We start from the raw sequence: 57,671 nt of genomic DNA on the forward strand, positions 1-57,671 counted from the left end.
CATAAAAGTTATTGATGACCAAAAGTTTCTCATCTTTATAACTGCGAACATATGCGAACAATTGGTCATGGTCGCCAAGAATTTCCTGGTAGTCCCCATATGCAATGATATCATGTTTCTTGCGTAAGAATATAAGTTTTTGGTAATGATGAAAAATGGAATCCCGATCCTTCAATGCGTGTTCAGCGTTGATTACCTTAGCATTATCAGGCACTGAAATCCATGGCGTCACTTTTGTAAAGCCTGCGTGCTCCGTATCTTCCCACTGCATGGGAGTTCGAGAATTATCACGGGATTTAGCCTGAAGAATTTCGATTATATCCTTTTCATTCTTGCCTGCCTCTTTTAAAATATTATAATAATTAATCGATTCCACATCCCGATATTGACCAATATCATTGAATTTCGGGTTGGTCATTCCTATTTCCTCCCCTTGATAAATATATGGGGTTCCCCTAAGCATATGAATGGCTGTTGCCAGCATCTTGGCAGATTCCTTATGATACTCTTGATCATTCCCAAACCTGGATACGATCCTTGGCTGGTCATGGTTGCACCAGAACAGGGCATTCCATCCATTCCCTTCTTGCATCCCATACTGCCAGCTGCTTAGGATCTCCTTTAACTGCCTGAAGTCAAAATCTGCTAGTGACCATTTTTCCCCATCTTTATAATCCACCTTTAGATGATGGAAACTGAATACCATGGACAGCTCCTTTTCAACTGGAGATGAATATTTGATGCAATGGTCAATGGTCGTCGATGACATTTCCCCTACAGTCATCACCTCTACATCGTTCCCAAATGTTTCTTCATGCATCTCTTTAAGGAATTGATGAATTTTGGGACCATCTGTATAAAAGCAGCGTCCATCTCCATCATCGTCATTTTCATAGAAGTCAGGTTTCGAAATAAGATTGATCACATCCAAACGGAAGCCTTTGACACCTTTATCCATCCAGAAGTTAACTACATTGAAGATTTCCTGCCTTACTCTGGGATTTTCCCAGTTAAGATCAGCTTGGGTCCGATCGAACAAGTGAAGGTAGTATTCATCATGTTCCGCTACATATTCCCATGCAGGGCCTCCGAATTTCGAAATCCAATTGGTAGGGGGCTCTCCATCTTTCGATTTCTTGAAAATATAATAGTCCTTATATTCTTTATCTCCAGACAATGCTTTTTGGAACCATTCATGCTCTGTTGATGTATGGTTGAATACCATATCCAACATGATTTGGATATCCCGCGAATTAGCTTCCTTCACCAATCTTTCGAAATCATCCATCGTCCCGAAAACAGGATCAATGGATGTATAATCCGCTACATCATATCCATTATCATTCTGAGGGGAACGATAAAAAGGGGTCAGCCAAATATAATCCACTCCCAGTTCATTCAGATAATCAAGTTTTTCAATAACACCATTTATGTCCCCGATGCCGTCACCGTTCGAATCCTTAAATGACTTCGGATAAATTTGATAGATGGTACTTTTTTTAAAATCCTTCATTATGATTCCTCCTCTGCTATCCCTGATGTCTCTTTTGCCAGTATGGTAAAAAAGAGGGAGAATGCTCCCCCTCCACGTTATTAAGCATTTAATTTCGTTGTTTTCGTTCTTGTTTTCAAATTCATTTTAGGACGTTTGGAGAATACAATAGTCAAAATGAATGGCACAACGAAAGCAACCAACATCGCGAGTGCAAACATTCCCATGTGCTGTGGCTGGATGGATAGAATACCCGGGATCCCCCCAACACCGATGGAATTTGCCATTACTCCTGATCCGACTGAAACGATGCCCGCGAAAAGTGAACCGATCATACCGGCTAAGAACGGAAAGCCGTATTTCAGGTTAATCCCGAACATGGCTGGCTCGGTTACACCTAGATAACATGAAATCGTAGCGGGGATGGAAACTTGTCTTTCCTCCTGGTCCTTTCTGTTGATGTAAATCATTGCAAGCACTGCCGTTCCTTGTGCAATATTGGATAATGCGATCATCGGCCATAGGTTCGTACCGCCAAGTTCACTCATGAGCTGAAGATCGATTGCATTTGTCATGTGATGCAGTCCCGTGATGACAAGCGGTGCGTAGGCAAAGCCGAAAACTGCAGCAAATAGCCAGCCAACTGATGAATTCAATCCTGAATATACAACAGTAGAAATGACAGAACCTATTTTCCAGCCTAAAGGCCCCAAAATGGTGTGGGCAATGATAACAGTTGGAAGTAAAGCGAAAAATGGAACGACGATCATGGAAATGGAATTATGCACTTTATCTCTCAAGTACCGTTCTAAATATGCCAAGACGAACCCTGCAAGTATCGCTGGGATGACTTGAGCCTGATATCCGATCATGTCGACCTGGGCAAAACCGAAATCCCAAAAAGGTATGTCACTTGCCTTTGTGTTTGCCACTGCATATGCATTAAGAAGTTGTGGGGAAACCAGGGTCAAACCAAGGACGATGCCGAGAATTTGAGTCGTGCCCATTTTCTTCGAGATCGACCATGTAATGCCAACAGGAAGAAAATGAAAAATAGCTTCACCTATCAGCCAAAGGAAGGCATGGACCCCTGCCCAAAATTGGGAAATATCCACAAGGGTCTTTGTGCTATCATCGAACATTTTAATATCGCCGATGATATTGCGGAATCCAAGAATGAGTCCGCCAACGACAATGGCAGGAATCAGCGGGGTGAAAATATCCGCAAGATGGGCAATCATACGCTGCAGCCAGCTCATATTCTGTTTAGCTGCATTTTTCACATCTTCTTTTGACGCTTCCTGAAGTCCAGCTATGGAAACGAATTCATTATAAAACGATGATACTTCGTTCCCGATTATGACCTGGAACTGGCCAGCTTGTGTAAACGTTCCTTTCACAAGCTTAATCGATTCGATATTCGTTACATCCGCCTTGGAGGGATCTTTCAAAGCAAAACGCATTCTTGTCGCACAATGCGTAACCGTAGCAATATTCTCTTTCCCTCCGACATGTTGAAGCAAATCCGTTGCTGGTTCTGTGTATTTACCCATTTCACTACTTCCTTTCCCTAGAAAGCAAAATATAGTTGTTTTTATAACCTGTACGTATAGGTTCTGTATACGCTTTCATATTATCCTGTACGTACAGGTTATGTCAAGAGCTTTTTCCCTCACTTTAATAGGATTGATTATCATGTGATTTCATTTACTATACTGTTATTGCTAATATGGGTGGTTGATAACACGATTCATGTTATCGCCGTATCTATCAACAATCTCTCATGTAAGATGATTGGCTATGGGGTTCTTAACATGAATACCTAGCTGAAAAACCCCGAAATAGGGTATAATGTTGACATAACCTCTAAATCAATATTTTAAAGGTTAGCATTTAACAGAGAAATGAGTGATGAACATATGTCTGAAACTAATAAATTCCCACTTATATCAGGTAAACTTTCTCTGGACTTAGTGAACACGGAACTAGTCAGTCGAGGTCAACGGCAAGACTTATTACTTTCAGAACGGGATGTGTTGGACTGGCTTGCTGTAATAAAAGGGAAAAACTCATATTGGGATAATCAACTATTCTTGAAAATTAAAGAGAGAATTCAGCAGGTATTTGTAGGCATTTTAGAAATGCGTACTATTTTAAGAAAACAATTTGAGTTAATAGCAGATGGAAATATGATTCCTGATGAGTTTATCGCTTTTTTAGAAAATAAAATCGAAAAATCACCTTTTACTTATAAATTAATGGATCAAAAACTTGTTCCAATACCTGTTGGAGAAGCGGAAGATATCCTGCTATCTTATATTGCTTTTAACACATTAACATTAATCGAAGAAAATAAGCTGTCATCACTAAAGCGATGCTCGAATGATGATTGCGTTCTGTTATTTATCGATGAAAGCGGAAGACGCAAGTGGTGTTCAATGAAAATATGCGGGAATAGAAAAAAGGTTGCCCGATTTCAACACCGAAAATCTGATGATAAATGAAGTTCCAACTTATTATATAAGTTGGCTTTTTTTATGAAATTCCAAACTAACTGTTAAAATAGTTTTTGACAGGTTAGTTTGATTCGTATAAAATCTAATTATATAAAAAAGGAGTGGTAATATTGGACCGTATAGCAGTAGCGAGGAATAAAGAAAAACGCTTTTTTCACCTACGTTATTTAACGAAGATGAAGGGAAAAGGAAGAAGCCCTTTACAGATAAATGTAAAGGACGCAATAACGGGACTCATTGGGGGATTTTCAACGATATTCGCTTTAATTCTTTTAACAAAAATAACTTCAGCAGTGTGGTTAATGGCTCCATTTGGTGCCAGCTGTGTACTGGCTTTCGGTTTATGGAACGTGCCGTTATCACAGCCACGAAATATTATTGGCGGCCATTTCGTTTCAACATTCGTAGGTTTAGCCTCCTATCATTTTTTTGGCGATGAGCCTTGGGCGATTGGCTTGGCTGTGGGATTAGCAATTGCCGTCATGATGCTGACAAAAACGACGCACCCGCCAGCAGGGGCAGACCCACTTGTTGTTATGCTAGGTCATTATAGCTGGAGCTATTTATTTACGCCTGTGTTAATTGGTTCCGTGATAATCGTTTTACTGGCATTGTTCATTAATAATTTGCGCAGCAATCGGAGCTATCCAACTTTTTGGATTTGATTGATTTTAAATGTGTTACTTGCAATGTTTCACTTTCATGAAAGAATTAAAAACGAGGAACTCTCGACTCCTCGTTTTTGTTAGTTATAAGTGCTGGTACTCCTGTAACTAATCAAGGACTCCCATACTTTTTAAGTTCCGTTATCCTTCAGCGTTTAGTTTGATATGCGTTTCTGCAACCTCCACTCCGTTCACAAGGAGTGTTATTCGATGGATTCCCCTATAATGTCGACGGGTCGTCAGGTCTTTCCAATTGTGAATCCTCACTCTTTCAACTCTTTCATCATCCGAGAAATCCCTATCTGCCAAAAGGAAAATTTTCCGGGACGTTTTCTGATTAGCTTTTACGAAATCGATGGCATACTCAATGCGAAGTTTCGCTGTCTTCTCCGCATGCACTTGAAACCCGAAATGAAGTTCACTTGTTTCCCCAATATAAATCGAGTCAGCTTCATTTCTTATAAATGCGTTTGTAATGATATTCGGATCATTCAATACATCCGTGTATCCAAATAATGAAAGGACTTCTGGATCTCCTTGACGAACTAGTGTCCTGCATCCCCGTCGGACAATCCAAATCGTATTGGGCTCTCCGCTTTCATGCCAGCGCTTGGCAGTTTTTATTACGGTTTTAGGATGATCTTTGGCAATATCATTCAAGTTATTGGCCACACTTTTGCGAACATATAGGGACGGGTCGTTTTTCAGGTTCTCTAGTACTTCCAAGACCGGTGCCGGATCGGATTTGAACATCGGTAAAGCTTGCCCCCATGGTAACCTTGGCCGGCATCCTTCACTTGCCAGCCTGCGGACATGCTCATCACCATGATTGGTCCATTCCTTCATCTTCTCGATCATTAAAACGGGATCACGCAAGATAAAAGCACGGATGGCAAATTCGGAGGATGACCTTGCAGTAAAACGCTCCAACGCATCTAGCGATAAAGGCCAATCTTTCTTATTCAATCCATGTACCTCGACAAAGTCCGGGAAAAATAAATATCTAAACCCTTCGCAATCCTTATCAAGTCGATACAAAATATCCAAAGCCTCTTGATAATCACTTGGAAGGTGCTTTCCAAGAGTAATGGAAATATGTCTAATCCGTTCTTTTAACTTCCTCTCGCCCCAATGTTCATCAATCACTTCCTCTATAAACAATTCGGTCGAGAAGGACGGATGGACACCCTTTACTTTTTCACCAAATTCACGAATGAACGTTTCATTATATAGATTCTTTAAGGGCTCAGCCATTTAATTCACTTCTTTTCTTCAGGTTTGGATACTTGCACTACCTATCAGCTATCATTTCAAATAATGTTAGGGACCTTCATCCATAGAGCGATGCACTGCCAGGCGAACAAAAGCCGCAGCTTACACAAGCCACGACTCTTTCAATTCTATAAAACGATTGACTAACTAGGAAAATCTACTATACTCTATACATCGACAAATGAACACGAGCATTGACTGGCATCGATTCTCCTATGATATTGTCTCATTAGTTCGTTGTTTACAATTCTTGTTCCAAGTTCTCCTTTCAGTGCCGCGTCGACATCTGTTAGGATCATAAATACATCTGTATCGACTTCCTGTGCGCGCTTAAATCCGCTTCGGCCCTTGTCAATTACGGCTTCAATCCAACCCTCTGCCCATCATCATGTTTCACCAACGGAATGCCTCCGCCTCCAGAAGCAATGACAATTTTTCCTGCCTCTGTTACCGGTTTAATCACATAAGTCCCCAATGATTGATTTCGGCATTGGCGAGGGAACGCCCCGTTGCCAGCCTCTTCCGGTCTCTTCCTTAACAACCCATATTACCATTCCAAAATCAACAAAAAAACATCTCATTGAAGAAATGAATCAAAATCACCTTGTAGGGCCAGACCCTGAAGACCCTGACAATTTTGATTATAAGGTGGAAGGAGATAGACGCATTCAATTTGTCTATCTCCTTTCTTTATAATAACATGCGATTTATCCAAACTAGTAACAAGATGTGTTTACTTTATTATTATTACCTCTTTCTCTTTCTAACCAACAATTTTGATTTTATATAAATAGAAGGAAATTAGATGAAATTGAGTTTAAAAGGAAAAACAGCCCTTTGTCACGGGATCGACAGCTGGTATCGGCAAGGCTCCAGCGCTTACATTAGTAGCAAAGGGAGCCACTGTTCTTATTAACGGACGACGGGAAGAAAAGGTACATCAAGCAATTAAAGAAATTCAAACACAATATCCTCAAGCCATGCTTCACCCTGCTATTCATGATTTAGGAACGGAACAAGGATGTCAACAGATGATTGAACAATATCCAGAAGTAGATATTCTGATTAATAATCTTGGCATTTTTGAGCCCATTGAATACTTTGATATACCAGATGAAGATTGGTTTCGATTATTTGAAGTGAACAACATGAGCGGAGTTCGATTAACCCGCTCTTACCTCAAGAAAATGATTCAAAAAAAAGAGGGGAGAATCAACTTTATTGCGAGTGAAGCAGCTATTATGCCTTCTCAGGAAATGGCGCATTATAGTGCAACAAAAACCATGCAATTGTCAATTTCCCGTAGTTTAGCTGAGTTATGTAAAGGCACAAATGTCACTGTTAATACAGTTATGCCTGGCTCAACTCTTACAGAAGGTGTAGAGACGATGCTAAAAAGTCTTTATCCAAATGAACTATTAAGCATCGAATAAGCAAAAAAATGATTTATGAAATAAAATCGCCCAACGTCTATTATTGAAAGATTTATTCGTCCCGAAGAAATTGCACACCTTGTAACTTTCTTAAGCAGTCCACTTTCTTCAGCTATTAATGGATCAGCATTACGAATAGACGGTGGATTAGTACGTAGCGTATTTTATTCAATTAGCCTACATAACTTTGTAAAAAAATTTCTGAGCCAAAACCTTTTTATACGTATATTTTGCTTTCTAATAAATAGGAACAAAAAAGTTCTATAAATACTTTTTTCTATGAAGGTTCAAATCCATATCTCCTCCTTTCACTATTTGTTTCCCAGTATTATGTGGCAATTAACTACAAACAAAAAGAGCCACTTTCTGTTAGAGAGCGGCTTTGCATGAGTACGATTACTACTTGTGGGCTAGTATGTAAGTAATTACTTAATGCAAATTGCCTTATCTACTGGAAGGAGAAAGCCCGTTCGATTATTTTCCAATTAGTCTTGTTAAAGCCATCCCAAGAAATCCATCACCCATTCCTAACATCCACCCGATTTGGGAACTTCCTAACAAAGTCCCACTCCTCCACCAATAAACATGCAGCCAACGAATACTAATACTCAACGCCCCATTTCCGCCTATCCATAATTCAATCACATCCTTTCAATAAAACATATGCTAATAACTAACCTTTCTTGAAAATGGTTTTTTATTTATTTTGCTAGAGGTGGTATAGTTGTTTGGCTTAGGATTAGCAATGGTCAGGGAATTCAAAGATGAAAATTGACGGCTTTGAAGGGATTGTAGGAGGTGAATTTAAACTTTTAAGTGTCATAACTTGAGAGTTGCGGAACAAACCTTCTTCAACTAAAGCCAACTAATAGAAGATGGTTGTTGTTCCTTTAAAGGGCGCGATTGTTGTGCATCACAGGTAGAAAATAATCAAACCTTTTTATAAAACTGAAACTTAAATCTACTGAAAAAGAATCCATTTTGAATTTTTATTTATCGCAGAGTGCTGGCTTGTGAGATATTTCTGGAGGTATTTTTGATCAAACTTTGTTTTAAAGCAACAAAAAGAGCATAAGGAAAAACTGTCCCCAACAACGTTGCGGAACTAGGCAAAGCCTAGTATGAAAAATCCATCAATGTCCCTTTTGTGTCCCCTAACACAACCATCAATGTCCCTTTCATGTCCCCCTATTTTATTAATTGTTATTTAAAAAAGAGAAGGAAGCCTTCTCTTTTATTTTACTTTTTTATTGGTTTTTCCGACGAAACTTAGCCATCTTGTTCTCTGTTACACCAAAATAAACCTTTTGGGAGTCAAGGGGTTTATCGTTTTTCACTTTTATCGTTTTTCACTTTTATCGTTTTTCACTTTTATCGTTTATGTATGATTTTATTCAGCTAAAAAAGGATATTTCCTCTAAGTCCTCTTCCGATATCTGCCCTGCCACTCCAGATATTATGACAGCCACACATGCCATCCAATAATAGAAGCCGCTTATATTAAATATTACATCTAGAATAGGTCTATCCGTTTCTGAAACAGGTGTTTGATACCAACATCTATTGGTTAATTTTTAGTAAGGTATTGTTTAACCTTATTCGCATCTTCAGAAGGGTATTGATATTCGAGAATACTAGCTACTTCAATAGCTACTTGCTCAAACAAGTCAATTGTTTCAAACAACGAATTCCAGACTTGTTCGTAATCTCCATTAGGATATGTTTTCATCAACCTTTCCCAAATGTCGTTATCAAGGTAGCACTTTAAGTACTTACTGTTTTTTCCTACACTCAATGAAAAATTGGTTTCTATACCAACTTTCCACTCAAGTATTGTTAGTAACATTTCTCTTACACTATTTAAGTGGTCATAAGCGTAAAGTATTTCTTGTCTCCATAGCCCTTTCGCTACATAAGTTGAAACCCACCAAAATTCATTACAACAATCAGCAAAAAATTCAGCAGAAGGCTTTTTTACCCAGTAATCTTTATCTGTTGGTTCAGAAAGCTTAGGTATATCCCCATCTTTATCTAATAAAATAACTGTTAATCCATCTTCAGAGCAATAATTATCTTTTTCCTCAATCGGAATCAGCATTAAATCAATTCTATTACCATCCTCAAATAACATTAGATAGGTGAATCTCCCACCCAATTCAGGTGGAAACATTGCCATATCTTCTGGTGTTTGCATTATCATTCTTTTCCCAAAAACATTTACCCATTCAGGATTGATTAGAAACGATTGAAAGTCAGATACAAGATAAACAATATCATAATCTCTGAAAGTATCTTTAGGTACATTAGAATTCGCTCGGGAACCATTCATTGCAACAGCTCGTACTCTCTCATCTTTCTCGGCTACTCGTAATATCAATTCCATCATTTCTTTTTCTGAACGCATATTTTTCTCCTCCTAAATATTTAATTTCTTTATACGTATTCCTATTAGGAGGGCCTCTACTTACTAATAAACAACGTTATTAAAACGCTCTATTATTGACACCCTAACTCCTCCAATTATTTTAAGATTAAAACTCAAATGTATAAAAGTTGTTTTTAATTATATCACTATCCTGCACCTATAGTTGCATAAGAAAAAGCTGCCTTAAACCAGCTAATGGGATGTCAATATCTTTTTCTAAAAATTTCATTTTCCTTATGATAAATAACCCTCCAAAACCCTTTTGGAAGGGTTTTTCTCTGTTTCATAAAACCGTTAATCAAGCTAAATCCAGGAACTTCTTCAATGCATATAAAAAGAAATTTTCTAGCTGAAAAATGGGATGAATCCATGTGCTTAATGAGGGATGCCTTTGTGAAGAAGTATGGAGTGAAAAGTCTAATAGTGCCTTCTAAATGAAACTACCTATCTATTTTACTAATTTGAATAAATTTCAACATGATCATCCCCATTAAAGTGCAGGGGGACAATCGGATGTTTTCCGAGTAAAGCACTCTTCAAATATATAAATGAATTAATCAAAACGACAAAAAGCCCACTCTGAAGAGCAAGAGCCAGCTTCTAGCTTTTATCTAAGAAAAAAGGTCAGTCCCACTGAGTTAATACTTTAACACAGCGGGGACTGACCCCATTGTCTATTAGACATTTTGATTTTAGCTTTATCTGCCTCAGGTGTTATACCTTTCTACTTATCTATTTAATTGTTTCTCTTTTACAGGCTTTTTTTCCTTGCTTACTTTGATGATTTGTCCGATAATACTGATGGCAATTTCTTCTGATGTTTCCGAGCCAATTTCCAATCCGATTGGAGAATGGACCTGCTCCAACTGTTCTTGCGTGACCCCTTCACTTTTTAACTTTTCAAATATGCTTATGACCTTTCGTTTACTGGCGACCATCCCAACATATGCAATCGGAAATTGCAGTGCCGTTTTTAATACAATATCATCACAATCTTTTGTAACAATTACCACATATGACTTTTCATTTAGATTGGCTGCGAGCAAAGCCTTTCCAATATCCTCGTTCACAAAAAGGTTTGTCGCATTAGGAAAGCGTTCCTTCGTACAATAATCAACGCGATCATCGACAATGCAATAAGGATATTCGAGAAAATCAGCGAGCTTTGCCAACGCATGGCCTAAATGACCGGCCCCAGCCAGAATGAGTTCAGGCCTGCTTGTATAGACTTCAATAAAGACCCGTAACGTGCCGCCACAATTCATCTGAATTCCGTCTTTTGCATGTTTATTCAATTTATATTCAACGATTTTCGATTGGCCATTTTGGATCGCCTTTACACTGTCTTCGATCACATAGTGTTCAGCCAAGCCCCCACCGACAGTCCCTTCAATGGTACCATCCCGGTAAACAATCATTTTTCCAACATGCCTAGGAGTCGAGCCCTTTGATTCAATAATCATGGCTAAAGCAAAGGTTTCGTTTTGACACGTCAGCATGGACACTTTTTCCATCAGCAGCATGAAAAGCTCCCCCCTATTTTTAAACATTAATTCGGTTGATATTGCTTCATGCTAAGAAAATAACGTAAAAGATGTAACGCAACGGTTTTTCTGTAAGCCGCAGTGGAGCGTTGATCGTCGATTGGTCTAATGATCTTATCGAAGGCTGCCACAATCGCAGCGATGTCTGCATCGGCCAATGGAATCGTTTTTCCAACCAGCTTCTTCTCAATATCAATGGAACGAACCATCGTAGGTCCGACTGCCCCGAAGGCAAATCGAATGTCATCGATTCGATCTTTGCTTATCCGGACGAAACCCGCAAACGATACCTTCGCAATGGCATCTGCGTTGCGGTTGCCGACTTTCTCGAAAACGACATGTGAATCTTCTAATACGTACGGCAGAATAATCTCCGTTACTATTTCATTGTGAAAGCGTTGAACCCGTCGTGGACCTTGAATAAAATCGCTAATCGCAACCATGCGATCACCATTTACGGAGCGCAACAGAAGCTTTGCATTGTATATATATAATAAAGGAAGCATGTCACCGGCAGGAGAGGCGTTGCAAATATTACCGCCTAATGTTCCCCGGTTTCTGATTGCCGGGGCAGCAATTGTTTTAATTGCATTCTTTAAAGCAAAAGGAATCAACGGATTTTCAAGTAATTCACTATAGGTACAGCAGGCCCCGATGTGGAGATCCTTATGATGTTGATACACCTGCTTTAATTCGGAAAGATGATTAATAAAAACAATCGGTTTAGGGATTTTCGGAGGTACTCCCCTTCTACTTTTGTGAAGAACCATAACATCGGTGCCCCCGGCTATGATTGAACAATCTTCTCTATTCAATTGGCTTAAGGTTTCGTCTAAACTCTCGAAGCGATTCGCTGTTATTTTCTCTACCATAAGCCATCACCTTTTTTAGCTGCTAGGTTAATTCCCTCAACAATCATATTGTAGCCTGTACATCGGCACAGATTTCCGGAGATGCCTTCACGAATTTCAGCCTCTGAAGGATGAGGATTTTTAGATAACAAAGCTGCACTGGCCATAATCATCCCCGGAATGCAATAGCCGCATTGCACTCCCCCGGCGATGGAATAGCTCTCATCTAAAATTTTAAATTGTTCCGTTTCAGTGATGCCTTCGATCGTTTGAATATCGGCTCCAGCAATCGAGCCAATTGGAATAAGGCAGCTGTTTTGCAGAAGGTTATTCACAAAAACACTGCAGGCTCCGCACTCCCCTTCACCACAGCCTTCCTTTGTTCCGATTAACTCAAACTCATCTCTTAATAAATCTAGTAATCTTGCTGTAGCAGGGGCGTCAGTTTCTACCGTTCTTCCATTTAGTGTGAATTTAATCAACCCTCTTCACCTTCTTTCATCCAAAGACTTTCAATAATGACTTCCGGTGTAATCGGAATTTGCTGAAAAGAAGTTTGCAGGGCATCCTCGATCGCAGATTGGACTGCTGGTGCGCCTCCGATTAAAGTCAATTCACCTGCGCCCTTCGCCCCGTATGGACCATCAGCATAGGGGTTATCAAAGACCTTGCTTTCAATTGAAACAACATCCAATGAAGTCGGCGGTCCATAATCCGATATGCTTTTTTGTTGGATTCTACCTTGCTTTGACGTCATCTTTTCTAGATAACCGTATGCTAGCCCTTGAGCCAAACCACCGTCAATTTGGCCTTTCATAATCCGTTCATCGATGACCTTCCCAACTTCATAATTGCCGTATACTTTTTCTAACTTTATATTTCCTGTTAACGTATCAACTTCTACTTCAACGATATTAACGCCCCATGAATAAGCCGGGTAGGCATCTCCAGTGAAGGTTTTCTCGTCCCAAGGAATCATTTCACGGTGAACATAGTGCTCAACTACTTCCTGTTCCACCCCTGTTTGCCAATGATCCTTAAGTTTTTTTGCGGCCCGTTCAAGCAATTTTCCGACAATCATCGTCGTCCTGGAAGCTACGGTCGGACCCGAGTCGGGAACCTCTTTTGTGTCGGGATAAGGGTACGAAATATCTTCGAACGGGAGGTTAAGTTCTTTGGCGACAATTTTACACAACGTCGTCAAAATACCTTGTCCCATATCAGAGTTTGAGATTTTTAGTGATACCTGGTCGTCCTTTGATTTAACCAGCTTCACCGTTGCTTTAATATGATCTCTTTCGCCACTGCCTGTAAATCCACAGCCGTGGAGGAACAACGAAGTTCCTATGCCTTTTTTATAGCGCTGATTTTGTTGATTTAAGCGCTGAAAGTCTTCTTTTTTCTTTTTGTATTCTGACACGTTGAGTACGTCCTGAATCATTTCTTCCACTAATATCGGGTCGCGGAATTTACCTTTGGTGATGGTGGGGTCTCCTTGTTTGACGAGGTATTTTCGTTTATATTCAAGCGGGTCGATTTTTGCCAGTTTACTAAGATGTCCAATATGACTTTCGATTCCGGCAAAGCTTTGTGGAGCACCAAAGCCTCTGAAGGCGCCGTTCGGAACGGTATTGGTTTTTAAGACATAGCCTTTTGCATGAAAATGCGGAATTTTATAAACACCGGCACCGTTTATTAATGCGCGCTGCAGCACGACAGAGCTCAATCCCACATTTGCCCCTCCATCGAGAAAGATGTCAACACACATGCTCAGAATATTTCCTTCCTTATCAAGGGCCGTTCGATATTTCAGTTTGGCCGGATGTCTTTTCGTCGTAACCTGCATATCCTCAGAACGGTCGAACACGAGCATTACCGATTTTTTGACTGCTCTTGCTGCAACGGCTACGTGACAAGCCATCATCGAAGGATAATCTTCTTTGCCGCCAAAACCTCCGCCGGTAGGACTTTGAACAACTCTAACTTCATCGTCACCACAGGCTAAAGCGCTTAGCAATGCATTTTTTATATAATAAAGACATTGCATCGATCCCTGGACGACAATTTCATCATCCTTATAAACGGCGAGCATTCCTTGCGGCTCAAGGTAGACATGCTCCTGATAACCCGTATCATATTCTTCTTCGATGATTTGATGGGCTCCCTGCTCGATAGCTGAAATGTTCTCTAAGCTTTCCCCAAATTCATAGTTTGCCAAAACTAAGGATACAGATTTTTGCTTGATCGCTTCGTCCAATGTATAGATAGCCTGATGTTCTTCAAATTCAATCTCCACTTCATTTAACAAACTGTACAGGATATCCAGGTCTTTGCCCGTGAGCATGAGAATCGGCTCACCAATATAATTGACCCACTCATTGGCAAAAATGGGCTGATCTTCTTTGATAATTTTGACATAATTCGGTCCGGGGATATGCTCTGCTCCAACAGCTTCATACCCTTCCGGAAGGTTAGGTAATTGAATGGATATGACTTTTCCATAAGCAATTGGCGATCGATACAAAACACCGTAAACCATATTTTCCAATTTCACGTCACTAATATAGGGCAACTGGCCCGATACTTTACCTTTATGGTCCTTTTTGGGCACTGAGGTGCTTATGTCTTTGAGATTCATTGCAACAACACCCTTCGACTCAATTTTTTATTGGGACATATTCGGAATAGAAACCTCTTCCTATGATTTTATCAATGAGAATGATCTTTTATGATTCATTTCTATTCAAGATTTTTCTAGTTTTTAATTATATTTTTACTTCGCTTATCATAATTATGGCTTTTTGGTAATCTTCCGGTGTATCAACATCCATTAATACTCCCACATCTTCTACATTCAAGTATTGCTTTTCGTAACCACCAAGGACCACACGCAAGTTACTATCTGGATTGGTTTCGAGAATTTTCTGTTTCACTTCGCTTGATAATTTAATGGGGTGGCCACCTTTATAGTCAAAGCTGGGAATAACCACGTTTCCTTTGTGTTTTGCTAGTAGCTGAACAGTCTCTTTTTTAACAAGCGGACAATCTCCAGGTGTTATAAAGAAGGTTGGGGCATTTACTTCGTTGCAGCCCTTTTGAATTGAATGAAACATTCCCTGGTTAAAGTTTTCATTATAAACAAACTTGATCTGAAATGAATAGGCATTTTTACTGATGATTTTGGCAATTTCCTCTTGGATGATTTCCGCTTGAAACCCAGCTACGACGATGACCCTGCTGCATAATCCTTCAAATTTAGAGATCGTTTGCTCCAACACGCTCATTTGCCCCATCGGCAAAGTCATTTTAAATGCATTCGCTCGGCTGGAATATCCAGCAGCTAGGACGATTGCTTCCATGTTTGTCACCTTCTACCTATCTTTTTCTTAATTCTCACAATAAAAGCACAAGCGGAGTAAGGATTTGCGGTATGGACTAATAAGAGATCATTGATTGTTTATGCTATGAATTTTAATTAAAGAATCTGGATAGCGTTTTTTCTTTATATGCGTAAAAGCCTCATTATATTACTTATGGTACGCTTTTAGTGTACGCTTCTAAATGAGGTTTTTTAAACTCTCATTTAATTACATACTTAGTCCTTCGACTCTTCTGTAAGCTAAATTCCCCAACTCAAGATTATAATCCAAGTTGCCCCTGGACATGTCCACTCATCTGGGATTTATGTACAACGATTGATTCAAGGAAAAAGGAAAAAAGAAAATCGAATTGAAAGAAGCACAACTCAATTAATTGGGTGATTAGATGAGTATCCATGTAGATAAAGAGCTAGACATTAGGGAGAAATTATCAAAAAGAGCGGAATAAGAAATTCAATCAGGGAGCTATGTTAACCTTGGAATTGGTATGCCTACCCTTGTTGCAAACTTTATAGAAGAAAATATACAAGAGGTCCTTCAATTTTAAAAATGGACTGCTTGGAATTGGACCCTAAAACACCTTTGATACGGAAGAAAAAATTGTTTTTTAATGACGGTCAAATCGATGACAGTGGTGCGGAGCACATCATTAATCCATATTATGAAAATAATAGATTTAGATGACCTTGAATTAGAGAAGAAGAGGTACACACAAAAACCAATACAGTAGAAATTTTCATGCCCCTCAAAAACAAGCAGGAAAAGTTTTAAAATGAAAATGAAACCAATATCCTTATTTTGGCGGGTGATATCGATGGACATGGAATCGGCAGAAATCTTCTCCACTTCTTTTTTCAAATGCATATCCAAGGCTTGACAGGCGCCGACTCAATACCACAATTAATAGAATTTTAGATGTAACAAAAATTTAATGAGCCTCTGTATCCCCCAAATCTCTAGAGCCCTACAATCTATTTAAAACAACAAATAGGAGAGTTAATCACTATGGATAACTCTCCTATTATGGTACTTCCTTTAAAAATCAACTGCTTCACAACAACCGATAAAATTAATGTTTATTCCCAGGGCTTACTCCTAGGGCAGTGCTTGGGATGGCATCATAAACAGCAGGATCGGCGTTTTCAAGGGAACCGTCTGCTAATCCGTTAAGAACCGCTATGACTGGAACCTTTGCTGTTTTTTTAAGCATTCCGTTTTGCTTCTGACCGAGCGTTTGGGTTTGTCCCTTTATTTCAATTAACATCGTGGCTGTGCCATTTAACTGGATGGACCCAAGCCCAGAGCCTGGGTAGTTCACGGTCGGATATTTTTGAATCGCGCCGAAAGAGGAGTTTCCGAGCTGCAACGACTCATAAGCGACGGCATTGACTTTTTTGCTCAAGGTAAGGACATCCTCGTCTAACACATAGTTCTTCCCGCTGAACGGGTCTATATAAGGCTTGGTTGTAAATTGGGCAAGCAGCTGGATGGAAACTGAACGGCTGTCCTCTTCTGACAAGCGGTTAAAGCCTCGGTGATGAATGTCAATGGCAACATCAGGATTTAGTTCTTGGGTCAATTCTGTAAGTGCACGTGTTTCCGGTGAAAAGACAAGTGATGCGTTTGCTCCATTATTTGTGGCACTATTGTTTAACACTTCTGCCACTTTCTGTGGATCCTTTTTAATCTCTTCCATTATGTCAAAATCATAATTCGGATGGAAATCACGATTTAAGTCGAAACCAGGGATCCCGTAAACCACGCTTCCATCATTGTTTTGGGCTCTCTCGCTTCCTTCTGCATTGTAATACCAAGGTGCTTTTGTATCAGCTGGAAGGCCTAATTCTTTTGGATTCCAAGTTTGATGAGAATACCTGGTTGGAAATGGTTTGCCCTCGTATTGGTTCGCTGTTCCATCAGGGTTTAAACGTGGCACAAACCAAACACTCACCTCATCCAAAATATCATTTACTTCTTTACTGCCCGATGATAGCTGCTGCATTAACTCAACAATTGCTTCTGTGCCGAGCGGCTCATTTCCGTGAATTTGAGTATAAACAAGGACCCTCTTCTTCTTTGGATCATTGTCACCAAATTTCGCTACATATAGTGGGTACCCATCGTTGGATGTTCCAAATTGCTCAAGCCCCATCTTCCCTTTCGCTGCCTTTTCGATCTGCTTTAATTTGCTTTCCAATTGCTCATTTGACATCAGACCTGATAAGGAAAGGTTCTGTCCATCCTGTACCCAAGGACCATTTGGAGTCGTGACAGGCTCAGCAAAAGCTGTGGTTCCTACAAGAGTGGAAGCCAAAATCCCACTAGTGAGAATGTACTTTAATGCTTTTTTCTTCAATCTTTTCTCCCCCTTATATCTATATAACAAGACAAATATTAGCATATTCTGACTATTTACGAAATAACATATTTGAAAATTATGAAAATTCAATCTCAAATTGAAGATAAAAGGGTATTTTGTTCTGGTGAAGAGAGTTGTCAAAGTTCCGTTTTTCTTCTTTCTCCTCTGGTAGTCTCTAAATCTTGGACACACTGATATTAGTACTCTTAAAAATGGACGTGGTCAGTATGGAAAAGGAAAATGTATTTAAGCGGAAAGTATCAGAGCCATCTTCATAGATACGTATTTGCTTGTAATAATGTATATATATTGATATAAAAGTGGAATTACCTTAGAATAAAAACAAAGATTACCTTTTTAGGATATCGAACCCACCCACCTTTAGCAAAGAATGGAAGGGTTCAATGAAAGGCATTGTCGTTAGGAGTCTCCTTTAAGGGACTTCTAACGACAATGCCTTTTTCTTTAACTAAATCTAAATATAAGAAAGATAAAACATTTCGAATAAAATGAATGAGTATTTCCGCTATTTATTTGAATAGTTTGAAACAAGTAATTTCAATGAACTAGGAGGTCCTATAAAATGGAGTTTGTTACAAGTGTAAACTCATCAGTCAATATTAAAGTAATTGGTATTGGCGGCGGAGGAAATAACGCCGTTAACCGTATGATCGAGCATGGAGTTAAAGGTGTAGAATTTATTGCTGTAAATACAGATGCACAAGCACTTAATTTATCAAAAGCAGAGGTCAAGATACAAATCGGTGCAACATTGACAAAAGGTTTAGGATCAGGGGCAAATCCAGAAGTAGGTAAACAAGCGGTTAAAGAAAGCAAAGAGCAAATCCAAGAAGCATTAAAAGGTACAGACATGGTACTCGTTACAGCCGGAATGGGCGGCGGTATAGGAACGGGTGCTGCCCCTGCTATTGCTCAAATTGCCCGTGAGCTTGATATACTAACCATTGGCGTTGTAACACTTCCGTTTGCGTTTGAGGGCAATAAGCGTGCAACACAAGCAGCAGGCGGAATCGCCTCAATGAAGAAAGCAGTGGACACATTAATTGTTATTCCAAATGATCGCTTATTGGAGATTTTACATAAAAATACACCCATGCTTGAAGCATTTCTTGAAGCGGATAATGTTATTCGCCAAAGTATCCAAGGTATATCGGATTTAATTGCTGTACCAGGTTTAATCAACATTGATTTTGCAGACGTGAAAACAATCATGTCCAATAAAGGATCTGCCTTAATAGGCATTGGCAGAGCAACAGGTAAACATCGCGCTACGGAAGCTGCAAAGAAAGCCATTTCCAGTCCGTTACTTAACACTTCCATCGACGGAGCCCAAGGTGTGTTAATGAAACTCACAGGCGCCAATATAAGTCTTTATGAAGTACAAGAGGCAGCAAACATTGTTACTTCTGAGGCAGACTCCGAGTTAAATATGATTTTCGGTTCTGTTATTAATGAAAACTTAAAAGATGAAATTATAGTTATTATCATTGCTACTGGCTTGAATGATCCGGAGGTTCATCATTGAAAATGTCTGCCCGCCCTTCAATAACAGAAATGGAAAAACGACTGTCACAAGAGTTTTGATGCAAAATACGATTATTATAATTCACCAAGACCACTGTTAGTGAAAGTCAAATAGAAGGTATGGAGCAAGAATCATCAGAAACTCCAGAAAATGGGACATAAATAAGGTATGGAACTTGAAAACAGTACTAGATTGGTTTGTTTTCCCGCATTTTCTATTAATAGACTGCTTTCTTCCGGTATATCATATTGAAAGGAAATGAATTGTACCTCAGGAAACATCGGAAAGTGGATTGATATGGATTCCAAAAAAATCCTTTGAGCCTATTCCCCCGATTTTCATGTTGTTTCACTTTGAAAATGAAAAGTATTTTTATTATATGGCAGAATCTTATTAGCACTTAAAAATTCACCAAAAAATCATGGTCTGAAAAATGAAAGTCCATCTCGTCATTGTTTGCAATTTAAGAATGGGGACCTCTTCACGGAGGTCCCCATTAATGACGGCAAGGTTTCTTGTTCAACGGTATAATTCATTACGGGATATCATGTCCCATCGAGCTGGTTAAAATATTGAACCATTGCTCTTTTTCCATGCTTAGGTTTAGTGAATCAATGGCGCTGTCCAGCCGTTCTTTCTTACCCGATCCAACAATCGGAATGATTTTTGCAGGATGTCTCAATAGCCATGCATACATCACTTCATCTATTCCGTTAGCACCGATTTCTTCTTTTACGATTTCTAACGTTTTACTTAATCGGGCAGCCTTTTCATTCGATTCTTCAAAGATGCTTCCTCCTGCAAGAGGGGACCAAGCCATAGGAGCCACGCCCGCTTGTTGACATAGGTTAACGGTTCCGTCCTCGAAGTTTTCAAGATTATATGCGGAAAGTTCCAGTTGATTCGTCACAAGGGGATATTCAAGGTAAGATTGAAGCATATCCCATTGCTGTTTTTTGAAGTTCGATACGCCAAAGTTACGGACCTTTCCAGATTCTTTTAATTGATTAAATGCCTCAGCTGTTTCCGCCGGGTCCATCAGGGGATCCGGACGATGGATAAGCAATAAATCAATATAATCCGTTTTAAGATTCATAAGAGATTGTTCAACAGACTTTATTATATGGGTTTTACTAGTGTCATAATGGTGACTTTTATGAGAAGGACGGTTTTCGGATTTAAGAACTATGCCACATTTCGTAACGATCTCCATTTTATCGCGTAAAGATGGCTTTAATGAAAGTGCTTTCCCAAAAATCTCCTCACACGTATAGCTGCCATATATATCGGCGTGATCATATGTAGTGATGCCCCGATCCATTCCATGTTCAATAAGAGATAGGATTTCATCTGTAGAAAATCTCCAATCTGCCAACCTCCACATACCGTGAACAATGCGTGAAAGACTAAAATCTTCAGTTAGATTGACTCTTTGCATGTTTTTCTCCCCTTTTATACCGTGATTAATCTTGTTAATCAGTTATTTGTTCTGTTATCCATCATGTTTATCCTTCGTTAATTTATATCAGCATCATTTGCTAGTGCCATGAACATTAGTATAATTTAAAATTCCGGAGAATCCTAATCTTGGGTGACCCTTAAATACCATTGCTTAGGTCCATGAATGGATTTTATGCGCAGCAACAAACTCATGCCCCGCTTCCTTTAATTTATCCTGGGCATCGCCTGATTTACCTTGTTTTTGCAAGGCGGTGGCTTCCATCGCACAACTGCGGGCATTCCCGCTATTAAGAATTAATTGAAATGATAATGAAGATCCTCTTTCGTTTTCGCCATATTAACACCCCTTCTGATAGTATGTTATTTTGAAATTAATTGGAGCAATAACCTTTCCCCCTTTTGAATAAGAGCCTGAAAAAACAAACAATTCCAATAAGCAAATATTATAACGTTATATTGATTATACCGACAATTTTATTGAAAATATGGTTTGTGTTACAAACTTTTAAATCATAGAAGTGTAAAATCCTTGCTTCACCTAGAACAGCAAAAAAGAAAGCTCCCTGCCTCTTCAAGTCTGTACAAGCCTATATACATTCCCCTACACATATTTGTTTAACTTCAATTAAAGGTATATGATAGATAAAAAGACTGTAGGTGGAACGACTTATTAATTCTGAAACGAGAAAACCAATAAACATTACCCTCAATCCGTACTTGGATAATAGACTCACTAAACTGGCTGAAGAAAAAAATATCCCCATCGAAAGACTGATGGATAAAGCTGTAGATTTGTTGCTTGAATACATGGAAGATTGTGAGACTGTTAATCAGGTTAAATACAGTAATAACGAAGCAATTGAAAAGAATAAAGAAATGATTGCAAAAAGTAGAGAATTCATTAATAAAAAAACAAGCACTTAACCCCAAGGTAAAGTGTTTTTTCATACTGTAGGCAAACTCGATGAAAACCTAGTTTGTCTACAGTTTTTTATGGCTTGTACAATTTGGACGTTGCTTTCCACTCCAGGCACTCGCTTTCCGCGGGCTGTCCGGGAGCCTCCTCGGCTTTCGCCCATGGGGTCTCCCGTAGACACGCTGTTCCCGCAGGAGTCTCGTTCCTTCCGTTCCAATCAACTTTGTTTTAACCTTTAGATAGAATCCTTTTGCCTAGAGTCTTTTTAGAAATATTAAAACTTGAGGTGGTGAGGATGCTTTCTAAACATGTTTCTATCCAGCGAGATCAACTTGAAATGAATCGCATTCATGATTAAATGATGTCCCACTGCGGATTCCAAACGACTTCCCAAAGGTGTCCATCAAGGTCTTGAAAGTGTGCAGAGTATCCTCCCCAGAAAGTGTCATGTGCCGGATCGGTTACGATCGCGCCAGCTTTTTTTGCTTTTTCCAACACAATATCCACTTCCTCTTTACTACCTACATTGTGACCAAGGGTAAATTCAGTAGGACTTGCCGGAGATAGAGGAACCTTGGCCTCATGAGCTATATCCCTGCGATTCCATATGGCAAGCTTTAAGCCTTCTTGCAGGTTGAAAAAAGCAACGGCTCCATGCTCAAATTCTTTGCCCACTATTCCTTCTGTTTGAAATCCTAGGCCATCCCGATAGAATTTCAACGAATTTTCCAAATCATCCACACCTAATGTTATGACAGTAATACGCGGTTTCATGATTGACCTCCTTCTTTACTTTTACCCTCTATTGGTTACCAACGCTTTTAGTTCATACCAGATTAAAATCAATACCTTTTTTTGTCAATCTAAAAGGAATTCCTGTATAGTAGAATGATTAATTGATCAAGCTCGATATCAGGATATACTAATTCACTTTACTTAAAATGGAATGAAACCGAAAGGAAAAGAAATTATCAATGATTTCATTTATCCTCACCTTGAAACGTTTCCTAAAAGCGCTATGTTCCGCATTTAAATTGAAGAACTTCCAGGTCCTTTTCGTATTGGTCCTGATTAGGTTACTTTCCGGCACAATTTTCTATGTTAAGCAGGAAGGTCTGACTGTGATTGAATCCCTTTACTTATGTGTTGTTACTCCTAGTAGGGTTGGCATCCAAGTTTTGAACCGCAGACAACATTAGGAAAAGTGTTTACAATGATTTATATTGCAGGCGGCACCGGATTATTTTGGGGCTTAATAAGTTACCTTACATACGCAATCATAAAGAAACCGGAAAACGAGAGCAACAGCAGAAAAACCTGAATGCATAGGAATGCTTAAAATAATTGGCATTCCTTTTTGATTGGTGTAAATAATCGCCGTTCAAACGACCAAGTGAAGGTTATCCCTCAAATTACTGAAGTTTGAGCAAGGACCTTTATTCCTCTATTTTTCTTTTTTTGCTAATTTTTCGATTCTAGTTTCAATCGCTTCTGAAGGAACGGTTCAATTTCGCCTTCTGTTTCCCGGAGCTCCGTTTATGGAGCCTTGCTTCTGAATTGCCCATTCGTTTAGGGGCATTCCTAATTGAATCAGATTTGGATTGGAGGTTTTGGGCAGCTTGTTCAACCGATTCTTTTCACGCGTATACTCTTCATATTGCTTATTTTCCTTTTCTGTTTTTGCTTGCTTTTGTTTGATATACGCTTCGTAATTCCCTTCATTTACAGTTACCTTGCCTTGCTCGACTTCCCATATTGTTGTACACAGGTGATTTAAGAAAGCTTTATCATGTGAAGTAAGCAATATAGCGCCATTAAAAGACTTTAAATCCTTTTCCAATTGTTCAATTCCGGATATATCCAAATGGCTGGGTTCATCCGCAATCAATACATCCGCATTGGAGGACAGAGCTGCGGCGATTTTCCTTCGAGTACGCTCGCCGCCGCTTATGATTTCTTGATTCTCATTGGGCAGTTTCCATATGCTCGTTAACTCCCCGCTTATTTCTTGTTCATTTTCTTCAATTTGCGGGATATAGCCGACTGTTCCATAGCATTCAATATGACCGGTATCAGGTTCCCTCATGCCTGCCAGAATAGAAAGCAAGGTCGTTTTACCTTCTCCATTCCTACCAACCAGATCAACACGAACATGGCTGTAAAGATGAAGTGAGTCAACGGAAAGAACTTCACGGTTCCCGTAACTTTTCTTTAAATCATTCGCTTTTAAAAATAACATGAAAAATCCCCCTCTATTTTTCTAGAGAGAGATCGCCTGTTACTAAATTAATATACATAAACCAAATATACCTCATCTGATTTGATAACAGATAAAGCAGTTGTAAATGGATTAGTCCTTATAAACGAACAGACGAATCCCATCTCTAAACATAATCATTAAAATCTCACAAGGGTATCTCAAAAGATTCTTGTTCAAATGAAATGGTGATTCACGTTACTCACCAATAAATCCGGTAAGCAAACAAAGTGACACGTATTTTTTTGAACATATCTAACCGATTACACCCATTGATATAGATTTACTGTTTATTTGATAAGATTACTGCTTCATTGTATAAGGTACCCTTTCCTTCCAATGTAATGAATGATTGCATATTAATCATATGTTTGAAAACGATTTTATTCCCTTTTTATTAATGCCAAAGGAAAGAATTAATTGGGCTCAACATGGACATGAACATCATACACTCCATGATCTTTCATCATCACTTTCTCGACATGGGTCGCTATATCATGTGCTTCTTTAATATCCAAGGTAGAATTGACAAGGATGACAACATCAATCACTTCATTGTTCCCGTAATTTCTCCCTTTAATTTCTTTTATCCCCTTGACTCCATTGACATTTGTAATTACTTCCCTATATAGATGAATTTTATTTTCATCGAAACCGTCAGAAAGTTCATGCGAGGCTTGAATGAAAATCTCCCAGGCTGTTTTGCATATCAATAATCCGACTATGATGGCAGTAAGTGGATCCAACCAAGGCATATTTAATTGGGAACCAAAAATCCCAATAGCTGTTCCGATACTTACCCAAGCATCGGAAATATTATCTTTTGAAGCTGCCATAACGGCTTTACTATTAATTTTTATAGCAAGCTTTTTATTATATCGGTATACAAAATACATGGCTATTGCTGATAAAACACCTACATACCCAGCAATAATGTCAGGTGATTCCTTTCCACCTTCAAGCATGGAAGCAACGGCATCTATTAAAACTTGTACACCAACAGCAAACATGATGAATGAAGCTACCATCGATGCAATCGTTTCACTTTTCCAATGACCATAACCATGATCTTTATCGGGGGGTCTTTGAGCTAGCCTTAAACCGATCAGTACGGCAATGGACGCGATAATATCGGTCGTGTTGTTCAAACCATCCGCTTTCAAGGCCGCTGAGTCGCTTATGTATCCTATAACAAGTTTCATGATTGATAGACAAATATAAGCAATGATACTAATGATTGCACCACGTTCGCCTAATTTGAGGTCATTATATTTTTGTTCTTCCATTCAACTTCCCCCCACAATTAAGTACCTGAATATCATACCAACTTAAAAATGGGTGGGTCTATAGCAACCTTTTTGTATCGCTTTATATAAGTAAGTGATATATAACTATGTTGCATAGGGCAAACTATCTGAAAAGAATGATATTGATGAACCCTTGACAAAATCCCCGTATGTTAATGCCGCAAAAATAATGAATCAATTGAGATTTATATCGTTTTTTCGACTGTAAAACAAAATGAAGTTCCGCTTTCGTTTGATAGCAAATCATATTTTATATGTAGTGTTTTGGCTATATCCTCAATTATTTTTAAGCCAAGCCCCTTACTTTTACTATCGATATCAAAACCAATTCCATTATCCTTGATACTGACTCCATTATTTTCAATGGTTATCACAAGTTTATCAGCCATCGAGTGATTCAAGACATTTTGGAAAACGTTATCGAATAACCTTTGAAGCCACAGGTCATTACTTATCCATTCCAACTCTCCATGTAATGGATGATAAATTAATTCAATACCATGCATGTTATACAAATAGCCCCATTTTTTAACCATCATTTCTATTAAATCGTGCATATTCACTTCATCATTTAAGATATAAGAATTATCTAACGCATCTGTGGATTGAATATTATATTCATTTGTTAATTCGGAAATATAATCAATTTGTTGATATAGTGATTGTAATAGTGGAACTTGATCCATATATCTACCTTCTAAATAAAACAATTGTAATCTTATAGCTGTTAAAGGTGTATTGATGTCATGCCTTAATTTATTCAAGAGTTCTTTTTTCATTTCCTCCTGTTGTTTTAGTTCCAATTCCCGAAAGGTCGTTCTTTCTATCAATAAGTTCACAGATTTAGTTAATTTCCCGATTTCATCATTGCTTTTAATCTCTAAGATATTCGGAATCTCCTTATCACTAGCTAAATTCCTGATGGTTTCATTCAATATATTTATTTTATTTAATAGCGAGTTAATAGATTTGGAAAATAAGAAGGCTAACAATAATAATGATAAAATGAATATCCCAAGCATTGTAGGATATGCAAAAGATTGATGAAAAGGAATGTCATCATTTTTGGTTTTAAAGGCAAAATCATAAATGACTGACATAAGGATACTGATTAACAGTAATATAAATGGCACGCTAATAACGGCGATAAATAATAATAGCTGGTATTTTTTCTTTAATTTCATTTCTTTATATAGGTATTCAATCTATACCCTTCCCCATATATATTTTGGATGATCTCACCGTTGTTATCATTGATTTTGGTTCTGACTTTTTTTATATGTACATTAATGATATTTTGATTCCTATCTTCGAGCTGCCATAAATATTCAAAGAAATGTTCTTTCGTTAAGATTCGATCCCTATTTTCATATAAATAGAAAAATATTTTACGCTCTATCGCAGTAAAAACCACTTCATTATGCAAGTCATTATTGAATACCTTCTTATGTTCGGCATCTACATATATATGCTTAATTTGCGTGAAAGTACCATATTGATTATCCAACAATTTCTGCATTCTTAGCAATAGCTCCCTGGGATCAAAAGGCTTAGTCATATAATCCTCACCCATTGTCAAACCTTGGAGTTTGCTTTCGATATCATTTCGGGCAGATAGAAAAATAACTGGAATATTTAATCCTAGACTTTTTACTTTCTTGGTAATTTGATAGCCATCATCTCCTGGCAGCATAACATCCATAATGACTAAATCCATCTCATGGATTATATCTATAATTTCTTTTCCTTCTTTCATCCAACGTACATTGTATTCTTCGCGTTGCAGAATTTTTTTCAATAAATCACCAATCATCAAGTCATCCTCAACTATTAAAATATTATATCTTTTCATCACAAAGCCTTTCTTTATTCATTTGATAAATTCCATGGCAAGATCATATATCTCATCTGGCGCATATAAATATATGCTGTGCGTCCCTTTCAGTTTTATTACATCTGCCTTTAATAGTTTCTCTGCAAACTTTTCATAATCTTCATTTTTTTGTTTTGTGTATTTAGAGTCCTTATTTTCATCGGCAATCGCATCTAAAAATAAAATGGGTGTACCTTTTGGAATCGGCAAGTTCACTGATTTTTTCCCATTACTGTAACTTTGTAAAAGCTCTTGCTCCATATCATCATTAAAAAACTGTTTATATGATAGTGCTTTATACATTTCCTTTTCATAGTCACTTAAGAATGATTGCCGAATCACTTCGGGATTATAAACAGCAGAAGGAAAAAGACGGTGCAAACCCATTTTCGTTAAAATATTCACTCCTCTTACAGTCAATGAATCTACCATGCCCATTTTATGAGTTACATATTGGTGCGGTAAACCAATATCCAAAGCAATGATTCCCTTTACTTCACTTGGGTATTTTTGTGCCCAGTAAATAGCTTCGATACCTGATATTGAGTGTGGAACCAAAAAATAAGGAGGTTTATTTCCACTTTCCATCAATGATCTCCTGCTTTGTTCCAATATTGTATCAATATCCCTACCATCGTGAAAAACATCACTGTATCCATATCCAGCTCTTTCAATGACTGCAATTTTATTTTCTTTTGCAAACTTACTATATAATCCTTTCAATTCATAAACTGGAGCCGCAATCCCGGAACCGGACATAAAAACGTATGTATCCTCACCGCTGCCTTCCGTATATACATTAATTCCTTTGTTATTAAAATCAACCGTTGTTCCTTCTCTAATTAATGATGATTCCTTTCCCTTTTGATAAGTATGGTAGATAAAAACAGCTATTGCTATAAATATGATAATCGCAATGAAGATAAAAAATATATTCTTTGATACTTTCAACATTTTCCTCATAGAAAAACTCCTTTCAAGTGATACTGAAAGGATATATGTTAAAAATAAATTTCTAATTAATTTTCTTTATATATTTTTACTTTTAATGACCAGGGAATTTCATCAAAAAAAAGCTGCGCCAAAGCAGCCCTAACTATTGAAGGAAAGTGTTTACGAATGAAGTAATGGCCGCCCTCCACCATATTCCTAAGTATAAATAATATTATATGTAGGTTTAATCACTCCGTTTGGATATTGTTTCATGTCAACTAAATCCAATTTTAGACTTGGCTTAACGCTGCCGAAAAGTGGAGTGCCTTCACCGATTATGACTGGATTCACTTTCAGCACCAATTGATCGATGAGTTTATGTTTTAATAACGTTCCAGCCAATTCTCCGCCCCCGCAAAGCCATAGCTTTCCGTCACCTTGCTGCTTGAGATTTTCGATAAATGCTACGGCATTTCCTTCGATAAGTTCTACCTCCTCATTCGATTCAAACTGAAGGGAGCTCGAGAATATATAATGTTTCAATCCCTTATAACCTGGTTCACCCGGTTTAGCTCCGAATTGAAATCCAAATTCATATGTTTTCCTTCCCATCAACACCGCTTCATATTGCTGGATATCGGCTAAAAAGTCTGGGACATGATCTCCTTCAAATAAGAAAAAGGATTGATTGATATCCCCATCCAACATTGCTTGATCGGCAATGAAATTGTCCAGTGAAACAGCTACATGATATACCAATTCTGCCACTTAGTCATCCCTCCAAGAGTGATTACACATTTTACACGAACAACGAGTGTCTTATAACTTTCAGATAACCATATCCATTATTCTCTTGATATGGCCTTCATTTATTTCGACACCCACTTGCGTACATAGGCATTTATTTAGTCTAAGGAATTCTGGGATCATACGTCTCAACGTTTTTATCATTTCATTTGAATCGCGGCCACAATCCCAACTTTCCAACAGGGATAATTGCTTTTTTGCTAATATACTTCTATTGCCTTCGATTTTTGTCCATACTCCATAGGGCACATCCACATGTACTTCCATTTCCATATACCACCCAGACACAATCAGCCATCGTATCTTATCAAGATTGGATAGTGCATATAACATTTCTCTCCTCATGACGGCTCTGTAGGTTTCATGGACAAAGGCAAGCAGCTTTCCTCCCCAATGTTCAACTTCATCCGGTGAAGGTTTATACACTTGTTTTGCGGATTCATTAATAACATGACTCAGAATATTAAAAGGATCATAGAGAACTTCAGCCTCTTTTAACCAAATGGAGGGTACAATTTCCTCAGGTGCGTGATACCAGCTATCCACTTTCACAAATGTATCATAATGAGTGACCACATACGGTGAGGAAGGATTGTAGTCTTCATGAAAGGAAACATCTCCCCAATTATTGGCTCTATCCCTTTTTCCCTTTAAAAATTCCGCTTTCCGTTTTGGAATAACAATGGTGTGTAAATCTATATCAGAGTAGTTATCATGGTTTCCTTTTGCTAATGAACCGGCTATGTAAATAGCCAAAACATCAGGATCTGCTGATAAATCTTTTAATGCATTTACCAAAAGAATATCTCGTTGTTTCGGTAAAAATGCATCCCTTTCTATATGTTTGCTAACGAATCCCGCACACAAAACCATCTCCTTTTTTTGTAAAACCATCAAAGTAATATATATTCGTGCATCAAGAATAAAATCCCTTCCGAAGAATTGCCGTGTCAGTGATCTATACCGTTTCTTAGCTCGTTGTTTTCTTGGCGGATATCAAGGAACCGCTTTACCTGGCATCTATCCATATTCTCGCCGATGTAGTATTATTTTGAATATTAAGTTAAAAGGAGGCATCATCTCTTGTTTCTTGCACAAACTCCCGAACCACCCTATTACGCTTGTATTTTCACTTCTCAAAGAAACGATAAGGATGCCGAAAGCTATAATTCAACCGCGGAATTGATGGATGAACTTGCCGCTCAACAAGATGGCTATTTAGGAGTCGAAAGCGTAAGAAATCAAAACGGGTTAGGAATTACCGTATCCTATTGGAAGTCCCTGGATGCCATAAAGCTTTGGAAAGAAAATGCCGCTCACAAAAAAGCACAAGAAAAAGGGATGAAAGATTGGTACTCGTCATACTCAACACGAATTTGCAAGGTTGAAAGAGATTATACAAGCAAGTGAGGAAACTAAGATTTCATGTACATAAATGGTTTTTCATAAAATTTTCAGCTATAGAAAAAGTCCGCTTTTTTAGCGGTCTCAGATGTAGACGAACTCGAATAAAAGCAGATTTGCCTTCAGTTTTAAAATATTCAGCCGATTCCAGAAATCCGTTCCCTTTCCGCCGACTGTCTGTCAAGCCTCCTCGCCGTTAACGGCTGTGGGGTCTCGGCAAGCCAGTTACTCGGCAGGAGTGGCCGCAAATTTCTTCAATCCAATGAGGGTTTCATCTATAAAAAAGTCCACCACGTTTGTTTTAAAATTACGGTTAGGAGTGAGACCATTTAAAAGAATCTACAAGTTCCAGTTGATTTCAAAATCCGATTCCATTTTATGAACAAAAGGGTTTCTCTAAATTTCAAATAAAAGTTGATTGGATCATACGTTCGAGACTTCTGCGTGGACAGCGTGTCTAGGGGAGAACCTACAGACCGCCGAGGAGGTTTCCCGATCGCTCACGGAAAGCGAGTTCCCTACGTACAAATTTTATAAACAAAAGTAAAAAACATTACCAAATTTTATTTTAAAATCATGATAAAGAATTAAAGGAAATATCATTAAAATCTTCTTTTATGAGTGAGTACATATATAAATCATCGAATTTACCACAAGTATATTCATAATGCCTTAGCAATCCTTCTCTTTTAAATCCTTGTTTTTCCACAAGTTTTTGGGATGGGAGATTATCAGGTTCAATTAACGCTTCAATCCTTTCCAGGTGAAAGTGGCGATAACCATACTTAATAACGGCTTCCAATGCTTCACTAGCAATGCCTTTCCCCCAATGATCCTTACTTAACTCATATCCAATTTCAGCTCGATGATGCTTGGTGACCATATTCAGAAAACCGCAACTTCCTAATACCTTACCGGAATCTTTCAATGTAATTCCCCATCTGATTCCCGTACCTTCCTGGAATATAGATTCGTACCATTTAATTTCATCCCATACGTCATTAACTGTTTGGCACGGATCTAACCCCATTGACTTCACTAAATCTATATCAGATAAATATTTAAACATATCACCCGCGTCTTCTATTGTTACTTCCCTTAAGATCAATCGTCGTGTTTCAATAAGCGGAAATACCTTCTCCAACCAATTTCCCTCCCCAAAGTCCCTTTTCCATACGTTACTGATTTAATCATTACCTAATTAAAGCCGATAATCAACGCTTTATTGTATAAAGAAATAATGATAATAGTAAAAAGGCGTCCCTACTTTTGCAGAGACGCCTTTTTGCCGTTTACTTGATTCCTTCATTCATAGAATTCGGTTCCTTTACTGCTGAAATCATTAAAAACATGGGCCTTCGATTTTCATCTTCCATTTCAGGAACACTTTTTAACAATTCATCAGATGGCATCGGTTCCTTTACGGCTCTTATGCTGAATCCAGCACCAATCAAGTCATTTATATATGTTGAAATCGTACGATGATACTTGACTACGTTTTTGGTTAAGAAGGTTGTTTCTCTCACACCTTCGAATTGATAATTGTCAACTGGCCAATGCAGATGATTTCCGTGATCATCTACATACCAAGCTTGTTCTTTACGGGAAGTAAAGATTGGATGTTCAACCGAGAATACAAAAGTGCCTCCAGGCTTTAAACAATCATGGACCTTTTTACAGATTGACTCATAGGACTCAATGTAATGAAACGCCAACGAACTGATAACCACATCAAATTCAAAGCCGGAAAAATCGATGTCTTCAATGGGCATTTTCATATATGAAATGGAAGGATCATCCGTTTTTTCGCGTGCTCTTTGTAGCATGTTGTCGGAAATATCCACACCTACGACGGAACTGGCCTGTTGCTCTCGGGCAAATCGGCAATGCCAGCCGAAACCGCATCCCAAATCAAGTACACTCTTGTTATGCAGATTTGGCATTAGCTCTTTTAGTACATGCCATTCTCCAGCAGCTTCAAGTCCTTTGACCGATCGTGGCATTTGCTCATACGCAGAAAAGAAATTTGCATCATCGTATTTGTTTTGTTTCACAGTCATACATCTCCTATAATTCAAGATTGCCTCCTAAGATTAATACCACTTCTATTAGGAGGCTACCTATCTCCTTCCCACCATTTTATTCACCTCATTTTCTTGATAAAAATCCCAGTCTTTATACTAACACGTTGCTTATTTCCTACCTCTCCATCTGAAATTCAAATTACTGCAAACCTCAATTGACAATTAGTTGTAATCCTTGATTTCAACAAGATAATTTGTGCACATCAGGACTTATCTCCTAATTCCCTTGAAAAGAATAAGTCTTTTTTACTCAACCTTAATAAGTTATCGAGAAGATAAGCAAACTATACCATATTGCAGCCATACGGAATTCTACCTAGGCTTAGTTCGCTACAAATTAATCCAGGTAGTCTAAAAGGATAAATGTATATCGCTTAATCAAAATGTATTGGGGTGAATGTTTTATGAGAATGAAAAAAGCATTAATAGGTCTCTCACTCTTATGTATGATTGTTCCTGGCATTGCCAAATCGGCTGATTCCGTTGCTGAAAATAATCGAAGCAATATCGTAGCAAATTGGAAATTCACAAAACAACATGTTAAAAGCGGTTCAATCGATAAAGGTAATTTAATTATAGAAGATACAAGCAAGCATGGAAATGATTTAGAGTTGGTGACGATTGGTGATCCTGCCTCGCCTGAATTAAATAAAATGATTCAATGGTCTGAAGAAGATTATCATGATCAAGAAAAAGTGAATAGCTTGGAGTTCGCTAATTATGAAAATGCCCCTACAGGTAGGTATTTCAAAACCAAAAAGGATGCACCTATCAATTCGGAGAAATTCGATAAGGGTTTTACCATTGAAGCGATTTTTAAGTTGCCAAGTGATTCCAAGAGTCTCATGGGGCTTTTCTCTAGACAAGGACAGGCTGCCGATCTTAATAAAATGGAAGGCGAGAAGAAAATCCTTTCTTCTTTAACTGTATCCAGTGATCAAAAAATCCACTGGACAAGTCATCCATCTAATTTAAATTATAATGTAAGCAATTGGTCTCGATCATTAAATGCTGATGAATGGTACCATTTGGCAGTTGTTAATGATGGTGACACGACGACTTTAACGTTGAATGGCATAAGTGATTACGGAAAATCAGAAAAAGTAATAGGTATTGCAGCAGTTAAAGGTAAAGGCTGGAACATCGGGGCATCTGAGTGGGGAAATAAGTTTAATGCACTATTCAAAGGGAATATCCAGGAAATCCGAATTGCTGGAAAGGCTTTAACCGAAAAAGAATGGCTTGTGAAAGATGCCCGTGACGATGAACCATTCGAAGGATCAAACAAAGCTTTACCCTTTCTAACGAATAAGAAGAATTATAATTTTCTTTTTGTTCCAGATACCCAGAAATATTCAAGTCAAAATCCAGAGATATTCAATAGCCAAATGAACTGGATTTCCAATAACACTAAGAAGAACAATATTATCATGAATACATTTGTTGGGGACATAGTCGATAGTGATTTAGAAAAACAATGGCAGAATTCCCTAGGTGCCATTTCCCTTTTGGATAAAAAGGATGTTCCATATATGATGGCGGCCGGGAATCATGACTACGCGGCCGGAGACCCTTTTTTAACACATTATGGGCCGCAGCGTTTTTTGAATAAAAAATACTATAAGGGGTCGTCTCCCTCTGGGTATAGCTCATATGCAATTGTTAAGGCAGGGAGTTATGAATACTTAGTCTTGATAGTCGATATGAAAAATCTGCATAAGGACCTGGAATGGGCAAAAAAGGTTCTAGATCTGCATAAAGATAAACCGACAATCCTCGTCTCACATGATATTATATTTCCGAAGGTTAAGGATGATAAAACCATCGGCGTCGAGTCGTCTAATGGACGGCTGATTTGGAATGAACTTGTAAAGGACCATAATCAAGTGTTCATGACGGTTAATGGGCATTATTTTGGGATAGCACATCGGGTAAAACATAATTCTTCAGGAAATGATGTCATTCAAATGCTGGTCAATTACCAAACGAATTATCGAGGGGGTAATGGCTGGCTAAGACTTGTAGAGTTTGATGAAAAGAAAAATGTATTGGTATTCCGAACTTATTCGCCATTTGTCGACGAAATGTCTAAAAAAGAAAAGTCCTATATCGATTTTAAATTTTTAACAAGTGAAAACAATTCATTTAAATTGGATTGGGACTTTAAGAATAGATTTAATTTTAAATAATTAAAAGAGGAGGAAAAATCCAATTCCCCAGGTGTAAGGTGTAACTGATCGATCTCTGCAACCTGGGTGAATTCCTTTATTGGGTGCCCTCCTATGTGTTGAGTCTTTAAAGAAGGATAAACGTTCATTCTTCATGATGGATTTAAAATGCTGCAATTGTCTTCAGTTTAAACAACTATCATGCTGCTTTTTTCATTACTGATTTATACTTTCCGAACCCATTAACGACGAGAACTCCTAATATCGCAATTCCGCCGCCCATGACTGAAAGAGTACTAGGCACTTCCCGCAGCCAAACCCAAGCGACGAAAATGGCAATCACGGGTTCAAGGTATAACAAGCTGGAAACGGAACTGGCTTTTCCTAATGAAAGTGCGACTGCCCAAGTTACATAACCGATGGCCGCAGGGAAAATACCAACAAATATCGCTGATAAATGACCTTCCATTGTAGCGTGTTGAATATCTTGAAATAGCCCAGGAAAAAATATGAAAAAGGGTATTGTACCGATCCATGTGAAATAGGCTGTCAATTCAATCGGATTATAGCGGCTAAACAGCGGCTTTTGGAAAACAAAAAACACCGCAGAAGCAATAGCAGACATCAGCACTAAAAATGCACCTTGAGAAATATTCAAGGAAGGGCCTGCAGTACCTAATGTTATTAAAGTGATTCCTGTGAATCCTATACCTAAACCAATCCATCCGAATAGGCCGAGGCGTTCTTTTAATACGAACGAAGCAATGATCGCGATGAAAACAGGTGCTGAACCAATCAGCATTCCAGCCGTTCCCGCCGAAACGGTTTGTTCCCCGAATGTCACCCCGATATGATAAATACTAATACCAATAAATGCAAGGATCGATATCCTCAGCAAATCCTCTTTTTTCGGGAGTCGAAATTTCACCCCAGGCCATAGAGCATAAAGGACAAAAATCCCTGAAGCTATAAGATAACGAACAAGTACCAAATGGCCGGCTGAATACCCGCCATGCAAGCTTGCACGAATAGCAGCGAATGTAGATCCCCAAATAATAACAGTAATAAATGCCAATAAAAACGCCTTAGTGTTCAAAACCTATTCCTCCCAACCATTCACTATAAACTGAAGGTATCATGGATACGTGAGAACTTCAATAAAATTTCTATCTCGCTGTGAAGTGAAACAGTAAAAATAACGAATCAGAGTACATTCTGAGATGTAATCATCGCTGAATAAAGTAAATAAGAGATGGACTTGGAATGGAAATCTTCAATTAAAGATGGATTAGGTTTGAAAAGCATGCTAAACAAAAGATGCTTCGTATAGGAAGCACCTTTTGTTCAGACTGTAGACAAACTCGATATTAAGATTGGGAGTTAAAATATGAATGTTGATTTCCACTCCAGGCACTCGCTTTCCGCGGGCGGTCAGGGAGCCTCCTCGGCACTCTTGGCGCCTGTGGGATCCCCCTTGGACTCGCTTTCCCGCAGGAGTCTCGTACCTTGCGTTCCAATCAACTTTGTTTAAATATTCACACGGCACCCCTTTTGTCTACAAACTCGTGTACAATTACCTTTTCCATATTTAAGCTTACTTGAAATATTGTCTTGAGGCTTTTACACTGTAACAGTTTTGCGCAGCTATACTTAATAATAACGTTTAAAGTGTAAATCAAATTAACTATTTTCTGGTTTCCAAGAAGAAAAGCGTCTTTCAATAATGCCTAATAATGAAGTAAGAATGATTCCCGTAATCGTAATGACCAACACTCCAACAAACATACGATCTGTTTGCAGATTTTGGCCATTGCTTGTCAATTGATATCCTATACCAGCTGTCGAAGCGAATAATTCACCTACAACTACAGCAATTAATCCTTGACCAATACCTAAGCGAATACCGTTTAAAAGGAATGGTACCGTCGAAGGCAAAGCAATCGTTTTAAAAATTTGAAATTCACTTGCACTAAATGTTCTTGCTGCTTTTATTAAGTTTTGATCTAATGTTAACATTGCTTTTTGAGCGCTCATCACTATTGGAAAGAAGGCCATCAAAAATACTATTACAATTTTTGATGCTGGGCCTATACCGAACGCAATTATGATCACTGGTAAAAGGGCGACTTTAGGAGTTACATATAATCCTGAAATGAAAGGATTAACTACAGCATTAAAGTTGGAATTCCAGCCCGATAACACACCAATTGGAATTCCAATAAGTATGGCTAAAACAAAGCCTGCAATAAATTCGTAACCACTTACTTTCATATTTTCCCAAAAAGAACTTTCTTGGACCATTAAAACTGCCGCTTGTGCAATTTCAATTGGTGAGCTAATGAACAATGGATTTATCCATTCATTTTGAGAAGCAACTTCCCAAAGCAACAGGAATATTAAAACAGAAGCAACACTGATAAAAAATGACTTCTTTTCTTTTTTTATTTTCTTCGCCTTTTTTATCTTGTGCTTTGATTGTGTAAGTTGGATAGTACCCTTCGTCATATTATTCTCCTTTCCCTTTATTATTTTTCTTTATTATCGAAGCCTTGTTTTGAAGACTCCTGTTCAATAATGGACCATATATGATCTACAAACTCTAAAAATTCCGGGCTGCGCTTCACCTGGAGATCTCTCGGTCTAGGTATATCAACATCCACAACCTCCACTACACGGCCTGGTCTTGCCCCAAAAACAAAAACTCGATCAGCTAAAAATACCGCTTCATCAATTTGGTGTGTAATAAAAAGACTTGTCTTTTTTGTCTCATCCCATATTCTAAGTAACTCACCTTGCATAAATTCCCTGGTTTGTGCGTCTAGAGCCGAAAATGGCTCATCCAGTAATATTAATGACGGGTTTACCGTTAATGCTCGAGCCAAGTTTACCCTTTGCTGCATCCCTCCTGACAATTCGTGGGGATAATGATTTTCATAACCTTTTAAACCGACCATTTCAATAAATTCTTTGGCCTCTTTCTTTTTCTCTGCGGTTACTTGCTTTTGCAGTTCAACTCCATAGAGAACATTTTCCATAACTGTTCTCCAAGGTAATAGACTAGGGTTTTGAAAAACCATTGCCCTGTCCTTTCCGGGACCATCAATTTTTTGCTGATCTAATAGAATTTCTCCCTTGCTTGGCTTCAGTAATCCAACTACAGTATTTAAAAAAGTGGTTTTCCCACAGCCGCTCGGCCCTACAATACATATAAATTCACCATCTTTGATATGTAGGTTTATATTCTGCAGGGCAATCACTTCTGCACCGGTTTTATTGTTTACGTAAGTAACATCCAAAAAACGAGTGGACAATTTGAAATTTCCCTTTTGTGCGTTTTCCATCTTGATTATCATCTCCTTTCTATCTACTTATTTTTTAAAAGCTTCTTCTATATAACCATTGGTCCAAATAACATCTTCAGTAGTATCCTGTTTAGTAGAAACGCCTGACAACTTACCAAATTCAACCAGTGGATCCTGAGCATTGTCCCAAGCTTCTTGATTCATTTCTCCATAGCCTTTAAAAGTGTTTTTCAATCCGATAATTGATTCCTCTAGAATATCGACATCAATTCCATCAAAATAAGATACGATTGATTCGGCTGCCTCTCTTGGATGATTACGTGTGAATTCCATACCTTTCCCTATTGCCCGAACTACTTTCAAAGATGTTTCGTGATTTTCTACTAAATATTCTTTTTTAGCAAAAACAGCTTCCCAGACCATATTCCCATACATTGGCTCTTCACTTGTATTGATTACAATCTCACCAACATCTTTACTTTCCGCTTGTAAACCCATCGGAGGTGATGCTATCCCTCCGTCAACAACTCCCTCCTGCATACCGCCAATCTTCGATCCATCCCCTGCTAATTTGACTGCTTTAAGAGTATTGGGATCAACACCATGCATTTGCATTAAATATCGGGTGTATACGTCTCCAGAATCGCCAACAAGATTTGTACCGATGGTTGCGCCATTCAATGAAGCAACTCTATCTTCAAGTGATGAGTCTTTAGAAACTTTCTTTTTCTTTAAATATTGATTAGAGAGAGTAATTTGATAGGTAAGCGCTGAATTTAAAGATTGAATCGCCATTAAATCTTCACCTTTGTCAAGAGGAGTGAACATACTTCGAGGACCTGAGACGGCAAATTGAGCTTCTCCCGATAATACAGAAGCAATGACTTGTGCTCCTCCACCACCAGATACAATCTCAGCTTCAATTCCTTCTTTTTCAAAAAATCCTTGCTCGATGGCTACATATAATGGGGCAACTGACAACAACCGTGCAGGTTCCGTAAAAGTAAGCTTAATCGCTTTTCCTCCTGAATTCCCCTTATTTTCTGTAGTTGTTTCTTCACTTGAACTGCATCCAGATACTATAAACACTAAACAAAGCAGAACGAACGCCAATTTATTCTTAAACATATTACTTACCTCCCCAAATCAAATATATTTTTATTTCAATTGAAGATTGTCCATATGGTATTACCGTTCCCCCCTCTTTATAGTTTTATATATAAAACATAATTTTATATACACATCAATTCTAAAACAATCATCTCGTTATGGTCAATTATAATTTCGGAAAATTTAGATAATTAGGTGAACTTCTGCACAAAAAAACACTCTTTTATAAGAGTGAGTGTCTTTTAACTCTTATGATACAATTTTCTGTTCCAGTAAAATAAAAAACTTCAGCGGCAGACTAAAATAATAGTGGATAAGGGTGCAGTATATATAGTTATACTGCTGGCATGACTTGGGGTACCGGCATGACCTTAAACGAGAAGCTATGAAACTCAAAAGAGTTTTTCAATAGGTGGTGAATCAAATTTCCCGAGTTATTACTTTCTTCTTATTGAAAAATTTCTCAATTTATGTCAATTGAAACCAAATTACGAGTTTGTTATCTTAGTTAATGAACCGGTTCATCACTATTTTCTGCATGAATATTAGACACATTAAAAGGAGAGATGAAACCATGAAACAAGAACGTAAATCAACAAGCGCAGTGGAGCAGTATGCTAATCTCATCCCCATGAGAGAAATTGCTTCGAACGCAGATCAATTATTTCCTTTTCCAATCTTTAATAGTTTACGACAAAATACTCCTGTAAGGTACGACGAGGATCGAAGCTGCTGGGATGTGTTCCGATATGAAGACGTTCATTATATTCTAAAAAACCCAAAACTGTTTTCATCGGAACGAGGGTCTGGAACTCTTCAAGGAAGCATTTTGACAATGGACCCTCCTAGACATACGAAAATGAGAAACTTAGTGAACAAGGCATTCACTCCTAAAGCAGTGAAGGATTTAAAAAATAAAATCGAAGAGGTGACACTCTATCTTCTCGATCAAGTTAATGAGAAGGAAACCAAGGATCTCGTTCATGATCTTGCTGGTCCGTTGCCTGTCATTATAATTGCCGAATTATTGGGGGTCCCTACTAAGGATCGCGATCTTTTTAAAACCTATTCCGATGTTCTCGTGGAAGGGGCCAAAGACAATTCAAGTGAAGCCTTCCAAGTAATGACACAAAAACGCAAGGAAGGAAACGAGTTTCTTAAAGAATATTTCAAAAAAATAATTAAAGAGAGAAAAAATAAGCCTGAAGAAGATTTAATTTCGCTATTATTAGCAGCAAAAATTGATGGGGAAAAATTAACAGAGGAAGAGGTACTATCTTTCTGTGTTTTATTATTAGTTGCGGGCAATGAAACAACAACTAATTTGATTACAAATGCCGTACGCTACATGACAGAAGATAAAAACATTCAAGAACAAGCTAGGACAAATCTGCCTTTAATACCAAAATTGGTAGAAGAAACACTACGCTTTTATCCTCCAATACAAGCAATTGGCCGTGTTACAAAGGAAAATGTCAAAGTTGGGGGCAAAACAATCCAAAAGGGGGAACAAGTAATTTGCTGGGTCGGTTCGGCAAACCGGGATGAACAAAAGTTTGCAGAACCTAATCGGTTTACGTTAGAAAGGAAATTAAATCCACATTTGAGTTTCGGGTTTGGTATTCATTTTTGTTTAGGTGCCCCGCTTGCACGTCTAGAGGCAGAAGTAGCTCTCGTGACACTTTTAAGTACTTTTGCAAAATTGGAAGGTGTAAAAGGGGCTGAGCTGGAGGCGATTCCAAGTCCGTTCGTTTTTGGAGTGAAAAGACTTCCTTTAAAATTCATAAGATAATGAGCCTTGCTGCCTAAGAATATATAGATTAGGTAATACAAAAACCTATCAATAACAAAAAATGAATTTTTCAATATAATCTCAATGAAAAAGTGAGTATATTAAATTACGGCCTTTTAAAATTGATTATTTGGCAAGCAATTGTTGGAGAAGATGTTAGATGTTAAATCTTATATTTATTCCAGTTATTAGAAATTTAACTGCAATAGGTTGATCAAAACTTAATCTACGAATTTTATGACCTAAAAAATACAGAAACAAAAATGGAAATCACAAAATGATTTCCATTTTTGTTTTGTTTAGTCCGACTGTATCTGGCAGTATAAAAGGATTGAGCATCAGTCTAGGATTTTCTAAATCAAGTGCTAATACCTATTCATTAGATGTTGGTCCTAATAGACGAGTCTATATGGGATATAGAGTGAAATATGCTGTTGAAACAGGAGAAAACCACACCATTAATATCTACAATGGGGATACCATTACAAAGAAGAATTATAAAGTCAAAAAAGTTAAGTTCGGTGAATACGGACTGGTCAACTATTAATCCATAAAAAAAGATTAGCTCATGGCTAATCTTTTTTGTTTTTAATACTTAATTCTCCTAATTCCCCTAATAAATGTAATGTGTAAATAATTATTAAGGCTCTGGCTACAACAAAACCATCTATAGCTAAATCATATTCCCCTCGTAATAAGGCTTCCGAAAACCAAAAAGAAATTAATATTGCCAGAGGTATTAAGAGAAACATTAAAGCTAGTTGCGTTTTTTTTCATAAGCGTCCCGTCTTAAAGTATGTATTTTACAAATAACAGCATTATTTCTGGAAATAATCCACATTAACGGTCATTAAAAAATCTTACATGTAATAAAACCCCAAAATATATAGCCTATATATTAAGAGAAATCTTAACTTATGAGATGAAAAAGATGAGATAAACCAAAATTCCAATGCAAATTTTCCATCCTATTTAAGAATAACTAATTCTCTTCTTTTTACTAAAAAGACGGCTCTCAATTTGAGTGCCGCCCCCTTTTATTTAATATACTGTCCCAACTCTAATATGCATTATTCTGCTTTGAATGTTTTCTTCACTTTGTCGCTTTCATTCATTCCAGGGCGTGTCACTGTTACATAAACAGAACCTGAACCCTTACCTAACTGCTTAACCGTAAGGGTTGCAGAGGAAGAAGTGGATGTTTTACTAGATAGATACTTCCCGGAGGATGAATAGAGTTTAACAACGTCGCTTTTTTTCAATCCTTTGACTATTACTGTATCTGACTTCCCCTTATTATTCTTAATCATAATGTTGGAAGCGCTTGGCTTAGGTGTCTTCGGTTCTGCTTTAAACGATACCTTTACTCTAGAACTCTCGAGCATTCCACTTCGGGTGTTCGACACATAGATAAAACCGGCATTCTTTCCTAATTGTTTGATGCTAAAAGTTGTAGAGGTACCTGATACTGGTTTAGATGTAGCAAATAGCTTTCCTTTCGAATCGAACAACTTCACTACATCGCCTTTAGCCAGGGCATTCACTTTCACGCTATCCGATTTGCCTACATAATTTGTTATTTGTACCGACTTACTGCTAATAGACGGCGTTGGAACTTTTACAACCAGTTGGTATTTATGATTGCGAGTGTTTGTATAATCATTCACCGATATATAGTACCGCCCTGCAGGAAGGGAATACCTCTTCGATTCTATTCCATTTGCAAACTGGTCATACTTCGTATTAAAGGATCCCACTTCATCACCGTTTGAATTATAGAGGCTCATATACCAACTAACAGATGGCTTCCTTCCCATCTCTAGAGATACACTTGATGGTTTTGATAGAAAAAACGTAAAATAATCAGCGTCATTGTAACTTTGGAGATGCCCATAATAGTTTTTGCCCAATCCAATACTGTTTGCCTGCTGGGCGTTGTCATTGAATTCTTTTTCATAGGCAGTTGACTTTGCAAACTTCACGTTAAAGGCATAGGGCTGGTGAGTTGAACTGGAATAGTCTTCAATATGGATTAAGTACTCTCCTTTAGGTAGCCCGACCGTCCGTTCCGTCGGTTTTGTGACGTTCGAAGAATATTCTGTCGTCAACTCACTAAGCACTTCACCCTCTAAATTTAAAATACTCGCATTCCATCCGATGCCAGCTTTTTGACTCATATTGAGAGTGACAGCTCCACTTTCAGGAAGGGTGAATCTATAATAATCCTCATCACTATAATTTTGTATCTCACCCACGTAAGGTGTATTTAATTTAATTTTATTTGCTGCACTTGAACTATTGTTGAATTCGTATTCCACATTTGCATTTTCTTCAAAATTAACAGCAAAATAATAGGTTTTGTTAATAGAATTAGTATAATCTTCAATATGTATGTAATATGTACCAGCTGGCAATCCTACTTTCCTTGCCGTTACACCCATGGCTTTATTGCTGTAATCGGTAGTTCCACCTGTAAACTCATTTCCACTACCATCCAGGATTTCAAAATCCCATGCATATCCTGGATAGTTATTAATGTTAAAGGTGACTTGACCTGGTTTTTTCAGCGTGAACTTCCAATAATCTTCGTAATCTCCATCTCCATTAAGGATTGCATGATTAACAGCATTTACATTAATTAGCTTTGCTGCTTGCATGGAATCCAGCCCAACGTTTGCTGAAACCTTCAAGACTCCGCTAACCAAGATGAGACATATTGCCCCCAAAAAAGCACTTGCTGCCATTAAGTATTTTTTCATTAATAAATTCCTCCTATGACATTTTTACTAGAATATTATTCTACCATGTTTTACAAATAATCTTCCTAATTTTTTAATCTTTTGGAATTTTTTTAGCTAGATGTCAGTCGTACTTAAGCTGTTAATTCCTCAATCGTAAAGAACAGTTGAGACAAAAAAGAAATTTCACTAAAATTGATATTCTTCTTAATGTAGATCTTCTGTTGATGTTGTATCTACTTTATCTATAGTGATATCTATTGCATCCACTTCTTCTTTTGTCATTGGTTCAGCAGCCTCAGTTTTAGTTTTCACTTTTTCAACCTCTTTGCCGTGTTTCTCCACTTCTTTATTAGCCTTTTGAATTTCCTTTTAAAGTTCAGTGACTAATTTATCAGCTTTTCCAGCCTTTTCTTCCCCATATTTAAGCGTAGCATTCAAGTTTATAATTGTATTTTGTTAGCTGCAGCAAGCTCTTTAACCTATTCGTAATTTTCTGCTGTTTTGATGGCCAACTGATCCTTAGTGGCCTGATGATTATGTTTCAGTATTCAATTTTGTTACTAAATCTGCCAAAGCTTTGGGTGCAAATATGAGATGTTTAAAAATAAGCTATGTTACTCGTTAATGCTGATATCTCCATAATAAAAAATAATGCCTATATATAGGCATTCTTCATCGTTTTTTATAACCATTTTTCTTCATCATCAATCCATTGATTATTTTTCAACTCATATGATTTAGTATCATCGTGGAAAACAAAGAATGATGGTAATTTCAATATATCTCCACCTGATTTTTTCCAACATTGACTAAACCAACCTGTAAACGCTTTTTGTTCTAACTCGTATATTGCTGGATAGTTTTCTTCGTAAAAATTATCAATAAAATCATCCAATGAATTTTCGATTAACTGATAGTATGTAACATCAGAAACTATATCAACACTACCTGCGAAAACTGTTGAGTCATTACCTTCATAAAAAACTTCATTGGCTTCTCTATCCATAGAGAACATCCTTATTGAAATTCCAAAATTTGCAGGCTCAATAAATGCGGTAAAATCCAACAAATCTATTTCAGAAAAAAAGTTGTATGTAATGATATTTTTAAGCTTACCTACTATAAGATCTGAATGTTTCTCAAGGTTATCTTTAATAGACTCAATATAATTATCGACTGTTAACATATGTTGTAATCTCCTTTTTTAATGCCTTATTCAAACAAATGCACCTGCTATTATGAAGACACTAAGCTAAATTTTGCTTACGGAATCCATATCTATATAAACCTAGAAAGAAAGGAAACATTATGATAAGCGTGAAAGCTGTAACGAAAATCATTCCCCCTACTCCAAGTTCTGGATCATTAAGCACATCCAACATTGTGTATGCAAGCACTTCAATTACAGTTATTATAAATACGAATTTCCAGAATGACTTTGATAACAATTGTTTGTTATATACATAACCAAATAATCCAATTGTGGAAATAATGCTGATAACAGTATCCGTAGTTTCTATCACCGGACCATGAACCGCTTCTACAAACATTGAAGCTATCGATATAGCTATAATTAGCCAAAAGTAAATTTTCCAGAGCATTTTTACACTTCCCTACTCATTAAATGACCCTCTCAATTTTCCTTTTCAAGTATATCTAACCAATCTAGTAAAATGGGCTTATTTTCAAAATAATCCTTTTGAATTTCATCCGATACAATATACACGGGTGTTTACATTTTCAACAAAAAAAGCCCTCACAATGAGGACCTGAAAAAAAACTACTCTAAATTTAATCAACCACGGAAGAAATTGCAGCACTAGCTGCCGTAATGTTCCATACATTTTATTATTACCATGCTTAAAAGGGGCGGTTGTTCAACTAACCTCCCTCTATGAACATTGATGTATCAACGGTTTGCACCACTCGGTGTATTAGGGGAATTATTTTTTTATCCTACTTTTAAACAGAGTATTGAAATTCTGGTTTTTATTACTAAATTGAGGGTACGCTTCGCTAAAACTAATGGAAATCATTAGCTATTTTCTCCACTATGTGATGCACAATAGATCTCTGCGAAACTTATGATGACGTACCCTCCCATGTCTCTTAGCGTCATTTGCGCTTACATTCCTTCGTTCGGTCTATTCATAAGGCAGAGGCCTGCTAAGCTGCCCCGGGGACTCTTGGTCTTAGTTTAGTAATGTTGCGGGCTTCTCCGTGTCATCCTACTTGTTTTAAATCGACCCCTTCATATCAGAATATTTATTGACATCCATTAATAAAGAACGTATAGTTTCTATGAATATAATTGATAGTGATTTTCATTACTGATTACAAATTTTTTTTTTACATAACAAGATACTTTTCAATCCATAGGGGGCCTTTATGAAAATCAAGTTAGTTACGACTTTTTTAATTTTACTCACAGCTTTTGTCATTTTACCAATAAATAGTTTTGCAGCTAATGCATCCGATGATATGAAAAAGGCAAATGAGATAATTGTAGAATCTATCCAATCTGTGGATAAGGGGGACACAAAGGAAGCTTTTAAGCAATACAAAACCTTTACATCTACTTGGATTTCTATTGAAGATGGAGTGAAAAACCATTCTCAGCCAGCCTATCATGATATTGAAGATAACATGGGTCAAGCTCAGTTCGCTTTTGCTCAGCAGCCTGTGGATAATGAGAAATTAAAAAATGCACTTATTAGATTAAAAGAGACCAATCAAAAGTTTATAGAGGGTAAGTATTCTTCTTCATCTAAAAGTGGTAAAAATTCAGGTACCACTGGAAATGTAGCAGAACTTGTGACACTGCTAAATCAGTCTCTTTCGAAGATTAATGATAATGATATCGAAGGCGCAAGAGGGGACATAGAGAAGTTCCGAAAATCATGGTTGAATGTCGAGGGAATTGTCCTTACTCAATCCTCAAAGATATATGGTAATGCAGAAAGGGATATGGTTGCTAGTTACGCCATGCTATCCTCCAATCACCCAGATGTACCAGGTGCAAAAAAAACGATTGAAGGTATGCGTGATTACCTCTCTCCACTGGTAGCAAAGACAAGTTATACGATGCTTGATGCAACGACCATTCTTCTTCGCGAAGGATTGGAAGGATTGCTTGTAGTGGTGGCTTTGCTTGGATTTTTGAGAAAAGCTGGCCATGAAGCGAAAAGTAAATGGATCTGGTACGGAGTAGGAGCCGGACTTGGAGTAAGCCTTGTACTTGCCGTAATTGTAAATCTATTATTTTCTGCTGGTGCATTCGGCAGTAACAATTTTTTGATATCCGGCTGGACAGGGATATTTGCAGCAGTGATGCTTCTATATATGAGTTATTGGCTTCACAGTAAATCAAGTCTTGCTGAATGGCAACGATATATTCGCACACAAAGTACAAAAGCACTTGATACCGGTAGCTTGTTCTCCCTAGCCATTCTTTCGTTCCTGGCTGTTTTCCGTGAAGGAACAGAGACTGTCCTATTCTTTATCGGGATGGCTGCTTCCATTAAGTTAGCAACGCTTTTACTTGGGATTGCCATTGGGCTGATCATCCTTGTAATTGTTTCATACCTCATACTCAAGGTAGGTTTGAAAATTCCAATGCGTCCATTCTTCCTCGTATCAAGCATTTTGATGTTCTACCTATGTATTAAATTTGCAGGCATGGGGATTCATGGGTTGCAGCTTGCCGGGTTATTACCGGCAACTCAAGCACCCATCCCTAGCATTGACTTTTTCGGTGTATATTCAACCTGGGAAAGTATTATCCCTCAGGTGATCTTACTTATAATTGCTGTTATTGCAGCACTTTTAAATAAAAGAAAAGATAGTAAAATAAAAGTACATACTGGAGGTAACAAAATTGAAATCTCGTAAATTACTAGTTCCTATCATCGTAGTAGCTGCATTAAGCTTAACTGCTTGCGGTACCAATAACGAAAAGAAAGCTGATGAAACCAAGAAAACCGAACAGTCCTCTCCAAAATCTGTTTCCATTAGTGATGGCGTGAAGGATATGAAACAAACGATTGCTGACCTAAATGCACAGCTAAAAGCCAAGGATGCTACAAAAGTAAAAGAAAGTGGAGCGAAGCTTGAGGAATATTGGCAAACATTTGAAGACGACGTGAAAGCTAAAAGCCCGGATCTATATGGTAAGGTCGAAACTCCCCTTCACACAATAGAAGCTGGTGCAACGTCTTCCCCTCTTGATGCGCCAACACTTACAAAAGCGGCAAAAGAGTTAGATGGTATTTTATCTGAAGTTCAAAATTTAAAATAACAGGTAATCATTTTATTTTAGTTAAACCATAGAACAAAAAAGGATAGAGCCTATAGGCTCTATCCTTTTTTGTAGGTAGGAATCATAGTTATTGACTGTAAATAATCAGTATTATGTTAATTAATTTTTATATTGGTGTACTTAGTTGTAGTTTTAAAATAAAATTCGTTACGTATTCTAGTTGTAAACCAACTCCCACTTCCTCGCCAAATAACTTAACTGGCATGTTTTGAATTACTGCCATTTTTTAGAGTGTTTAACTATCATTCTCAAGCATATGCTTATATTTACATGCATGATGTCCTTTTTGTTCGTATAATAAAACAAAAGGGAATTAAGATGAGTCTAATTTACAAGAAGAGGAGCAATTTGTTCAGTGGAACCAAAAGGCGAAGAAATAAACTGCTTAGCATTAAAAGTCAAAGAGATTATTCAATCTTCTGGATGTCAAAATGAAGATGTAATCTTTCTGTGCATTGGTTCGGACCGATCAGTTGGGGATTCATTAGGCCCTTTAGTCGGGACAATGCTTAAAGAACATACGGTGCCTTATCGTGTTTACGGTACTTTAGAAAATCCCGTTCATGCATTTAATTTAGAAGACACGTTGAAACAAATTAAAAAACAATTCAAAAAGCCTCTTATTTTTAGTGTGGATGCTTGTTTAGGGAATCAAAACCAGGTCGGCTATGTTTATTTGAAGGATGGACCTCTTGTCCCTGGGAAAGCTTTAAAAAAATTATTGCCGGAAGTGGGAGATTATCATATTACAGGAATGGTCAATTATATAGATCCGCTGCCAACCATGCAATTTTTAAATGATACTCGTCTATACACGGTTATGAACCTTGCGAAAACAATCGTAAAAATAATTACTCAAGCTACCGGCGAGGATCCTGGTACTTAATAAAAAAATGGGCAGTGCCAAAACCACTATTAATAATTGGTTTTGCCACTGCCCTATTTCGTTTAAGTCCGAAGAATTTGGTTAGATAACATTTTAAACAATAGCCCCTGTCAAGATAGCAACAATGATAAGGACTAATGAACAAATCAGAGCCCATTTAAATGCATACCGCTGTAGTTCCCCGATATCTGTTTTTACCATCCCTACTAGTAAAAGAGTAGATGCCACGAGTGGACTTAAGAAATGTACAGGCTGGCCCAGTACGGAAGCTCTGGCAATTTCTAAAGGACTCACTCCATAAGCTTCTCCTGCTTCGGCAAGAATTGGCAAAACACCAAAGTAGTAAGCATCATTGGATAAAACGAACGTAAATGGCATGCTGGTGAACGCAACGACCATCGGTAAAAAAGAGCCTAAAGAATCCGGAATGATGGCCACTAATGAATTGGCAATGGCGTCTACCATTTTCGTTCCAGAAAAGATCCCTGTGAAAATACCAGCCGCAAATACTAATGTGACGACGGTTATAGCGTTTCCTGCATGTGACACGATCCGCTCTTTTTGCTGTTCTAGATTAGGGTAATTAATGATTGAAGCAAGCACAAACCCGATTAGAAACAACACAGGTACTGGTACGAAGCCCATTACAAGTATGACCATAACCGTGAGCGTCAACAAAAGATTGACCCATATTAATTTAGGGCGCTTTAAATCGTCTTGTATGGCGGAAGCTACCGCTGCTTCAGCAAGAGCCCCTTTCATTTCTGGTGCAGCTTTGATATGAACAACACCAAGCCTTTTGCGCTCTTTTTTCCCAAGTACATAAGCGGTAAAAAGAATAGCTGCAATACCTGCGAATAGTGTTGGGATAATCGGGACAAAGAATTCATTTGCATCGAGACCTAAAGATGCTATTGCTCTTGTTGCAGGTCCTCCCCAAGGAGTCATACCACTCATAATACTGACAGCCAGCATAGAAATAGTGGCAAGAATAAGTGGATTCATACCAAGTCGTAAGTAAAGAGGCAGCATAGCGGAAATCGTAATCATGTGAGTCGTGGTACCATCACCATCTAAGGCAACGGTCATTGCGATTACTGCCGTTCCTATCGCTATTTTAACCGGATCCCCTTTTACGATTTTTAACATAGTTTTAATAAGTGGATCAAATAATCCAGCGTCAATCAGAACTCCGAAGAACAAAATAGCGAACAATAGCAAAGCGGCTGAAGGTGCGACAACCTTTATTCCATCGAGCATCATATCTCCGAGCCCTGGACCAAATCCGCCAATTAATGCAAAGATAATTGGAACGACCACAAGAGAATTAACAGGTGATAACCGTTTAGACATGATTAAATAAGTAAAGACAACGACCATTGAAATCCCAAGTAACGTAAGAATATGAATCCCCTCCTATTAAAGAAACCGCTTACAATCAGATAAAAAGTTTGAATAGTTAAAAAACATTATATAATATTTTCTGTTCCCTGTTGATTTGGTTTCTATTTTTAGAATAGTTCATTTCTTAAAATAAGTGAAATACATATTTTTTTTACTTTTTCGAAAAAAAAACTTATAATCCATTTTATATTAAATTAAGAAGTCGAAAAAGCACAATGAAATTTTCAATAAATTCCAATGTGCTTTTTCGTTAAAGATTGGAATTTTTATTCAAGAAATCAATAAAGTTTTTCACAGTAGATAGTTTTAAAGAATCCTGGTTATACATTAACCATGTATTTCTTAAGACTGGCTTCCCATTTTTGTAAGATAACCCGTATGTATGCAAGTTATCTGAAGGCTGCAGGCATATTTCCGGCAAAATAGAAACACCAAGATCATTTTTGACCATTTCTTTGCACGTCTCCTGCCGATCTGTTTCCATAGTTACAAATGGTGGCTCCGGGAATCTATCATGCCACCAGCCATTTATTAAGTTTTTTAAAGAACTGTCTGTTTTATAATTTATGAATGGAAGTTGTGGCAAATCTTCTAAGTCTACCTCTTTTTTAGAGATTAAACAAAGTCTTTCTTTATGCAGTAACGATTTGATTCCATACCATTCATAGTTTCCACGCAGAATGCCTAATTGAACACTAGAGGAATCCAGAAGATGCATGATTTCTGTACTCCAGCCTGTATTCACATTAAATTGTACATGAGGATATTGTGTTGAAAACTTTTTCAATATTTCTGGTAGTTTATATTGGGCAAAGTTGCTGGAAACGCCAAGCCTTAAAGTTCCTCTAACCTCATTTTTCATATTCAGCATATAATCTTTCGTTTTTTGCAACTTTTTCACCATTTCTTCCGCATAGCCCGCTAAATGTATCCCTTCGGAAGTAAACTCAATGCCTCCTTTTATTTTGAAAAATAAGTTCGTGCTAAATTCTTTTTCTAAATTTTTAAGCCGGTACGTTAACGCCGGCTGCGATATATATAAACGCTCCGCGGCACGGCTAATGTTTTTTTCTTCATATAGTATCCTTATCGCAATCCAATCTTTTTCGTCCACTTAACCATCCCCCACATTTAGATTATAAGTTTTTTTATCATTTTTATTAAAAAAATATGTATTTTACTTATGAATCAACTTATCATACTATATTTTCAAAGGAACAGGAAGTGCTATAAATATTGTCTTGAGAAAAGGTGGTTATACAATGAAAGTACCAGTAGTTGTAATGCGCGGCGGGACAAGTAAAGGTGTGTTCCTTAACTTTGAACATATGCCTTCGAATCGCTCACACTGGGAAGGTTTCTTACTTGACGTGATGGGCAGTCCGGATCGGAGACAGATTGATGGTCTTGGAGGAGCGAATTCATTGACAAGTAAAGCTGCGATTATCAAAAAATCGGATTCACCAGAATTCGATGTGGAATATACATTTGCGCAGATCAGCATCGATAATCAAATGGTTGATTTTAAAGGGAATTGTGGTAATATTTCATCTGCTGTAGGACCTTACGCAATTGAGCACGGATTAGTTCCGGCAAAAGAACCTGTTACAACGGTGAAAATTTTTAACACGAATACACAGAAATTGATTATTGCAGAAGTAGAGGTTGAAAATGGACAAGTGAAAACAGAAGGCAGCTGCTCAATTCCAGGCGTGCCTGGTAAAGGATCACCTATCTATCTTTCTTTTACTCGTGCTGAAGGAGCAGTTACAGGAAAACTATTCCCTACAGGAAATCCAATTGACATGATTAAAACGAAGGATCGACTGATTCAAGTTTCAATCATTGATGTTGCTAATCCACTTGTTTTTGTAAGGGCACAGGATATTGGTCTAAACGGAAGCGAATTGCCCACTGAATATTCACCGGAAAAATTAAATGAACTAGAAGAAATCCGGTCAATTGCAGCTGAAATGTGTCAATTTTCCGATAAGAAATCAGCAACTGTCCAATCTCCTGCTGTGCCTAAAATGACTCTAATTGCTCCTCCTATGGATTACGTCGATTTAAACGGATTGGAAAGAAAAGCGTCAGAGATGGATTTGATGATCAGAATGATGTCGATGCAAAAGCCCCATCAAGCGCTTGCTATTACAGGGGCAATCTGTGCAACTGCAGGAGCTTACTTACAAGAAACGATTTTATCGGATATGGTGGACATCAAACAGGAAATTTTTCGATTAGCCCACCCGGCGGGGATAATGGAAACAAAAGTTGATTTTTTGGCAGGACACATTCGCGCTATTAAAGTGGTACGCACAGCAAGAATCATTTTAGAGGGATACGTGTACACGAAAAATAATTACGAACTTACCTATCAATTAGCTTGACTTGAATTGATTTGCAAATTACGCAAAAAAAATCATCTATCACTTGGAGGCTTTGCAATGTGGGTCATCACTGTCTTTTTAAAAGGAAATATTAAAATTTTTGAATTTGACACAGAAAAAGAAGCGAAAGAACTATTCAAAATTATGAAAGGCACTAAAATTCTTTCCGAAATAGTTTACTTCAATGATCCTTGTTTTGTATAAGTGAGTTTTCAATAGAGCCCAGACTCTAATGTATCTCCAACTATCCGATGCCTATAAAATTCAATTATAAAATAGGATTGGGAATAGATGAAAAATTTCCGGGGGCAGCGCTCACACTTATACAAGTTAGGATATGGATACTGAATCCAGATTTTCATGGTTACTAGAGTATTTAAGCAAAAAGAAAACTAATTGTTATCTATCATCCTTGTTATATATCCACAAACCAACCCATTATTTATTGTCTGGCCATCAGGATGCTTAAAGCTATACTCTAACTCATATCCCTATATGATATGAGTTTTAGTCAATGCATAAAGACTTTTAATATTTGAAGTACCAAACAGCCAAGAGCTATTTTAAGCCTTGGCTGTTTTTCATTCTTCTATTTAATGTATCCCTAGACTTTTTGGACAAATTCTTATCTAAATAACTATGCACGGAAAAGACTCAATGATTATTGACCGCTTCAACCATTTCTTGAATATAGTGGGCTGCGGATGAACCAGCTAATTTTCCAAAGACTGCGCCAGACATTAACCCGGATCCACCAGGATAGTTTTCATAATAAATCCCCCCAATCATTTCACCAGCCGCGAAGAGACCTTTTATCGGTTGTTCTTCTTTGTCTAACACATGACCCGTAGCATCTACATGCAAACCACCGAACGAAAAGGTGATTCCACACGTTACAGGGAAAGCATAGAATGGCCCTTGCTCAATTCGAAGTGCCCAGTTGGATTTAGGAGGAGTAATTCCTTTCGTTCCTTTGCCATCTTTCTCTGCGGGTCTATACTCGCCATCTTGTACGGCACTGTTATATTCTTCGATCGTTTTAAGGAATTGTGTTTGATTGACCGGCAGTAAACTAGCCAACTCTCCAAGTGTATCTGCTTTATAAATAGTCGCTTCTTCAAGGTCATATTCTTTACGCAGCATCGGGCGTACCTGTGCATCATAAATTTGATATGCCACATGTCCAGGCTGTTTTAATACCTCACGTCCGTATTTGGCATAGGTGTAATTTCGCAAATCTGCTCCTTCATCAACAAAACGTTTCCCTTCATTATTAAGCATGACACTGTACGGATAAGAATGCTTTTTAAAAATATCTCCCGGCTTCGTGAAGTCTCCTACTTTTGGCGCGTTATAATCTGTCCCAATCGAATGACATCCAGACCACTGCCCAAATTTTTGAGCCCCGACTGCCATAGCCATGGAAATGCCGTCTCCTGTGTTGAATTCGGTTCCACGAACAATTGCCGCTTCCCATTCTTCACCAATATTTTCAGATCTCATTTGCTTATTGGCTTCAAAGCCGCCACAAGCCAAAATCACACTGGACGTCCGAACTGTTACCATTGTATGATCCTTCTCAACAACGACACCGGATATAGTGTTATTCTCTGATACAAGCTCCACAGCACGTGAATCGTACCAAACGTCGATGCCAATTTCTTCTGTCCGCGCAAAGAGCTGTCTCATTAAGCCAACGCCTTTATCTTCCGTTTTGATAGGCAGTCCTCCCCAGAAATTGCGCTTGCCATCTTGTACGAAAGATTGATTTTCAAAATTCAATTCAAATTTTATTCCCTGATCACGCATCCACGCAATTGTTTCATACGATTTAGTAACCAGCTGTTTTGCTAATTCAGGATTACTCTGTCCACCTGTTACTCGCATTAAATCATCTAAATAATCAGATTCAGTGTATTCAGGCATAACAATTAACTCTGCTTCTGCGTCTGTTAATTCTGGTATTACTTTTCTGATTGCGTCTAAATTATTGTAGGCAACACGTATGGCTCCATCAGTGAAGAAAGAGTTTCCTCCACGCTTTTCCAATGGTCCTCGTTCTAATACAAGAACTCTAGCACCGCCTTCTTTTGCTGAGATTGCGGCACATAAAGCTGCGTTTCCTGCCCCTACTACAACTACATCATAATTTTGTGCATTTGACATTTTTACCCCTCCTGTTAAGTAGTGATAACTCTTCATGTAAATAATAAGTGAAAATAATAAATAAAAATAATATTGTTTTTTTATTCATTGCCATAAAAAATTTTTATGAAAAAATGCAGTAAACGCGAACAATAGTGAGTCTATTGCTTTACATAAAAAGATAGATTTCTTTTATTCATTAGTTGTATTATACTTTTAGAAATCAAATAAATTATTACTATTTATAATTACCCATAAATATTTTTTATGGTTAAAGGAGAAAAATTTTATGGATGAAAAAGACTGGTTTATTTTAATTACTCTCTACGAAGAAAGAAATATAACAAAGGCGGCACAACGACTATTTATTTCTCAGCCAGCTTTATCCTATCGTATAAAACAGCTGGAAAAAGAGTTCAAAACAAATTTAATCTCTAGAGGCAAAAGAGGTGTCGAGTTTACAGTCGAAGGGGAATACCTCGTTCAATATTCGAAAAATATGCGTAAGCAATTAGGTGCTGCAAAAGAACATATTTCAAATTTGGATAAAAAAGTAAAAGGAACTTTGCGATTGGGTGTATCTGGCTTGTTTGCCCGTTATAAACTACCAGTATTGTTAAAAGAATTTCTAACCCTATATCCAGATGTTGAAATTAGTTTGAAAACTGGATGGAGTTCTCAAATTCATCAAATGCTTCAAAAAGAAGAAGCACACCTCGGGATAGTTAGAGGTCCTTACAAATGGCAGGAAAATAAAGTGTTATTTCAAGAAGAAAAGATTTGTATTGCCTCCAGTAAAAAAATTGAATTAAAAGAACTTCCTTTTCTTCCTAGAGTTAATTATCAGACAGACCAATCGTTAAGGAATACTATTGAGAACTGGTGGCAGGAAACATTTGCGGTACCACCTAAGATTTCAATGGAGGTAGATCGGATTGAAACATGTAAAGAACTGGTTCTTAATGGTTTAGGATATGCCATTTTACCAGAAATCTGTATTAAAAATGATGAACCACTGTATACTTTCCCCATTGTATTAAGCGATAATAGCTATTTGCTTAGAGAAACTTGGGTTTTTTATCGGGATGTGACTACGGATTTAGCACAAGTAAAAGCATTTATTGATTTTCTTAATGATTCTAAACAAAAGAAATAAGACGAATCGAAATAAAACTAGTACAAAGGAAGAGAATTAATATGAAAAAGTGGGATTTAAATAATGCTAGCAAGACAATCCAATTTTCAGTTGCACTTCTAACTGCTTTTATTGGAGGCAGCCTTTTCTCTCTTGTCGGGTTGCCAATCCCCTGGCTTCTAGGTCCACTGGCAGCCCTATTAATTGCATCACGTTTCAAAAACGTTAAATTAATTTGGCCCGTTTCGATGAGAAATACTGGATTGATTATTGTAGGTTATTCAATTGGCATCTCTTTTACCAAGAGCTCACTGTCTGACATGATTAGTCACCTTCCCTCAATGTTGATCCTTACAACCTTAATTGTCCTTGTGTGTGTATGTTCAGCTTTTGTTATGTCAAAATATTCCGGCGTTGACTATCCTACCTCCTTAACGAGTAGTATTCCTGGAGGTTTGTCACAAATTGTTGTGTTTGCAGAAGAAATGAAAGGTATTGATATTACGACAGTAACCTTTTTCCATGTTACAAGGGTGATAATGGTTGTTTTCTTAGTTCCCCTTTTAATTTTCAGTCCTATTTTTGCAGCGAAAAGTACCAATGACTCATCGGATAACGTTATTCCAGAGTGGAGTGATTTATTTCCTCTTATCTTTCTGTTCGCACTTATTTGTTTCCTCGCAGCAAGAATAGGTAAAATATTTAAATTACCAGCTCCTTACTTTTTAGGACCAGTAATCGCTGTTGCTGCAGTAGGCCTTTTTGGTTTGCAGGGACCACCACTTCCTCCTTCACTTCTTGATATATCTCAATTTATGGTTGGCGGTTATATCGGTTTACTATTAAAACCGGAACAACTTGACAACAAAAGAAAAACACTATTATTGGCTTTGATGAACGGACTGATTTTGATCTGCGCAACAATATTTTTTAGTTTTCTACTGACCCAGTATTATGATTTATCGACTATTACGGGTTTTTTAAGTTTAGCTCCTGGTGGAATGGATCAAATGGGAATCATTGCACAAGAAGTAAATGCTGATGTATCTACTGTTACCAGCTATCAACTTTTTCGGATGGCTTTTATTTATGTCGCAGTGCCTCCATTACTAAGATTGGTATTAAAATTAAGTTTAAGAAAAAAAGACAAGTACAGTAACGTTAAAACTAAATATTAATAAAAAAGGAGAGAGCTTTGCTCAAGAACACTGAAAAAGTCTGATTTATAAAGAAAAGAAGGCTATCATCCACAATATTTAGATGATGACCTTCTTTTTAAATACTAAAAATAGCATTAAATTTTAAAAAAGTTCTTAATTGTATCACTTATCCCTTGGCTTTCTTTGCTCTCCTCCCTCCAAACTTTTTTTAAGAATAAATTATTTTGATACCAATACAAAAAAAATATGTATTTAACTTATTGTTCTCCCTGTATTACCTTTAATTAAGAAAAGCGCACAAGCATAGTGTAAAACTTATTAATTTACCAGTTAATTTTTCTGAAGAGTCACAAAATTAATTCTTAGTCATCCAGAGATCAATTGAAAGCGCATTCAAAATTTGGGAGGGGATATAATAATGTTTCTAACAATTTTAGGCATCTCCATGGTTACCGTTTTTACCTATTTAATTATGTCCAAACGTTTATCACCCATTGTTGCTTTAACTTTAGTTCCGATCGTTTTTGCAGGAGTTGGTGGTTTTGGAAGTAAAATTGGCACTATGATGATGGAAGGCATTAAGCTAGTCGCTCCT

General features: G+C 37.6%; 47 protein-coding genes and 4 pseudogenes (2 of these 51 cut by a window edge). 19 read left to right on the forward strand and 32 right to left on the reverse strand.

Translation table 11 applies throughout. From position 1 onward, the window contains the following. Both treC and treP read right to left on the reverse strand, forming a co-directional pair. Positions 1–1,513, reverse strand: the 5' portion of a protein-coding gene (treC, locus tag ACQKFG_RS21185) for an alpha,alpha-phosphotrehalase (RefSeq protein WP_427562498.1). 158 nt of this gene lie to the left of the window's left edge; only the first 1,513 of its 1,671 coding nucleotides appear in the window; the start codon lies at positions 1,511–1,513; its stop codon lies off the left edge, out of view. Positions 1,514–1,593: 80 nt separating this feature from the next. Then, on the reverse strand, positions 1,594–3,045 hold the full coding sequence (treP, locus tag ACQKFG_RS21190; protein ID WP_192204330.1) for a PTS system trehalose-specific EIIBC component: 1,452 nt from the start codon (positions 3,043–3,045) through the stop codon (positions 1,594–1,596). 366 nt (positions 3,046–3,411) lie between these two features. Here treP and ACQKFG_RS21195 point away from each other — a divergent pair, with 366 nt between their 5' ends. Beyond that, complete coding sequence (locus tag ACQKFG_RS21195) at positions 3,412–3,996, forward strand: CGNR zinc finger domain-containing protein (protein WP_427562502.1); 585 nt, start codon at positions 3,412–3,414, stop codon at positions 3,994–3,996. A 122-nt stretch (positions 3,997–4,118) separates the two neighbouring features. Beyond that, positions 4,119–4,673, forward strand: a complete 555-nt coding sequence (locus ACQKFG_RS21200) for an HPP family protein (RefSeq protein WP_353871853.1) — start codon at positions 4,119–4,121, stop codon at positions 4,671–4,673. 141 nt (positions 4,674–4,814) lie between these two features. On the opposite strand, the gene ACQKFG_RS21205 is transcribed toward ACQKFG_RS21200, so the two are convergent. After that, complete coding sequence (locus ACQKFG_RS21205) at positions 4,815–5,927, reverse strand: DNA alkylation repair protein (RefSeq protein WP_427562506.1); 1,113 nt, start codon at positions 5,925–5,927, stop codon at positions 4,815–4,817. 492 nt (positions 5,928–6,419) lie between these two features. Between ACQKFG_RS21205 and ACQKFG_RS21210 the strand changes: the two genes are divergently transcribed. Next, the gene (locus ACQKFG_RS21210) at positions 6,420–6,641 is read left to right on the forward strand and encodes a hypothetical protein (protein WP_427562740.1); all 222 of its coding nucleotides are present in this window, start codon (positions 6,420–6,422) and stop codon (positions 6,639–6,641) included. Between the two features lie 109 nt (positions 6,642–6,750). Then, positions 6,751–7,543: pseudogene (locus tag ACQKFG_RS21215) on the forward strand (SDR family NAD(P)-dependent oxidoreductase); the annotation flags it as partial. Positions 7,544–8,945: 1,402 nt separating this feature from the next. Here ACQKFG_RS21215 and ACQKFG_RS21220 read toward each other — a convergent pair. The 6 genes from ACQKFG_RS21220 to ACQKFG_RS21245 all read right to left on the reverse strand — a co-directional run bounded on the left by ACQKFG_RS21220 (position 8,946) and on the right by ACQKFG_RS21245 (position 15,557). Continuing rightward, the gene (locus ACQKFG_RS21220) at positions 8,946–9,782 is read right to left on the reverse strand and encodes an aminoglycoside 6-adenylyltransferase (protein WP_427562508.1); all 837 of its coding nucleotides are present in this window, start codon (positions 9,780–9,782) and stop codon (positions 8,946–8,948) included. Positions 9,783–10,531: 749 nt separating this feature from the next. Then, on the reverse strand, positions 10,532–11,326 hold the full coding sequence (locus tag ACQKFG_RS21225; RefSeq protein ID WP_427562511.1) for an XdhC family protein: 795 nt from the start codon (positions 11,324–11,326) through the stop codon (positions 10,532–10,534). A 26-nt stretch (positions 11,327–11,352) separates the two neighbouring features. Further along, positions 11,353–12,219 (reverse strand): FAD binding domain-containing protein, encoded by an 867-nt coding sequence (locus ACQKFG_RS21230; RefSeq protein WP_427562514.1) that lies wholly within the window; start codon positions 12,217–12,219, stop codon positions 11,353–11,355. Beyond that, on the reverse strand, positions 12,213–12,680 hold the full coding sequence (locus tag ACQKFG_RS21235; RefSeq protein WP_342615505.1) for a (2Fe-2S)-binding protein: 468 nt from the start codon (positions 12,678–12,680) through the stop codon (positions 12,213–12,215). The genes ACQKFG_RS21230 and ACQKFG_RS21235 overlap by 7 nt, the downstream gene beginning before the upstream one ends. Continuing rightward, positions 12,677–14,836, reverse strand: coding sequence for a xanthine dehydrogenase family protein molybdopterin-binding subunit (locus ACQKFG_RS21240; protein ID WP_427562518.1), 2,160 nt, complete (start codon positions 14,834–14,836; stop codon positions 12,677–12,679). Before ACQKFG_RS21240 ends, ACQKFG_RS21235 begins: the two co-directional genes overlap by 4 nt. Positions 14,837–14,963: 127 nt before the next feature. Then, positions 14,964–15,557: a nucleotidyltransferase family protein gene (locus ACQKFG_RS21245; protein WP_427562521.1), complete on the reverse strand. Its 594-nt coding sequence runs from the start codon at positions 15,555–15,557 to the stop codon at positions 14,964–14,966. A 406-nt stretch (positions 15,558–15,963) separates the two neighbouring features. Here ACQKFG_RS21245 and ACQKFG_RS21250 point away from each other — a divergent pair. Further along, positions 15,964–16,150: pseudogene (locus ACQKFG_RS21250) on the forward strand (CoA-transferase); the annotation flags it as partial. A gap of 497 nt (positions 16,151–16,647) precedes the next feature. On the opposite strand, the gene ACQKFG_RS21255 reads toward ACQKFG_RS21250, so the two are convergent. Further along, positions 16,648–17,934: a M14 family zinc carboxypeptidase gene (locus ACQKFG_RS21255; protein WP_192204321.1), complete on the reverse strand. Its 1,287-nt coding sequence runs from the start codon at positions 17,932–17,934 to the stop codon at positions 16,648–16,650. Between the two features lie 586 nt (positions 17,935–18,520). Between ACQKFG_RS21255 and ftsZ the strand changes: the two are divergent. Then, positions 18,521–19,471: pseudogene (gene ftsZ, locus ACQKFG_RS21260) on the forward strand (cell division protein FtsZ); the annotation flags it as partial. 547 nt (positions 19,472–20,018) lie between these two features. Here the strand turns inward: ftsZ and ACQKFG_RS21265 are convergent. Both ACQKFG_RS21265 and ACQKFG_RS21270 read right to left on the reverse strand, forming a co-directional pair. Further along, entirely contained in the window at positions 20,019–20,921 is a 903-nt protein-coding gene (locus tag ACQKFG_RS21265; RefSeq protein ID WP_353871845.1) for an aldo/keto reductase, read from the reverse strand. Positions 20,922–21,095: 174 nt separating this feature from the next. Further along, positions 21,096–21,242 (reverse strand): annotated as a pseudogene (locus tag ACQKFG_RS21270) (PTS lactose/cellobiose transporter subunit IIA); the annotation flags it as partial. 359 nt (positions 21,243–21,601) lie between these two features. Between ACQKFG_RS21270 and ACQKFG_RS21275 the strand changes: the two are divergent. Continuing rightward, positions 21,602–21,868 (forward strand): ribbon-helix-helix domain-containing protein, encoded by a 267-nt coding sequence (locus ACQKFG_RS21275; protein WP_349729275.1) that lies wholly within the window; start codon positions 21,602–21,604, stop codon positions 21,866–21,868. Positions 21,869–22,214: 346 nt separating this feature from the next. On the opposite strand, the gene ACQKFG_RS21280 is transcribed toward ACQKFG_RS21275, so the two are convergent. The 8 genes from ACQKFG_RS21280 to ACQKFG_RS21315 form a co-directional block, all read right to left on the reverse strand. Continuing rightward, a complete protein-coding gene (locus ACQKFG_RS21280) occupies positions 22,215–22,634 on the reverse strand; it encodes a VOC family protein (RefSeq protein WP_427562526.1) in 420 nt (139 codons plus the stop codon). A 730-nt stretch (positions 22,635–23,364) separates the two neighbouring features. After that, positions 23,365–24,099, reverse strand: coding sequence for an ATP-binding cassette domain-containing protein (locus ACQKFG_RS21285; RefSeq protein WP_427562529.1), 735 nt, complete (start codon positions 24,097–24,099; stop codon positions 23,365–23,367). Between the two features lie 434 nt (positions 24,100–24,533). Then, entirely contained in the window at positions 24,534–25,403 is an 870-nt protein-coding gene (locus ACQKFG_RS21290) for a cation diffusion facilitator family transporter (RefSeq protein WP_427562532.1), read from the reverse strand. A 206-nt stretch (positions 25,404–25,609) separates the two neighbouring features. Continuing rightward, positions 25,610–26,608, reverse strand: a complete 999-nt coding sequence (locus tag ACQKFG_RS21295; RefSeq protein ID WP_427562535.1) for a histidine kinase dimerization/phospho-acceptor domain-containing protein — start codon at positions 26,606–26,608, stop codon at positions 25,610–25,612. Beyond that, a complete protein-coding gene (locus ACQKFG_RS21300; RefSeq protein ID WP_427562537.1) occupies positions 26,605–27,276 on the reverse strand; it encodes a response regulator transcription factor in 672 nt (223 codons plus the stop codon). Before ACQKFG_RS21300 ends, ACQKFG_RS21295 begins: the two co-directional genes overlap by 4 nt. 18 nt (positions 27,277–27,294) lie before the next feature. Then, positions 27,295–28,260 carry an alpha/beta fold hydrolase gene (locus tag ACQKFG_RS21305; RefSeq protein WP_427562540.1) on the reverse strand — a complete coding sequence of 322 codons (966 nt, stop codon included), beginning with the start codon at positions 28,258–28,260 and terminating at the stop codon, positions 27,295–27,297. A gap of 186 nt (positions 28,261–28,446) precedes the next feature. Beyond that, positions 28,447–28,998 (reverse strand): dihydrofolate reductase family protein, encoded by a 552-nt coding sequence (locus ACQKFG_RS21310; protein ID WP_342615476.1) that lies wholly within the window; start codon positions 28,996–28,998, stop codon positions 28,447–28,449. 60 nt (positions 28,999–29,058) lie between these two features. After that, the gene (locus tag ACQKFG_RS21315; RefSeq protein WP_427562543.1) at positions 29,059–29,835 is read right to left on the reverse strand and encodes an aminoglycoside 6-adenylyltransferase; all 777 of its coding nucleotides are present in this window, start codon (positions 29,833–29,835) and stop codon (positions 29,059–29,061) included. Between the two features lie 285 nt (positions 29,836–30,120). On the opposite strand from ACQKFG_RS21315, the gene ACQKFG_RS21320 reads away from it, so the two are divergent. Beyond that, positions 30,121–30,447 (forward strand): antibiotic biosynthesis monooxygenase family protein, encoded by a 327-nt coding sequence (locus ACQKFG_RS21320; RefSeq protein WP_427562546.1) that lies wholly within the window; start codon positions 30,121–30,123, stop codon positions 30,445–30,447. Between the two features lie 568 nt (positions 30,448–31,015). Here ACQKFG_RS21320 and ACQKFG_RS21325 read toward each other — a convergent pair. Together ACQKFG_RS21325 and ACQKFG_RS21330 are read right to left on the reverse strand one after the other, a co-directional pair. Beyond that, on the reverse strand, positions 31,016–31,585 hold the full coding sequence (locus ACQKFG_RS21325; RefSeq protein WP_427562549.1) for a GNAT family N-acetyltransferase: 570 nt from the start codon (positions 31,583–31,585) through the stop codon (positions 31,016–31,018). Between the two features lie 148 nt (positions 31,586–31,733). Then, entirely contained in the window at positions 31,734–32,495 is a 762-nt protein-coding gene (locus ACQKFG_RS21330; RefSeq protein ID WP_427562552.1) for a class I SAM-dependent methyltransferase, read from the reverse strand. 434 nt (positions 32,496–32,929) lie between these two features. On the opposite strand from ACQKFG_RS21330, the gene ACQKFG_RS21335 reads away from it, so the two are divergent. Further along, a complete protein-coding gene (locus ACQKFG_RS21335) occupies positions 32,930–34,714 on the forward strand; it encodes a LamG-like jellyroll fold domain-containing protein (protein ID WP_427562555.1) in 1,785 nt (594 codons plus the stop codon). A 178-nt stretch (positions 34,715–34,892) separates the two neighbouring features. On the opposite strand, the gene ACQKFG_RS21340 is transcribed toward ACQKFG_RS21335, so the two are convergent. The 4 genes from ACQKFG_RS21340 to ACQKFG_RS21355 all read right to left on the reverse strand — a co-directional run bounded on the left by ACQKFG_RS21340 (position 34,893) and on the right by ACQKFG_RS21355 (position 39,123). Continuing rightward, positions 34,893–35,789 (reverse strand): DMT family transporter, encoded by an 897-nt coding sequence (locus ACQKFG_RS21340; protein ID WP_427562557.1) that lies wholly within the window; start codon positions 35,787–35,789, stop codon positions 34,893–34,895. A gap of 584 nt (positions 35,790–36,373) precedes the next feature. Next, a complete protein-coding gene (locus tag ACQKFG_RS21345; RefSeq protein ID WP_427562560.1) occupies positions 36,374–37,198 on the reverse strand; it encodes an ABC transporter permease in 825 nt (274 codons plus the stop codon). Between the two features lie 20 nt (positions 37,199–37,218). Continuing rightward, positions 37,219–38,034, reverse strand: a complete 816-nt coding sequence (locus ACQKFG_RS21350; protein WP_192204306.1) for an ABC transporter ATP-binding protein — start codon at positions 38,032–38,034, stop codon at positions 37,219–37,221. 27 nt (positions 38,035–38,061) lie between these two features. Then, positions 38,062–39,123, reverse strand: coding sequence for an ABC transporter substrate-binding protein (locus ACQKFG_RS21355; protein WP_427562564.1), 1,062 nt, complete (start codon positions 39,121–39,123; stop codon positions 38,062–38,064). 556 nt (positions 39,124–39,679) lie between these two features. Between ACQKFG_RS21355 and ACQKFG_RS21360 the strand changes: the two genes are divergently transcribed. Together ACQKFG_RS21360 and ACQKFG_RS21365 are read left to right on the forward strand one after the other, a co-directional pair. Continuing rightward, entirely contained in the window at positions 39,680–40,897 is a 1,218-nt protein-coding gene (locus ACQKFG_RS21360) for a cytochrome P450 (RefSeq protein WP_427562567.1), read from the forward strand. A gap of 277 nt (positions 40,898–41,174) precedes the next feature. Continuing rightward, positions 41,175–41,444, forward strand: coding sequence for a hypothetical protein (locus ACQKFG_RS21365; RefSeq protein WP_427562570.1), 270 nt, complete (start codon positions 41,175–41,177; stop codon positions 41,442–41,444). A 523-nt stretch (positions 41,445–41,967) separates the two neighbouring features. Here ACQKFG_RS21365 and ACQKFG_RS21370 read toward each other — a convergent pair. From ACQKFG_RS21370 to ACQKFG_RS21380, 3 genes are all read right to left on the reverse strand, one after another. Then, entirely contained in the window at positions 41,968–43,656 is a 1,689-nt protein-coding gene (locus tag ACQKFG_RS21370; RefSeq protein WP_427562573.1) for a hypothetical protein, read from the reverse strand. Between the two features lie 664 nt (positions 43,657–44,320). After that, positions 44,321–44,824: a hypothetical protein gene (locus tag ACQKFG_RS21375; RefSeq protein WP_427562576.1), complete on the reverse strand. Its 504-nt coding sequence runs from the start codon at positions 44,822–44,824 to the stop codon at positions 44,321–44,323. Positions 44,825–44,885: 61 nt separating this feature from the next. Next, on the reverse strand, positions 44,886–45,239 hold the full coding sequence (locus ACQKFG_RS21380) for a hypothetical protein (protein ID WP_192204298.1): 354 nt from the start codon (positions 45,237–45,239) through the stop codon (positions 44,886–44,888). Between the two features lie 787 nt (positions 45,240–46,026). On the opposite strand from ACQKFG_RS21380, the gene ACQKFG_RS21385 reads away from it, so the two are divergent. From ACQKFG_RS21385 to yyaC, 3 genes are all read left to right on the forward strand, one after another. Beyond that, entirely contained in the window at positions 46,027–47,529 is a 1,503-nt protein-coding gene (locus ACQKFG_RS21385) for an FTR1 family iron permease (protein WP_427562579.1), read from the forward strand. Beyond that, complete coding sequence (locus ACQKFG_RS21390) at positions 47,516–47,935, forward strand: hypothetical protein (RefSeq protein ID WP_192204296.1); 420 nt, start codon at positions 47,516–47,518, stop codon at positions 47,933–47,935. The genes ACQKFG_RS21385 and ACQKFG_RS21390 overlap by 14 nt, the downstream gene beginning before the upstream one ends. Before the next feature lie 376 nt (positions 47,936–48,311). After that, positions 48,312–48,842: a spore protease YyaC gene (gene yyaC, locus ACQKFG_RS21395; protein ID WP_427562582.1), complete on the forward strand. Its 531-nt coding sequence runs from the start codon at positions 48,312–48,314 to the stop codon at positions 48,840–48,842. A 93-nt stretch (positions 48,843–48,935) separates the two neighbouring features. Here the strand turns inward: yyaC and ACQKFG_RS21400 are convergent, their stop codons facing one another. Together ACQKFG_RS21400 and ACQKFG_RS21405 are read right to left on the reverse strand one after the other, a co-directional pair. Next, positions 48,936–50,246, reverse strand: coding sequence for a CitMHS family transporter (locus ACQKFG_RS21400; protein WP_353872804.1), 1,311 nt, complete (start codon positions 50,244–50,246; stop codon positions 48,936–48,938). A gap of 250 nt (positions 50,247–50,496) precedes the next feature. Beyond that, positions 50,497–51,360 carry a LysR family transcriptional regulator gene (locus ACQKFG_RS21405; protein ID WP_353871827.1) on the reverse strand — a complete coding sequence of 288 codons (864 nt, stop codon included), beginning with the start codon at positions 51,358–51,360 and terminating at the stop codon, positions 50,497–50,499. A 148-nt stretch (positions 51,361–51,508) separates the two neighbouring features. Here ACQKFG_RS21405 and ACQKFG_RS21410 point away from each other — a divergent pair, with 148 nt between their 5' ends. Both ACQKFG_RS21410 and ACQKFG_RS21415 read left to right on the forward strand, forming a co-directional pair. Then, complete coding sequence (locus tag ACQKFG_RS21410; RefSeq protein WP_096340736.1) at positions 51,509–52,636, forward strand: 2-methylaconitate cis-trans isomerase PrpF family protein; 1,128 nt, start codon at positions 51,509–51,511, stop codon at positions 52,634–52,636. A 57-nt stretch (positions 52,637–52,693) separates the two neighbouring features. After that, positions 52,694–52,840: a hypothetical protein gene (locus ACQKFG_RS21415; protein ID WP_427562587.1), complete on the forward strand. Its 147-nt coding sequence runs from the start codon at positions 52,694–52,696 to the stop codon at positions 52,838–52,840. A 450-nt stretch (positions 52,841–53,290) separates the two neighbouring features. Here the strand turns inward: ACQKFG_RS21415 and tcuA are convergent, their stop codons facing one another. Beyond that, positions 53,291–54,802: an FAD-dependent tricarballylate dehydrogenase TcuA gene (gene tcuA / locus ACQKFG_RS21420; RefSeq protein ID WP_427562590.1), complete on the reverse strand. Its 1,512-nt coding sequence runs from the start codon at positions 54,800–54,802 to the stop codon at positions 53,291–53,293. 268 nt (positions 54,803–55,070) lie between these two features. Between tcuA and ACQKFG_RS21425 the strand changes: the two genes are divergently transcribed. The 3 genes from ACQKFG_RS21425 to ACQKFG_RS21435 all read left to right on the forward strand — a co-directional run. After that, complete coding sequence (locus ACQKFG_RS21425) at positions 55,071–55,937, forward strand: LysR family transcriptional regulator (RefSeq protein ID WP_427562593.1); 867 nt, start codon at positions 55,071–55,073, stop codon at positions 55,935–55,937. Between the two features lie 41 nt (positions 55,938–55,978). Next, positions 55,979–57,094 carry an AbrB family transcriptional regulator gene (locus tag ACQKFG_RS21430; RefSeq protein WP_427562596.1) on the forward strand — a complete coding sequence of 372 codons (1,116 nt, stop codon included), beginning with the start codon at positions 55,979–55,981 and terminating at the stop codon, positions 57,092–57,094. 400 nt (positions 57,095–57,494) lie between these two features. Next, a protein-coding gene (locus ACQKFG_RS21435) for a CitMHS family transporter (RefSeq protein WP_427562599.1) crosses the window boundary here: on the forward strand, positions 57,495–57,671 show its beginning. It continues 1,146 nt past the right edge of the window; 177 of the gene's 1,323 nt are visible here — the first part of the coding sequence; its start codon is at positions 57,495–57,497; its stop codon lies beyond the right edge, outside the window.

The sequence above is a fragment of the Peribacillus sp. NPDC076916 genome, assembly GCF_050269675.1.
Lineage (GTDB): Bacteria > Bacillota > Bacilli > Bacillales > DSM-1321 > Peribacillus > Peribacillus aracenensis.

Bases quoted from the DNA above. Each gene is read 5' to 3' on its own strand.
- ACQKFG_RS21295 (WP_427562535.1), bottom strand. From the start codon at position 26,608: ATGAAATTAAAGAAAAAATACCAGCTATTATTATTTATCGCCGTTATT.
- ACQKFG_RS21220 (WP_427562508.1), bottom strand. From the start codon at position 9,782: ATGCGTTCAGAAAAAGAAATGATGGAATTGATATTACGAGTAGCCGAG.
- ACQKFG_RS21380 (WP_192204298.1), bottom strand. From the start codon at position 45,239: ATGCTCTGGAAAATTTACTTTTGGCTAATTATAGCTATATCGATAGCT.
- ACQKFG_RS21240 (WP_427562518.1), bottom strand. From the start codon at position 14,836: ATGAATCTCAAAGACATAAGCACCTCAGTGCCCAAAAAGGACCATAAA.
- ACQKFG_RS21205 (WP_427562506.1), bottom strand. From the start codon at position 5,927: ATGGCTGAGCCCTTAAAGAATCTATATAATGAAACGTTCATTCGTGAA.
- ACQKFG_RS21365 (WP_427562570.1), top strand. From the start codon at position 41,175: ATGATTTCCATTTTTGTTTTGTTTAGTCCGACTGTATCTGGCAGTATA.
- ACQKFG_RS21370 (WP_427562573.1), bottom strand. From the start codon at position 43,656: ATGAAAAAATACTTAATGGCAGCAAGTGCTTTTTTGGGGGCAATATGT.
- ACQKFG_RS21355 (WP_427562564.1), bottom strand. From the start codon at position 39,123: ATGTTTAAGAATAAATTGGCGTTCGTTCTGCTTTGTTTAGTGTTTATA.
- ACQKFG_RS21265 (WP_353871845.1), bottom strand. From the start codon at position 20,921: ATGCAAAGAGTCAATCTAACTGAAGATTTTAGTCTTTCACGCATTGTT.
- ACQKFG_RS21385 (WP_427562579.1), top strand. From the start codon at position 46,027: ATGAAAATCAAGTTAGTTACGACTTTTTTAATTTTACTCACAGCTTTT.
- ACQKFG_RS21285 (WP_427562529.1), bottom strand. From the start codon at position 24,099: ATGTTATTTTTAAAAGCGAATGATTTAAAGAAAAGTTACGGGAACCGT.
- ACQKFG_RS21375 (WP_427562576.1), bottom strand. From the start codon at position 44,824: ATGTTAACAGTCGATAATTATATTGAGTCTATTAAAGATAACCTTGAG.
- ACQKFG_RS21335 (WP_427562555.1), top strand. From the start codon at position 32,930: ATGAGAATGAAAAAAGCATTAATAGGTCTCTCACTCTTATGTATGATT.
- ACQKFG_RS21290 (WP_427562532.1), bottom strand. From the start codon at position 25,403: ATGGAAGAACAAAAATATAATGACCTCAAATTAGGCGAACGTGGTGCA.
- ACQKFG_RS21210 (WP_427562740.1), top strand. From the start codon at position 6,420: ATGATTGATTTCGGCATTGGCGAGGGAACGCCCCGTTGCCAGCCTCTT.
- tcuA (WP_427562590.1), bottom strand. From the start codon at position 54,802: ATGTCAAATGCACAAAATTATGATGTAGTTGTAGTAGGGGCAGGAAAC.
- ACQKFG_RS21415 (WP_427562587.1), top strand. From the start codon at position 52,694: ATGTGGGTCATCACTGTCTTTTTAAAAGGAAATATTAAAATTTTTGAA.
- ACQKFG_RS21230 (WP_427562514.1), bottom strand. From the start codon at position 12,219: ATGGTAGAGAAAATAACAGCGAATCGCTTCGAGAGTTTAGACGAAACC.
- ACQKFG_RS21360 (WP_427562567.1), top strand. From the start codon at position 39,680: ATGAAACAAGAACGTAAATCAACAAGCGCAGTGGAGCAGTATGCTAAT.
- ACQKFG_RS21430 (WP_427562596.1), top strand. From the start codon at position 55,979: ATGAAAAAGTGGGATTTAAATAATGCTAGCAAGACAATCCAATTTTCA.
- ACQKFG_RS21305 (WP_427562540.1), bottom strand. From the start codon at position 28,260: ATGAGGAAAATGTTGAAAGTATCAAAGAATATATTTTTTATCTTCATT.
- ACQKFG_RS21350 (WP_192204306.1), bottom strand. From the start codon at position 38,034: ATGGAAAACGCACAAAAGGGAAATTTCAAATTGTCCACTCGTTTTTTG.
- ACQKFG_RS21300 (WP_427562537.1), bottom strand. From the start codon at position 27,276: ATGAAAAGATATAATATTTTAATAGTTGAGGATGACTTGATGATTGGT.
- ACQKFG_RS21245 (WP_427562521.1), bottom strand. From the start codon at position 15,557: ATGGAAGCAATCGTCCTAGCTGCTGGATATTCCAGCCGAGCGAATGCA.
- ACQKFG_RS21410 (WP_096340736.1), top strand. From the start codon at position 51,509: ATGAAAGTACCAGTAGTTGTAATGCGCGGCGGGACAAGTAAAGGTGTG.
- ACQKFG_RS21425 (WP_427562593.1), top strand. From the start codon at position 55,071: ATGGATGAAAAAGACTGGTTTATTTTAATTACTCTCTACGAAGAAAGA.
- ACQKFG_RS21225 (WP_427562511.1), bottom strand. From the start codon at position 11,326: ATGCTGCTGATGGAAAAAGTGTCCATGCTGACGTGTCAAAACGAAACC.
- treP (WP_192204330.1), bottom strand. From the start codon at position 3,045: ATGGGTAAATACACAGAACCAGCAACGGATTTGCTTCAACATGTCGGA.
- ACQKFG_RS21280 (WP_427562526.1), bottom strand. From the start codon at position 22,634: ATGAAACCGCGTATTACTGTCATAACATTAGGTGTGGATGATTTGGAA.
- ACQKFG_RS21195 (WP_427562502.1), top strand. From the start codon at position 3,412: ATGTCTGAAACTAATAAATTCCCACTTATATCAGGTAAACTTTCTCTG.
- ACQKFG_RS21345 (WP_427562560.1), bottom strand. From the start codon at position 37,198: ATGACGAAGGGTACTATCCAACTTACACAATCAAAGCACAAGATAAAA.